The organism is Bradyrhizobium sp. CIR48 (assembly GCF_014198315.1).
Classification (GTDB): Bacteria; Pseudomonadota; Alphaproteobacteria; order Rhizobiales; family Xanthobacteraceae; genus Bradyrhizobium.
On record NZ_JACIHG010000020.1, the window covers coordinates 1 to 57,671 of the forward strand.

Annotated in this window: 50 protein-coding genes and 1 pseudogene (1 of these 51 running past the window's edge); 8 read left to right on the plus strand and 43 right to left on the minus strand. The window is 60.4% G+C overall.

Annotated features, from left to right (window positions below; translation table 11 throughout):
- Positions 1 to 235 (plus strand): annotated as a pseudogene (locus GGD66_RS41900) (DNA ligase); the annotation flags it as partial.
- Between the two features lie 1,383 nt (positions 236 to 1,618).
- On the opposite strand, the gene GGD66_RS39205 reads toward GGD66_RS41900, so the two are convergent.
- Both GGD66_RS39205 and GGD66_RS39210 read right to left on the minus strand, forming a co-directional pair.
- On the minus strand, positions 1,619 to 5,434 hold the full coding sequence (locus GGD66_RS39205) for a hypothetical protein (RefSeq protein ID WP_183261952.1): 3,816 nt from the start codon (positions 5,432 to 5,434) through the stop codon (positions 1,619 to 1,621).
- Between the two features lie 84 nt (positions 5,435 to 5,518).
- Positions 5,519 to 6,541 (minus strand): hypothetical protein, encoded by a 1,023-nt coding sequence (locus tag GGD66_RS39210; RefSeq protein ID WP_183234837.1) that lies wholly within the window; start codon positions 6,539 to 6,541, stop codon positions 5,519 to 5,521.
- Between GGD66_RS39210 and GGD66_RS42530 the strand changes: the two genes are divergently transcribed.
- Entirely contained in the window at positions 6,540 to 6,932 is a 393-nt protein-coding gene (locus GGD66_RS42530) for a zincin-like metallopeptidase domain-containing protein (protein ID WP_183234838.1), read from the plus strand. The two genes, GGD66_RS39210 and GGD66_RS42530, sit on opposite strands and share 2 nt — an antisense overlap.
- On the opposite strand, the gene GGD66_RS39220 is transcribed toward GGD66_RS42530, so the two are convergent.
- The 4 genes from GGD66_RS39220 to GGD66_RS39235 all read right to left on the minus strand — a co-directional run bounded on the left by GGD66_RS39220 (position 6,880) and on the right by GGD66_RS39235 (position 10,621).
- The gene (locus GGD66_RS39220; protein ID WP_183234839.1) at positions 6,880 to 8,208 is read right to left on the minus strand and encodes a hypothetical protein; all 1,329 of its coding nucleotides are present in this window, start codon (positions 8,206 to 8,208) and stop codon (positions 6,880 to 6,882) included. The two genes, GGD66_RS42530 and GGD66_RS39220, sit on opposite strands and share 53 nt — an antisense overlap.
- Positions 8,209 to 8,333: 125 nt before the next feature.
- Complete coding sequence (locus tag GGD66_RS39225; RefSeq protein ID WP_183234840.1) at positions 8,334 to 9,194, minus strand: hypothetical protein; 861 nt, start codon at positions 9,192 to 9,194, stop codon at positions 8,334 to 8,336.
- 42 nt (positions 9,195 to 9,236) lie between these two features.
- Positions 9,237 to 10,016: a hypothetical protein gene (locus GGD66_RS39230; RefSeq protein ID WP_183234841.1), complete on the minus strand. Its 780-nt coding sequence runs from the start codon at positions 10,014 to 10,016 to the stop codon at positions 9,237 to 9,239.
- 365 nt (positions 10,017 to 10,381) lie between these two features.
- A complete protein-coding gene (locus tag GGD66_RS39235; protein ID WP_183234842.1) occupies positions 10,382 to 10,621 on the minus strand; it encodes a helix-turn-helix domain-containing protein in 240 nt (79 codons plus the stop codon).
- Between the two features lie 110 nt (positions 10,622 to 10,731).
- Between GGD66_RS39235 and GGD66_RS39240 the strand changes: the two genes are divergently transcribed.
- A complete protein-coding gene (locus tag GGD66_RS39240; protein ID WP_183234843.1) occupies positions 10,732 to 11,112 on the plus strand; it encodes a hypothetical protein in 381 nt (126 codons plus the stop codon).
- 7 nt (positions 11,113 to 11,119) lie between these two features.
- Here GGD66_RS39240 and GGD66_RS39245 read toward each other — a convergent pair whose 3' ends face one another.
- From GGD66_RS39245 to GGD66_RS39300, 12 genes are read right to left on the minus strand one after another with little or no spacing between them, the layout of a single operon-like run.
- Positions 11,120 to 11,353: a DUF2274 domain-containing protein gene (locus GGD66_RS39245; RefSeq protein WP_183234844.1), complete on the minus strand. Its 234-nt coding sequence runs from the start codon at positions 11,351 to 11,353 to the stop codon at positions 11,120 to 11,122.
- 3 nt (positions 11,354 to 11,356) lie between these two features.
- Positions 11,357 to 12,634: a TrbI/VirB10 family protein gene (locus GGD66_RS41910; RefSeq protein ID WP_183234845.1), complete on the minus strand. Its 1,278-nt coding sequence runs from the start codon at positions 12,632 to 12,634 to the stop codon at positions 11,357 to 11,359.
- Positions 12,631 to 13,656, minus strand: coding sequence for a P-type conjugative transfer protein TrbG (gene trbG / locus GGD66_RS39255; protein ID WP_183234846.1), 1,026 nt, complete (start codon positions 13,654 to 13,656; stop codon positions 12,631 to 12,633). The genes GGD66_RS41910 and trbG overlap by 4 nt, the downstream gene beginning before the upstream one ends.
- Positions 13,653 to 14,357 carry a conjugal transfer protein TrbF gene (gene trbF / locus GGD66_RS39260; RefSeq protein WP_183234847.1) on the minus strand — a complete coding sequence of 235 codons (705 nt, stop codon included), beginning with the start codon at positions 14,355 to 14,357 and terminating at the stop codon, positions 13,653 to 13,655. Before trbF ends, trbG begins: the two co-directional genes overlap by 4 nt.
- 3 nt (positions 14,358 to 14,360) lie before the next feature.
- The gene (gene trbL, locus GGD66_RS39265) at positions 14,361 to 15,524 is read right to left on the minus strand and encodes a P-type conjugative transfer protein TrbL (RefSeq protein WP_183234848.1); all 1,164 of its coding nucleotides are present in this window, start codon (positions 15,522 to 15,524) and stop codon (positions 14,361 to 14,363) included.
- Between the two features lie 11 nt (positions 15,525 to 15,535).
- Positions 15,536 to 16,288: a P-type conjugative transfer protein TrbJ gene (gene trbJ, locus GGD66_RS39270; RefSeq protein WP_183234850.1), complete on the minus strand. Its 753-nt coding sequence runs from the start codon at positions 16,286 to 16,288 to the stop codon at positions 15,536 to 15,538.
- Between the two features lie 29 nt (positions 16,289 to 16,317).
- Complete coding sequence (gene trbE, locus GGD66_RS39275; RefSeq protein ID WP_183234991.1) at positions 16,318 to 18,870, minus strand: conjugal transfer protein TrbE; 2,553 nt, start codon at positions 18,868 to 18,870, stop codon at positions 16,318 to 16,320.
- Positions 18,864 to 19,121 (minus strand): VirB3 family type IV secretion system protein, encoded by a 258-nt coding sequence (locus tag GGD66_RS39280; protein ID WP_183234852.1) that lies wholly within the window; start codon positions 19,119 to 19,121, stop codon positions 18,864 to 18,866. Before GGD66_RS39280 ends, trbE begins: the two co-directional genes overlap by 7 nt.
- Positions 19,121 to 19,489, minus strand: coding sequence for a TrbC/VirB2 family protein (locus tag GGD66_RS39285; protein ID WP_246783212.1), 369 nt, complete (start codon positions 19,487 to 19,489; stop codon positions 19,121 to 19,123). Before GGD66_RS39285 ends, GGD66_RS39280 begins: the two co-directional genes overlap by 1 nt.
- 17 nt (positions 19,490 to 19,506) lie before the next feature.
- Positions 19,507 to 20,490 carry a P-type conjugative transfer ATPase TrbB gene (gene trbB / locus GGD66_RS39290; RefSeq protein WP_183234854.1) on the minus strand — a complete coding sequence of 328 codons (984 nt, stop codon included), beginning with the start codon at positions 20,488 to 20,490 and terminating at the stop codon, positions 19,507 to 19,509.
- Positions 20,483 to 20,998 carry a CopG family transcriptional regulator gene (locus GGD66_RS39295; RefSeq protein WP_183261954.1) on the minus strand — a complete coding sequence of 172 codons (516 nt, stop codon included), beginning with the start codon at positions 20,996 to 20,998 and terminating at the stop codon, positions 20,483 to 20,485. The genes trbB and GGD66_RS39295 overlap by 8 nt, the downstream gene beginning before the upstream one ends.
- Before the next feature lie 47 nt (positions 20,999 to 21,045).
- The gene (locus GGD66_RS39300) at positions 21,046 to 23,073 is read right to left on the minus strand and encodes a conjugal transfer protein TraG (RefSeq protein ID WP_183261957.1); all 2,028 of its coding nucleotides are present in this window, start codon (positions 23,071 to 23,073) and stop codon (positions 21,046 to 21,048) included.
- 424 nt (positions 23,074 to 23,497) lie between these two features.
- Between GGD66_RS39300 and GGD66_RS39305 the strand changes: the two genes are divergently transcribed.
- Complete coding sequence (locus GGD66_RS39305) at positions 23,498 to 24,847, plus strand: GSU2403 family nucleotidyltransferase fold protein (protein WP_183261959.1); 1,350 nt, start codon at positions 23,498 to 23,500, stop codon at positions 24,845 to 24,847.
- 8 nt (positions 24,848 to 24,855) lie between these two features.
- Here the strand turns inward: GGD66_RS39305 and rlxS are convergent, their stop codons facing one another.
- From rlxS to GGD66_RS39370, 13 genes are all read right to left on the minus strand, one after another.
- Entirely contained in the window at positions 24,856 to 26,823 is a 1,968-nt protein-coding gene (rlxS, locus tag GGD66_RS39310) for a relaxase/mobilization nuclease RlxS (protein ID WP_183234858.1), read from the minus strand.
- A 728-nt stretch (positions 26,824 to 27,551) separates the two neighbouring features.
- On the minus strand, positions 27,552 to 27,767 hold the full coding sequence (locus GGD66_RS39315; RefSeq protein ID WP_183234859.1) for a hypothetical protein: 216 nt from the start codon (positions 27,765 to 27,767) through the stop codon (positions 27,552 to 27,554).
- A gap of 248 nt (positions 27,768 to 28,015) precedes the next feature.
- Positions 28,016 to 28,963 carry a methyltransferase gene (locus tag GGD66_RS39320; protein ID WP_183234860.1) on the minus strand — a complete coding sequence of 316 codons (948 nt, stop codon included), beginning with the start codon at positions 28,961 to 28,963 and terminating at the stop codon, positions 28,016 to 28,018.
- Between the two features lie 495 nt (positions 28,964 to 29,458).
- On the minus strand, positions 29,459 to 29,998 hold the full coding sequence (locus GGD66_RS39325; RefSeq protein WP_210316778.1) for a S26 family signal peptidase: 540 nt from the start codon (positions 29,996 to 29,998) through the stop codon (positions 29,459 to 29,461).
- Positions 29,988 to 30,209, minus strand: coding sequence for a helix-turn-helix domain-containing protein (locus GGD66_RS39330; protein WP_183233578.1), 222 nt, complete (start codon positions 30,207 to 30,209; stop codon positions 29,988 to 29,990). The genes GGD66_RS39325 and GGD66_RS39330 overlap by 11 nt, the downstream gene beginning before the upstream one ends.
- Before the next feature lie 149 nt (positions 30,210 to 30,358).
- On the minus strand, positions 30,359 to 31,162 hold the full coding sequence (locus GGD66_RS39335; RefSeq protein WP_183234861.1) for a DUF2285 domain-containing protein: 804 nt from the start codon (positions 31,160 to 31,162) through the stop codon (positions 30,359 to 30,361).
- 115 nt (positions 31,163 to 31,277) lie between these two features.
- On the minus strand, positions 31,278 to 31,601 hold the full coding sequence (locus GGD66_RS39340; RefSeq protein WP_183233576.1) for a DUF736 family protein: 324 nt from the start codon (positions 31,599 to 31,601) through the stop codon (positions 31,278 to 31,280).
- 1,108 nt (positions 31,602 to 32,709) lie between these two features.
- Positions 32,710 to 32,862 carry a hypothetical protein gene (locus GGD66_RS39345; protein WP_183234862.1) on the minus strand — a complete coding sequence of 51 codons (153 nt, stop codon included), beginning with the start codon at positions 32,860 to 32,862 and terminating at the stop codon, positions 32,710 to 32,712.
- Positions 32,863 to 33,034: 172 nt separating this feature from the next.
- A complete protein-coding gene (locus tag GGD66_RS39350) occupies positions 33,035 to 33,256 on the minus strand; it encodes a hypothetical protein (RefSeq protein ID WP_183233574.1) in 222 nt (73 codons plus the stop codon).
- 86 nt (positions 33,257 to 33,342) lie between these two features.
- Positions 33,343 to 34,311, minus strand: coding sequence for an ArdC family protein (locus GGD66_RS39355; RefSeq protein ID WP_183233629.1), 969 nt, complete (start codon positions 34,309 to 34,311; stop codon positions 33,343 to 33,345).
- A gap of 463 nt (positions 34,312 to 34,774) precedes the next feature.
- Positions 34,775 to 35,179, minus strand: coding sequence for an isochorismatase family protein (locus tag GGD66_RS39360; RefSeq protein ID WP_183261961.1), 405 nt, complete (start codon positions 35,177 to 35,179; stop codon positions 34,775 to 34,777).
- A gap of 158 nt (positions 35,180 to 35,337) precedes the next feature.
- The gene (locus GGD66_RS39365) at positions 35,338 to 35,976 is read right to left on the minus strand and encodes an acyl-homoserine-lactone synthase (RefSeq protein ID WP_183234864.1); all 639 of its coding nucleotides are present in this window, start codon (positions 35,974 to 35,976) and stop codon (positions 35,338 to 35,340) included.
- Between the two features lie 197 nt (positions 35,977 to 36,173).
- Positions 36,174 to 36,905: an autoinducer binding domain-containing protein gene (locus GGD66_RS39370; protein ID WP_183233396.1), complete on the minus strand. Its 732-nt coding sequence runs from the start codon at positions 36,903 to 36,905 to the stop codon at positions 36,174 to 36,176.
- A 165-nt stretch (positions 36,906 to 37,070) separates the two neighbouring features.
- Here GGD66_RS39370 and GGD66_RS39375 point away from each other — a divergent pair, with 165 nt between their 5' ends.
- Positions 37,071 to 37,835 (plus strand): SDR family oxidoreductase, encoded by a 765-nt coding sequence (locus GGD66_RS39375; RefSeq protein ID WP_183233397.1) that lies wholly within the window; start codon positions 37,071 to 37,073, stop codon positions 37,833 to 37,835.
- Between the two features lie 309 nt (positions 37,836 to 38,144).
- Here the strand turns inward: GGD66_RS39375 and GGD66_RS39380 are convergent, their stop codons facing one another.
- The 11 genes from GGD66_RS39380 to GGD66_RS39430 all read right to left on the minus strand — a co-directional run bounded on the left by GGD66_RS39380 (position 38,145) and on the right by GGD66_RS39430 (position 51,612).
- Positions 38,145 to 39,077 (minus strand): pyridoxal-phosphate dependent enzyme, encoded by a 933-nt coding sequence (locus tag GGD66_RS39380; protein ID WP_183234865.1) that lies wholly within the window; start codon positions 39,075 to 39,077, stop codon positions 38,145 to 38,147.
- Between the two features lie 118 nt (positions 39,078 to 39,195).
- Positions 39,196 to 40,443, minus strand: coding sequence for an NAD(P)/FAD-dependent oxidoreductase (locus tag GGD66_RS39385; RefSeq protein ID WP_183234866.1), 1,248 nt, complete (start codon positions 40,441 to 40,443; stop codon positions 39,196 to 39,198).
- 52 nt (positions 40,444 to 40,495) lie between these two features.
- Positions 40,496 to 41,116: a glutathione S-transferase family protein gene (locus GGD66_RS39390; protein WP_183261963.1), complete on the minus strand. Its 621-nt coding sequence runs from the start codon at positions 41,114 to 41,116 to the stop codon at positions 40,496 to 40,498.
- Between the two features lie 137 nt (positions 41,117 to 41,253).
- On the minus strand, positions 41,254 to 42,321 hold the full coding sequence (locus GGD66_RS39395; protein WP_183233402.1) for a LysR family transcriptional regulator: 1,068 nt from the start codon (positions 42,319 to 42,321) through the stop codon (positions 41,254 to 41,256).
- A gap of 84 nt (positions 42,322 to 42,405) precedes the next feature.
- Positions 42,406 to 42,906, minus strand: a complete 501-nt coding sequence (locus GGD66_RS39400) for a nuclear transport factor 2 family protein (RefSeq protein ID WP_183233403.1) — start codon at positions 42,904 to 42,906, stop codon at positions 42,406 to 42,408.
- 78 nt (positions 42,907 to 42,984) lie between these two features.
- Positions 42,985 to 44,214 (minus strand): amidohydrolase family protein, encoded by a 1,230-nt coding sequence (locus GGD66_RS39405; protein WP_183261966.1) that lies wholly within the window; start codon positions 44,212 to 44,214, stop codon positions 42,985 to 42,987.
- 136 nt (positions 44,215 to 44,350) lie between these two features.
- Positions 44,351 to 45,628, minus strand: coding sequence for an MFS transporter (locus GGD66_RS39410; protein WP_092252188.1), 1,278 nt, complete (start codon positions 45,626 to 45,628; stop codon positions 44,351 to 44,353).
- Between the two features lie 86 nt (positions 45,629 to 45,714).
- The gene (locus GGD66_RS39415) at positions 45,715 to 47,394 is read right to left on the minus strand and encodes an MOSC domain-containing protein (RefSeq protein WP_183234868.1); all 1,680 of its coding nucleotides are present in this window, start codon (positions 47,392 to 47,394) and stop codon (positions 45,715 to 45,717) included.
- A 719-nt stretch (positions 47,395 to 48,113) separates the two neighbouring features.
- A complete protein-coding gene (locus tag GGD66_RS39420) occupies positions 48,114 to 48,815 on the minus strand; it encodes an NAD(P)-binding domain-containing protein (protein ID WP_210316764.1) in 702 nt (233 codons plus the stop codon).
- Positions 48,816 to 49,051: 236 nt separating this feature from the next.
- The gene (locus GGD66_RS39425) at positions 49,052 to 50,779 is read right to left on the minus strand and encodes an AMP-binding protein (protein ID WP_183233407.1); all 1,728 of its coding nucleotides are present in this window, start codon (positions 50,777 to 50,779) and stop codon (positions 49,052 to 49,054) included.
- Between the two features lie 269 nt (positions 50,780 to 51,048).
- The gene (locus tag GGD66_RS39430; protein ID WP_183261968.1) at positions 51,049 to 51,612 is read right to left on the minus strand and encodes a hypothetical protein; all 564 of its coding nucleotides are present in this window, start codon (positions 51,610 to 51,612) and stop codon (positions 51,049 to 51,051) included.
- 1,241 nt (positions 51,613 to 52,853) lie between these two features.
- Between GGD66_RS39430 and GGD66_RS39435 the strand changes: the two genes are divergently transcribed.
- The gene (locus GGD66_RS39435) at positions 52,854 to 53,657 is read left to right on the plus strand and encodes a TetR/AcrR family transcriptional regulator (protein WP_210316765.1); all 804 of its coding nucleotides are present in this window, start codon (positions 52,854 to 52,856) and stop codon (positions 53,655 to 53,657) included.
- A gap of 592 nt (positions 53,658 to 54,249) precedes the next feature.
- Positions 54,250 to 55,833: a gamma-glutamyltransferase family protein gene (locus GGD66_RS39440; RefSeq protein WP_183234870.1), complete on the plus strand. Its 1,584-nt coding sequence runs from the start codon at positions 54,250 to 54,252 to the stop codon at positions 55,831 to 55,833.
- 336 nt (positions 55,834 to 56,169) lie between these two features.
- On the opposite strand, the gene GGD66_RS39445 is transcribed toward GGD66_RS39440, so the two are convergent.
- Positions 56,170 to 57,018 carry a S9 family peptidase gene (locus tag GGD66_RS39445; protein WP_246783213.1) on the minus strand — a complete coding sequence of 283 codons (849 nt, stop codon included), beginning with the start codon at positions 57,016 to 57,018 and terminating at the stop codon, positions 56,170 to 56,172.
- 549 nt (positions 57,019 to 57,567) lie between these two features.
- Here GGD66_RS39445 and GGD66_RS42535 point away from each other — a divergent pair.
- Positions 57,568 to 57,671: the beginning of a TetR/AcrR family transcriptional regulator gene (locus tag GGD66_RS42535; RefSeq protein ID WP_409362402.1), read on the plus strand. 379 nt of this gene lie beyond the right edge of the window; only the first 104 of its 483 coding nucleotides appear in the window; the start codon lies at positions 57,568 to 57,570; the stop codon falls past the right edge of the window.

The following is a 57,671-nucleotide window of genomic DNA, read 5'->3' on the forward strand; positions in this document are numbered from 1 at the left end:
CGCTCTCGTGCTAGCGGTACGCGAAGACGATGCATGGCGGTACATAGGCCACGTCGGCACCGGCTTCAGCCACCAGGCTCTGGAAGAGCTTCACGGCAAGCTCGTGAGGCTCAAGACGGCCAAGTCGCCCTTTCCTGCCAAGGTGAAGGACGAGCAGGTCACGACCTGGGTGCGTCCCACGTTGGTCGCAGAAGTGAAGCTCGAAAAGGGAGAACTCCAGAATCAGGAAATCTACTTTGCGAAGCCAGAACAGCTCAACGACCCGATGGAAGGGTTTCGGGACATCTTCTGGAAAGGCGATGCGATCGTCTGGAGGAGCTTTTTTCGGCATTATATCCTTTGCCTCGACAACGCTTTCGGTCAGCTCTTGCTCTGCAGCGAACAGCAACCGCTTGGGTGGGAGCATATTCCCATCTTTAATCACGGGAACATCAACGACGGCGTGCCGCATAAGGCGTTGGAAGAGGAAGTCGTTGGAGCGTTTTTCGCGGAGCCTTGCGTTGCAGCCTTCATCGATGCGCTTGCCGCACGCGTCCATCCGGTTCGCCGCGACGAGCTTACAGCTCATCTTCGCAGCGTTCACATGCTCGCTCTTCATCTGATACGGGAATCCTATAGCCGCAAGGGCCTTCAGCCCGAGATCCCGGACTCCGCTGCTCTTGTCACGAAGTTCAGGCAAGCGATCTCCCTCACGACGCAATCCATCGTCAAGTTCCAGGAAGTGGAGAAGCAGCACCCAGTTACGGAGCATCAAATCGATGCGTTCTACATCGCACGCCGGAATCTGGTCTCCCAACTTGACTTCATCCACTACTACAACAGGACCATCGACTTTGAGCAATCCAATCGAAACTTTGTCTTTCTGACCTTCCCCGATGAATTCGCGCAGCGGGCTGAAACACTCATCTATCCGGAATGGTACACAGCCTGCTTCATGCGCGATTGCCGTAACTCGTCCGTTTGGGGCAACTATGCCATCCATCACACCGCCGTCTGTTTGAAGTTTCGCGTCTCAGAGTTTGGTGGCAAGCCCGTTCTGCCCCTGCGGCAGCCTTACGCCATCAATGCTGAAGGCATCTTGTATGATTTCCGGCCGCTGGAGCTTCGGGAGATCACCTACGAAAGCCAGCATCTTCCCGTCGATTTCTTCCGCTCGCTCGGCCGCTTTCCCATTCCCGTCCTAAGGCGGCATTGGTACTCCGACGCTGCGGGAAATCGAAGTCCCTGCGGGGACGATATCTTCCGTGCGGACGAGGAATGGCTCGCGCGCTATTGGGATTCCTTCTATCACGCGATCATACGCAAACTGAAGGATTGGCAATACGAGGAGGAGTACCGGCTCGTCATCGATAACCAGCATTGGGACTTTCGTGAAGTGCCGGCACGCAAGCTGGCCTATCGGTTCGACGACCTCGAAGCGATAATCTTCGGGATGAAAACTCCGATGAAGGAAAAGCTCGAAATCTGCAAGATTATCGAGGAGAAGTGTCGCAAGGAGGGTCGAAAGGACTTTAGGTTTTATCAGGCTTATTACGCACGCTCGACCGGCACCATTGAGCATGCCGAATTGACGTCATTGAAATTCACGGAGTGATACATCGGTCTCTTGCAGAAGCCATCATTCAAAACGTCCACTCCCACGGCCTTCCCTCAATTCGGAGCGGCGCCATTTCTCAACATCTTCGGCCAGCGCGTCCCGCGTCTCGCGGAAAACCGCCAACAGCGCAGAATCGGAACCGATTTCTAACTTATCCAACAGATGAAGCCGCGCCTCGAACGCCGACGCAATGGAACCCTCGATACTCATCGGCCAGAGATGATGCGCAATCCCACGAAAGACCGAGACCGGTTCCGGTGCTTTCTCCAACAGCGCCTTGACCAGCGGCCGCCACTCCTTGGGGGTCTTGTCGGCACCGCTCTCGAATAAAGGAGCTATCGCAGCGGCGAACGGATAGCGGGCAACGGGATCGACCTCGCACCACGCCAGCAGCGTATCGTCCGCGACGGAATTGATCGGATTCTGCCGCTGCTGCGTAATCTCATCAATGATCTCGATGCTCGCCTTTCGATCGTCATCGCCGCCCTCCACCAACACATCGAGCATGGCATCCGGCTGAACCACGAAAAGAGCCTGCACAAGTTCATCATGCTCCCACGAATAGAGTTCGGAGGCGTGAAGGGCTGCCTTCAGATCGCGCCAAATCTTCTGCGCAACAGGAGCCCCCTCCATTCCGACCAGACATCTTCGCGCAATGTCTCCGAGCCGGTGATCGTCGTTCTCTGCCTGGTGCGATCGGGGCACGAATATATGTTGCGCGAGCAAGGTGCGCCCCGCCTCGGCCATCTCCGGTAAGAGCGGCTTGCCCGCGTGGGTGTTCGAATGTAGGCGCATGTAAAGAATATCGAGCGCGACGCGGCTACCCCCGGGCTTCACACGAATCGCGGAGATTAAGTCGCGGAACTCCGGCCCTGGAATAAGGGCGCAAACGTCGCCACCGGACAGACTACCAAAGCGATCGATCGGTGCACGGCCAAGATCAAGCGCTTTCCGCAGGCGCGCAACACCGGCTTCGTTGATCGGAAAACTCGCCTGAAGCTCCGGCAACCATTCGGCAAGCACTTCGCCTTCCAGCGCCCCGTCAAGCAACGCTTCAACCAAGTCCGCGTCCCGTTCGCGCAGGCCTCTGAGAAAACCGTGCAGCACATGGATATTCGGGCGGTCGGTGGACCTCACCTGAGCAACGAGGGCTTGCCATGTGGCCCGCGCATCTTCCGCTCCCAGCGCTAGCCCGCGTCCGAATTCGCCTAGCCTTCCTCCACCCCCAATCAGCTCAGGCAATAGGGTCGCAAATGCGCCGGCATCGACAACAAGATCCCGGCCGAGATTCTCGACGGATGCTTGAGCCCGGGCCAGGGCCTTCGAAGCATCCTCCTCAAGCCCCTCGGTATCTCCGGAGCCCGTATCGGTGTAGTCAAGGCTACGCCCGTCGCCCGTTCTTAAAACGATCCCGCGCACGCGGTTGACCAAATCCTTAGGGCGCAGGAACTCTTCCAGCGCCTCAAGCCGTCGCAATGATTCCGGCTCTAACCGCTCGCCATCATATTGCCGCGCCTGACGTACGGCGATCCAGCTATCCCGCCAGAAGCCGCCAGCGGCGAGTGCCTGCGCAAGCCGCTCCAGCACGTCCAGCCGCCCACCATCCCGCCACAAGCCACGAAATTGCCGGGCGAACACCCGGCGCACGCGCTCGCTCACCGGCAGATTGCCGAGCGCAAACCGCTCGGTGATCTTCAGGACCTCTTCAAACCAATCGCCAACTTCCCGGCCGTTCTTGGGGTGATAGCCGTAGTCGCGCGAACGGGTACCGAACTCGAAGCCCGAAAACGGCCTGAAATTGTCCGTTTCCAGCATCGCTTCTAACGCCTGAAGCCCAAGATGCTGATCGAGGGCATCGTCGGACGTGAGGAACCCATCCAGCACATTCAGCCGCATAGCCAGAGGAGCGCGGGTCCCCGAGAACACGATGTAGAAGAGGGAAGCGAACGCCCTTTGCGCCTCCCCATCGATACGTCTGGCCTGCCGCACCTCGCCAAACTTGCGCAGCAGCTTGATAGCGCGCTCGAATAGGTTCGCATCGTAAGCCAGCGATCGTATGAGCCGGATGAAACGCCCTCCCCGCAGCAGCGTGTCCTCACCTGCGCGTGCGAAAACTTTCTCAAGCGCAGAAAGTGTCGCCTCGGGCAGGACGGGCGCAACATTCTCAAATATCGCTTGCCCGGTCTCATTGAGTGGCAACACATCGGAGAGCATCCCCCCGGGCGCCAGCCACTCCCCGACGATCGCTTGCGCTTCCTTGCTACCGGCAAGGTAGCCAAGGCGGCGAGAGAACGAACTCAGTAGCCGCGATGATGGCCCGTTCACGACGGTGGTTTCGATCACGGCATAGGGGATGTTTTGCAGCGCCCGTGCGGCCAGGCGGTTGGCAATGGCGTGGGGAAGAACTGCGCGCCATTCGCGGCGTTGCTGCAAAAGATCGCGCCGCTTTAACTCGGCCGCCGCCGTGTACACTTCCTGCGCCGATCTTCCGATCAACCCGCCAAGCACCGGCAACTCGGCATTCTCCCCCGTCAACGCCTCCCCTTGGAAGGAATAGACCAGGGAACAAGCTTCGGCGATTTGCAGCAGGCCGGCATCTTGCCCCTGGCGCTGCTGGAAGAGGCGCGTGAACAATTCGGTATGGGAGAGATTGGCGACCGTCTCGCTCTTCTTGACGGTGCCAGCTAGCGCAAGCGCGATCCGCGCGTTGCCGCCTGAGAACTCGGCAATCGTCCGCGCATCGACCTGCGAGACCTCAGAAAATCGCGCCCTAACCAACTTCTCGATCAGCAGGAGCGAAGACGTTTCCAGCGAAAAGACATCCGTGCCTTCCGGCGCCTCGTCCTGGATATCGTACTCGATGGAAATTACACTGATGGCGGCGCCCGATGCTTGCGCGATCTGAGCCACTTGCTTGTGTGTCTCCGGTGGGCAGTTGTCGATGACGAGGATCGCGCGCGTCTCGCTTGCAACAAGATCGGATGCCATTCCCTTTGGCGGCGGATCAAGCTCATCCGCCGCATCGGCGTAAACGGCGAGCGAGGGATCGAGCGCGTTGGCCCCGATCGCAGGATCGAATAGCGCTTCGACGAGGCGGGTCTTGCCGACGCCCGAGAGGCCCACCAGCCGCACAACTTGGCCAGGTTTGCGAAGCTTCTCCCGGATGCGATCGATCCCCTCGACCGCCGACAGGCCTTCGCCATCATCCTTGCGCCCCGTCTTGATGCGGGCCGCCTCGTCCAGAAGATAAGTCTTGTCCGCGCCGGCGGGCACATGTGACCAGGAGCCAAAAGCCTGCCATCCCGGAACGGATTTTCCGATCCGGGAGCGGACCCACAAGATGATCCCCGCGTGTTCGCGGACCCAGGTAGCGATGCGGCTTCGGTCATAGAAATCGAGATGGAGATTACCTGCATTGGCCACGCCGCTCACGGCTTCCGCCATGGCCGCGCGCCGTTTGGTCAGAGCCGAATCCGCAGTCGATCCGGTCGAGCTGACGATGATGTAGGCACCGGAGGCCGCCACCAGCTCTTCGATCACTGGCCTCACGACGCCCTTTGGCTTCATCTCCTTCGGGATTTCCGCGGGCGGCATATCCGGCTTCTTCACCTGAAATCCGGTCGCCGCACATGGGATAAAGCCCTCGATCACCGTCCCGGCCGCAAGAGATACACGCACATCGAGCCCGCCATCCTTCGCGTTCTGGTCACCCCCATAGGTCACGCCGGACAGAGGCAGGTTTGCACGCCGCAGCACGGCCTCGCAAAGAAGGCCGATCAGGGTCCGCAAATCCTCGTCATTCAGGGCCGCGATATCGTCGCGTGTGATTTCAAACATGGGTTGACGTTAAGAAAAGCACCACCGGGCGTCAAATAGCATGCGGAATGTCAAGGAGAGGTCTCCACAACGCTTTGCAAGGGGCTATTTACCGAGGTGGCCGTCATGGATGTATTTGGGATCGAACTCGGCCAGCGCCGCAAGCGGGTCGACAGGCGCCCCCCAAATCCGGCGCTGCTGCTCGGATGGCAGCGCCCAGAATTTCTCGATGCCCGCCCGGTTGGCAAAATGCGGCCAAAGGCGATCATCAGCGACAATCCGTCCAAGCGCCTCCCGCGCCACATACTCGATCACCGCTTCCTTCTTGACAACTCCGAGCCGTTTCTCGCGGTCGAAAGGTTCAAGGAGCCGGTCCTCATGCAAATGTTCGACGGTGCTGCGGTCGTTATAGATTTCGCCCATCATGTCGTCGTGACCGGGCCCGATGAAGAGTTCGGATCGGCTCTTGAAATCGGCTCTGCCCTGGCCCGGGCGTGAGAGAACCAGCCCATCGATGCAACGCGCATATTGGTGAAGACGATCCAACAAATCGCGCTCCGTGCGGGTCTGAACATAGAGGTACAGAACCCGAAACAGCCGCCAGTGACTGTCACCCTTGGCCATCGCGTTGAGCTTGGCCAATTGCGCGGCAAGACCGGCAGCCGACCGCAGCTCGGCCTGCGATACCTCCGGATAGGGCCGGAAATCATTCGGCACTGACGCTTCTAGGTCCTGCGTTTGCCTAACACCGATCTCGCTCTCTTGGCGGGAGCCGGTGATAATCACAGGCTTGTCCGCTGTCGCGAAAGGACTGCACAGCAGAAGCCCGCGATAGAATTGCCAGAGCCGCTGCTGAAGGATCTGATCTTCGCCATCAAGCACGCCCGGTTGCTGCGAACGGAGCTTGCTTAGGATGAAAAGGTCGCAGTCCTCAACTTCCTCCGCCCGGATCGATCCCAGCCACTCGCGCCAGTGAGCGGGCATCTTAAAGGCCGCGCGCGTCAGCACCGTCAATTCCGGTGAAATCGCCTCATCCATAAATCCCGCCTCGTCGCTTTTGAGGCTCAAGCCAAGCAACGCGTACTTCTCGCCTTCAGCGAGCCAATTCAGAGAATCACGATCACTCATGCGCCATTACCTGTTTCTTGTCGGATGCCTAGAAGCGGTAAGTCACCAGCACCGCAAAGTAGATCAACAACGCCGGAAGAACAGCAACACTCCCCTCGGCACTGATCCTAAGGCCCCAGAAGCTAACCTGAAGCTTGGGTTCACGTGGAGGAGCTGGTGGCCGGCTTGGCGCGGCATCCTCTGCGTCGGGCCTGCGCTGACGCCGGAGCTGCGGTCCGACCATGATTCCTATATCGATCATTGGCTGGCCGCTCTGAAGCGCGATAATCGTGCGATCTTTACGGCAGCGGCGCATGCCCAGCGGGCGGCGGATTATCTCCTTGGTTACAGCGGGCTCCTTAGCTCGCTCTATCGGAGACCTCCGGCATGTTCCAGCCGATCAAGGCATTGACCTCATCGTTGAAGCCTTCGCAAATCGCTGCGAGCGCTTCGGTTGTATCATCTGTCTGCCAGTCTCCCTGCGGGGCATGTTTATGCTGAAGCCCCCAGGCATGATCACCCTCCTTCCTCTCTAGCACAATCAGCCCAACACCGGCGAAAGGGCGTCCGACATCGACGAGCGCACCGTGCGTAGCGAGATGTCCCTCGAGATTCGGAGCGCCCTCAAAGTCGGGCCGGCGAAAGATCGGCGTTCCCGGCCTTCCGTACGCTGCATGCCACAAAACCCCGCTGCCGCAGGCTCCGGGCATATCCTCATCGGCGTAGTAGGGCACAAGGTCTTGCCTGCCGGCGACGAGCCCCAGCCGATCCACCACCGCAAGACCGAAGGTCGGCCCCTTTGCGAATTGGCCACCGGATTTAAAGGCCTTGACCATCTTCTCACGCAAGATGTCGATGACGCGGATCAGGGAACGCGGATCGTAAGTCGACGTCTCCCCAGCCTTCTTGTAGGGAGCGATTTCGCCCTCGCTCGTCGCAATCGATTTCCCCGAGGCAAGCTGCTCGTGAAGGTCCACCGCCTGATCGATCGCATCGACCGACATGGCATCCTGCCGCAGGTCGCCATCGACGACATCCAGCGACTTCACCTCCACAAAGAACTGCTTTCCACTTTCCAGCTCGCAGTGGAAATCCGGCGTCTGCACACCTTTGATCTCGTCGATCCGCGCGGTTTTGACTTTCGAACGGAGAAATTCGAACACCAGCGCTTCGCTGTAGAGTTCGAACACCTGCGCATAAGCGCGGGTGTTAGGCGCGTTCACCGCATCACCGATCCGGTCGCAGATCTTGCTCACATAGGATTTGAACGTGAGGTCACGATGGGCGGCAATATCCAGCGCACGCAAGCGCATGGGGTCGATCTGCACCAAGCTAAAATTCCTCGTCCAGGATGATAGCGCCTGTGCATGAGCAGTGAAGGCGATGCTCGCCGGAAAGGCAATCGCTTCGGCCTCCTTATAGCGCTGCTGCAACTCGGCCTGGAGGGCTGACGAGTCGCCAAGCCCTGCATCCTGGAATAGCTCCATCATCCGCTTGTACGCCGGGACTGCGGGCGAATTGCCATCGATCGAAACGAGCGCCTCGATCCCATCCATTACATCGAGCTCAATCCAGCTCAAGAAGCGCGCACGCTGAGCCTTGATCTGCTGGACGTGGTAGTTGGCGAAAGCCTTATTGAGGTTTGACGTGAGGCTGGTTTTCTTAAGACCAAAGAGCGCATTGAGCATAGTTTCGTCCTGAAATGAAATTCTATCCTGAGGCGTATCCACCTAAACTATAAACTTTGGGGAAGGCAGCACACTATCCAAAATTGCCCTGCCCGCAACCATTCTATCGGGGGAAAGTAGCGCCCTCAGCGCGAAAGCCGTCCATCCGGCAAGATGAAATGCGCGCGCACGGCCGTGACCCGCTCGAAGCCCTCGACGCTCACTGCCTCCGAGATCACGCCCACGAGTCGCCAGCCCCAGGCCCCATCAGCGAAGACTGGTGCAAGCATCGGCCCGCCGGAGATGCCGCCGAGGTCATAGCCCTCTGGCGGCAATCCTACCCCGCGAACATCCATCCAGTGCTCGCGCTCAAGCTGACAGCAGAGCTGGTGATCCGTGAAGCTGGTGAGAGGCGTTATGGCGCTGTGAAGACCGAACACCATCTCATGCGGTCCGATCGGATCGCGTTCGCAGCCCGGAAAGCCGCCGAAGAACACGCCTTCATTCGGCCTGTTCGGCGGCGGCGGCCATACGCCGTCGGCGCCCTGCACGATTTTCTTGCCCGTCGCCGCGATCTCCTCGGGCGTGACCCGGAAGGTTGCGATGTCGAGCCCGAGATCTTTGCCATGGGCGATGAGTCGTTCCTCAGGGTTGAAGCCGATATTGCCGATTTGGCAGCTTCGGATGCGCTGCGTCCGGTGGTCCTCGACGAATTGCTCAAACACATGACCGGCGGTGACCGCGAAAGGCCCCCGCCCGCAATCGAGGAAGAACATGGAGCCCTGCCGAGGCAAAAACGGTGTCTCCAGCACTTTCGACTGATAGCGCCACACGAACCAGGTGACATAGGCCGCGCCGCTGTTGCTCATCCGCCGCCCGAACTCCTGCATTACGGGAGATCTCCTCTCTTCCTCGCTGAGCTTGCTCAGGTATTCCGGCGTGAAAGGCTGTGGCGGCTCGGAAGGCGCAAGCTTCTCGGGTGCGGTGGGAATGATCAGGCGGGTCATGCCGCCATCACATAGCAACAGGGCGCAGCAACACAAGCGCCGTCAGGGGTGGCCGACCCTCACCACCCGCGAAAATCCCTTCGTTAACAGGGTCGGTACCCCAAACCCGTCATACCGAAGCCGCCCCTTCGGCTTCAACCACAACCCACGCCACATGGTGGCGGTCATTTCCAGCCACTCCGGTTCTGCGAAGGGCGTGCCGCCTGCCTTGGGATGGAAGAGAACGCGGTGCCATTGCGGCTTCGGCGTCGTCCAGTGCTCGAGCCACACCAGGGTTTCGGGGCCGATATCGAAACGCGCACAGACCTGGGCCGCTATCGTTTCCACTGCATTGGTGATGCTCATGCCGGGATTGCCTGGCGCTGGCGCGCAGACGACGGCAGCCCGACCATCGGGCAACAGGATCCGCTCGATGTAGCACACACCATCATGGGCCGCCCGATAGGCAAAGAGCTCCATCTGGTCTTCGACCTGCCATAGCGGAAACCGCCAGGCCTCGCGTTTGCGGGACTTGGCGCTAGCATCGCCTCCGATTGCTGCCGCGACCGCCGCGGGGTCAAGGCGCTCCCCGCCCAAAATCTCGCCCTTGGCCACCGCCTCATAGAGCCGCTTGCGGTACGCAAGCACTTCTCCGGAGGTCAGGCCCTTCGCCAAGCGTGTGGGGCGGTCGTATTCATCGTGGTGGTCGAGACAGAGGAAAACGAGATTCACAGGCCGGTTGTCGGAGGGATCGTGATTGAGGTGCGCGATCTGCCCCTTGCGTTCGTTGCCGTCGCCTCGAAGGCCGAAACAAAGACAACAACGTCGAAGCGACTGTTTCAAGATAACTGTCGCCGTTCTCTGCGACAGAGGACGACGCGTCTTGATTTGCAGCCGGCGGGGACCAAATTTGCGGTGAGACATCAGGCAAATTATCGACATCAATTCAGATAGATGCAAGCCGATCGGTCGGGGCATCCTTTCGCCTGACGGCTCTGCAGGGCCGAGCTCCAGGCGCAAACGGCCCTCGCCGCCTCCGGTGTCTCAGCCGTTCGGGTAACGATCCCATGCCATGCGTGCGACTGCTTTTTTTAGCCGTAAAGAGGAGACACCCCCACAATGGCTCAAGCGTCAAAACGAATTCGGGCTCCAAGTACCCCCTAGCGCACGGAACCCTCAAGTCGACGGGGCGACGTCGTCCACGTCGACTAGGAGCTAACTGCTCCCCCCGCCCGTCGTCGTCTCCGACGAAGAAGCTCTTCCGGGTCCACCCCCAAGGCCTCGGCTATTCGCTCCAGCACCAAAAGAGACGGGTTTCGCTTCCCCGTTTCGACACCGCTCAGATACGTCTGATGGACCTGACTCCTGTCGGCGAGCTCCTCTTGGCTGAGTTTTCTTGCCCGACGCAATTCCTGAATATTGAGGCCGACTCGGTCCTGCAATCGCATGCAGGGAAAGCAAAAGAAACCAGCTCCTTAGCCCATAGACTATAAGTCATAAAATGTGCAATCATTGGCCTTGGCTGGGAAATTGCGAAAGCTATGTAGTGGAGCAGCACTTGAGGCCCTTCGTCGAATATGGCGGTGCTACCTCGAATGTCGGCTACCGCGACGCGTCAACGGGACAAGTAGTGACTTTAGTTGAGATCCCATCCGAAGCGATTGAACGAGCGATTTTCGCTAGTGTTTCGGTAGAGATCGCTTTGTCGGGTGACGGGGAGATTGCTTCGACCGCGACTGGCACACTGTCCGGTTGCTCTATTGCGAAGAACACGATGTCAATCGACCAACTCGTAGAAGCGTTCTTGAGCAGCGACAACCTGCACATGGAAGAGGTTACCAAACAGGACCTTGAAGGCCTGCTAGCGCGGCTCCAAAAGTCCATTGACGCAGTGCGACGTTCGATCGCCCTCCTCCAGCTCGCAACAAGCCAAGTGTAGAGCTCAGTCAGGATGAAACAGCCGTCGACCCACCCCCTGCGACCTTTCTAGATTTTCGAAAGTCTGCATCGCCCTCGAGAAATGCCTCGAGCATAAACGGTATCAGCTCAGCTACTTCCTCCTTGTTGCCGTAGGTCTCTGCATAGAACGCAGCATACTCCCGCAGCCTCTGCGCCAGGCCTGGTGTGAACACAACGTTCATCTTCACCGGCGTTCGATCGGGCAGCTTCGCAAGCTTCATCCCTTATCTGCCCTTCGCTATTGCCTGAACGTCCTGGTACGGCTTCAGTACCAGATCCTTCGAAACAATCACCCGCAGCGGCCACCCCGGCCGCACCGTGATTGTCGGCTGCACGTCGAGCTCGCGCTCCACCAGGCGCTGCCCAGCCCGGTTTGTCGTCTGCTGCGTGCTTTCCCGCAGGGCCTTCACGAGGTCGCTCTCGTCATTGCCAATCGATAGTTGGGTCCCCACTCCGATCAAGGTCGCCAGCGCAATGCCTTTGAGCAATTGCCAGGTGTGAAAGTCCACCTCGTCTTCAAGGCCGGCATAGCCCGCGACGTCGGTGGCCGGAAGGTTCTCGATCACGATCGAATTGCCGTTCGGCAAGATAAGTCTCGTCCAGACGACCAGCGCCCGCTTCTGGCCAAAGGCGACGACGCTGTCGTATTTGCCCATGATCCGAGTCCCTTGCGGGATCAGGAGATGCTCGCCGGTCACCGTGTCATAGACGTTCTCGGTGACCTGACCGATGGTGGTGCCCGGCAAGTCGGAATTCAGCCCCGTGACGAGGCTCGCCGGGATGATCGATCCCGCCATCACTGCATACGTGGATGGCGCTGGCTTGAGCGCATGGGGATTGGTGGTCTCCGTGTCGGCTTTCGCGCCTACAAAGGCCAGCTTGCGCGCTTGCGATGAGGGAATGATCTCGCTGGAGCGGTCGATCATCGCCTGCGCCGTCTTCGCGAGTTCCGCGGCTGACGGCCCTGTATCGGGCGTTGTAGGCCGGAATGCGGATGGGGCAGCAGCAACCGTTGCTTCGGTCGCGCTTGTCTGCTTGCGCTTGTCCTGTTTCTCCGACAGGCGGACGAACAGGCCCGACTCCTTTGCCTGTTGCGCGACCCGTGTCTGGCGGATCCGCTCAGCCCGCTCGGCGTCCTCCTCCGGGTTGGTGCGGAAGCCCGTGTCCGATGCGACACCGGCCTTCTTCTCGTTTTCGGCAAAGGCCCGGCCGATGTCTCCCGGGGATGGTGGCCCAAGCCTCGGCGTCGATGGCGGCAGATCCTCATAGGACTTTGGTAGCTTGCTCAAGCCTTCGGCAGTCTGCTTGCGGTCCGTATTGTAAAGCTCTGTCCGTTCCGACTGCTTGAAGGAGTGCGGCCGGAGCGCAATGAGTATCGCCCCGCCAACAAATAGCGCCGCGACGGCGCAGCCGATCATAAGAGCACGTCTGTTGAGCCGGCGAACGGGCCGCGGCCGCGCCCGCAGCTCCAGCGGCTCCGGATCCTGATCCAGGCTCGTCATGAGGCGCTCCCGGTGCTGAAGGCCTGCGACATGGGCCGCGCGTCGATCCGGATGATCCGGACGATGCGCTGGGGATTTTCTCCCAAGCGAAGCTCGGCGGCACCGAACATCCGATCGACGATGTAGTAGGTACCCCGGACCCGGTAGTTGACGAGGTTCGGCCGCCCATCGGCTCCAGCGACGAACAACGGCGGCGCCTCCCCTTGCGACAGGCCAGACGGCATCTGGATGTAGACCTTGCGGCCATCATCGAAGGCGCGCAGCGGCCGCCACGGCGGATCGTCTCCTTCGATCCGATAGCGGAAGTTCAGGCTGTCGAGCCGCACGCCGCGATCGACGATGCGTTCCTCGTTTTCCTGGGCAGCGACGTTCTGCTTGTGGAGCGCAACGAGCGTGTCCGTTGGATACGTCCACGAGATAGACGCCATATAGGTCTGCTTGGTCGACACGAGCTCGAGGTGATAGGCTCGCCGGTCGGTCAGCACCACGAGGTTGGTCTGAATGTCCGGAAGCGTTGGCTTAATCAGAATGTGCACTCGCCGGGCGCTTCCCTGCCCGCTCGAGGTATCACCGACCACCCAGCGCACCGTATCGCCGGTGGAGACATCGATCAGTTCCTCCCCCGGTTGGAGCGCAATGGTCGAGACCTTCTCCGGGCTTGCATAAAGCCGGTAGAGCGCGCCTTCGGTCCACGGATAGACCTGAATGGCGTTGATATATCCGGCGCGCGTCGGCTCCATCCTCGCGGCCTTGTTCGCCTTTGCGATCGCCTGCTCCGGCGGCAGCTTTTCCTCCTTGCCGGCCTTTGTCGGATAAGGCTTCAACTGACCGGGCAGCGGCAGGATCTTGGGTGTCTCGACGACTTGCACAGGCGCAGGCGGATCGGCCTCTGGAAAGCCCTTCTCGAAGACCATCTCATCATAGGGCGCTTCGAGATTAAGCTTGCTGGCACATCCGCCCAGTGCAAAGGACAAAGCGAGCGTGCTGGCCGACGCGAGCTTGGTGAGGGCTTTGGAATTCATTTGGCGTCTCCAATCAGGTCGCGCGACCAGTTGAGGGAATGGACGTAAAGGCCGAGAGGATTCTTCCGCAGGATTTCGGCATCCGCGGGCGGCTTGAGAACGGTGGTGACGAGACCGGTGAAGCGCTCGGTCCTTGCGATCACGCCGTTCTCGTAGGTGTTCTCTTTCCAACGGATCTCGAAGCTGTCGCCGGAGGCGCGCACCACAGACGTGACCTCGGCCGTCACTGTTTTCGAGCCGATCTTCGTGAAGGGATCGGCCTCCCGCGCGTAGTCGTTCAAAGCCTGAGCGCCGCGATCGGTGACGAAGTCGTAGGCGCGCAGCCAGTTCGCCCGCACGATGACCGGATCGATTGACAACGAGCGAACGTTCTCGATGAACCGCGCGAGAAAATGCGCAATCTGCGCGTCTGACGGTTGGTAGGCTTCGAGTGCTGGTCCGACTGCCCGGACTTCGCCGAGCCGATCGACTTCGACCACGTAGGGAACGACGCCCGAACGGGCGATCTGTACAAAGATCGTCAATCCGAGTACGCCCGACAGGCCGATGGCTGCCAGCGCTGCCAATCGCCAGTTGCTCGCCTGAACGCGGGCCGACCCTAGCCGCTCGTCCCAGACTTGGGCCGCCTTTTGATAGGGCGTGACCGGCTCGGGTGTTTCGCCGTATCGAACAGATACGCGCTGAAAGGGATGACCTGCCATGTCCTACTCCTCCCCCAGCTTCGGGCCCGAAGAATGCCCGCCTTTGTCACCTTCCTTCAGGGTGTGAGCGGCGACCTGCGCTGCTTCCCTCGCGTGTCCACGTCCTGACGCCGCCGCCGTACGCCCTGCGCTTGAAGCGGCCGCTCCATTCGTTGAACCGCCGGTACTCCCGCTCGATAGCTGATCCACTGTGGCGGCTCGGGCCGATGTGCCGGCAGCCGAAGACGCTCCTGTTAGGGACGCAGCTGAGCGAACCGCGGTCATCGAGCCACCCGCCGCGAGGCGCAAGCCTCCTGCGGCCGCAGCTCCGCCGCCGATCACGACCGCCGCCGCGCCCGCCGCTGTTCCTGCCGCAGCGCCTGCTCCTAGCTGGGGCGCCCCCGAGACCAATCCTGCCGCGATCCCTGGGCCGAAGATGCCAAGGCCAAACAGCGAAAGCGCCGCCAACAACAAGCTCATGGCCGAGACGATGTCGACCGGCCGCGTCAACGTGCTTGCAAGCTGGCCGAAGATGGTCGAGCCGATGCCGATGATGATGGCAAGAACCATCACCTTCACCCCCGAGGCGACTACGTTGCCAAGCGTCTTTTCCGCCAGGAATGAGGTCTTTCCCCACAGGGCGAACGGCACGAGAATGAAGCTTGCCAGCGTCGTCAGCTTGAATTCGATCAGCGTAACGAAGAGCTGCACCGAAAGGACGAAGAAGGCGAGCACGATCAGGATCCAGCAGAACAACAGGATGAGGATCGTCGGCAGGTTGGTCAGGACATCAAAACCGGAGAACTGGCCGGTCTCCTCGAGAAGAGGATGTGCGGCCGTAAACCCGGCGGAAGCGACGAAACCCGGTCGCGCCAGGTCTGCCGCGCTCAAGCTCCCGCCGGATGCTTTCAGTCCGATGCTGGAGAACGACGCGAAGACGACGTCGGCAAGACTCTTGAAGTTGCCGATGATGAACGCGAAGGCGCCGACATAGAGCACCTTCTTGGCGAGCGTGACCAGAATGTGATCGTCCGCCCGCATAGCCCAGGCAAGTCCGGCAAGCGTCAGGTCGATGCCTATCAGCGTTGAACTCAAGAAGGAGACATCGCCGGACAGAAGACCAAACCCGGAGTCGATGTATCGCGAGAACGTCTCGGTAAAGCGGTCAATGACGGAAAGATCAGCCATGGCGCCCTCACCTACTTGCCGCTGGTGTAGGCATGGCCGTCGCCGATGAAGCGGGTAAAGCGCTCCTTTGCGGCGGCCGAGGAGGCCTGCTCTTCGGCGGCACGCAATGTGCTCGCGCGCGCCTGGGTCGCCATGAGCGCCTGGGTCTGCAACGATTGCTTGATCTGGAGGCCGAGCAGCTCGTTGCCCGACTGTTGGGCCTGCAACGAACCGGCAGCCGCGGACGAATTTGCCATCAGCGTTCGAAGCGTCTGGCCGTCCTGGTCCAGATTGCCGACAATCGCCGATTGAAGAGTGAGCGACTGCTTCAGCCCGTCGTAGCTATTGTCCCAACGCGCGGTCGCGTCCTGCACCATCTTGTCGGACGAGACGGCCGCCGCATATTGGCGAGGATAGAGGCGTTCAAAATCCTGCTGGGTTTTCTGGACATCGAACGAAAGGTTCTTTGCCTGGCTGATCAGGCCGTTCATCTGATTGATGGTTGAGGAGAGTTGACCGACGACGCTTGTTGGCAGGCTCGTGAGATTCTTGGCCTGATTGAGCAGCGACTGGGCCTGGTTTTGGAGGCTCCTGACCTGGTTGTTGATCTGCTCGAGCGTACGAGCGGCCGTCAGGAGGTTTTGACCGTAGTTCGATGGATCGAACACGACGACCTGTGCCCCAAGCCGTTGGGATCCGTTCAGCGCAATAACGAGGGACAGCGCTACGATTGGGGTCGCTTTTGCGATTCGGCATGCGACAGGTGTGACGAAGATATTCAGCATGGATAGCTCCTTAAACGCTGGGATTGGTGTCAGGCTTTCTGGGCCTGTTCGAAGGTGCTGATCAGGTTCGCCGCCCAGTGCAGGTCTCGCTCGGCGAGAAAGCGCTTGGCAAAGTGATGAGGGCCGGAGCGAGACAGGACCGCATCGACGGTTCGCTGGTCCTCGGGCGAGGACGCCGCGACAAGCGCGAGCGCCACCGGTCCTAGGCCGAGCTCAAACAGTCGATTGCCGGCGCGTGATTGCAGATAGTAGTCGCGCTTCGGGAAAGCCTCCGCGATCAGGCGCACTTGCGTGTCGTTCAGGCCGAACCGCCGATAGGTCTCGGTCTGGGTCGGCTCCAGCGCACGGGGGTTCGGCAGGAAGATCCTGCTTGGGCAGGATTCGATGATCGCGGGAGCAATCTGGCTGTCCGCGATATCGGCGAGCGACTGGGTTGCGAAGATGACGGCCACGTTCTTTTTGCGCAGCGTCTTCAGCCATTCGCGAATGCGGCTCGCGAACAACGGGTCATCCAGAAACACCCAGGCCTCATCCAGCACCAGCAGCGTCGGCCGGCCGTCAAAGCGCTCTTCGAGGGTGTGGAAGAGATAGGTCAAAACCGGCGCCACAAGGCCCGGCAACGCCATCAGCTCTTCCATTTCGAAGGTCAACACGTCGACACCGGAAAGGCGGTCGGCGTCCGCATCCAGGAAGCGGCCGTACGGCCCTTCCAGCGTGTAGGGCTGCAATGCCTGCCGCAGCGCGTCACGGGCCAGCAGCGCCACGAGCCCGGTCATCGTCCGCTGCGAGACGGGCGCAGAGCCGAGGCTCCTCAGCGCCGACCAGAGCGTCTCCTTGACGTCGGGCGTTACGGTCACGCGCTCATGGGCGAGCACGCCGCAGAGCCAGTCGAGCGCCCAGAGTCTCGCGCCCTCCTCCGCGACATCCTTGAGCGGTTGAAAGGCGATGCCGCCCTTGGCGCCCAGCTCATACCAGGCGCCCGACAATGCGAGTGTGGTGACCCGTGCCGAGCGGCCCTTGTCGAACGTGATCAGTTGGGCGTTTGGATATCGACGGAATTGCAACGCCAGCATCGAAAGCAGGACCGACTTACCCGCCCCCGTCGGACCGACAATGATCGTGTGTCCAACGTCGCCGGCGTGGAGGGACAAACGGAATGGGGTCGCGCCCTTGGTCTTGGCGATCAGAAGCGGCGGGCCATCAAGGTGCTCGCACTGCTCCGGACCGGCCCATACTGCCGACAATGGGCACATATGGGCGAGATTGAGTGTGTGAACGATAGGCTGGCGGATGTTGGCATAGGCTTGGCCTGGCAGACCGCCAAGCCAGGCTTCAACCGCATTGACGCTCTCGCGGATAGCCGTAAACCCCCGGCTGTTGATCACCCGCTCGACCGCGCGGATCTTCTCGTCGGCTTGATGGGAGTCCTCGTCACTTACGGTGACGGTCGTGGTGATATAGCCGAAGGCAACCAGATCGTCACCGAGCTCGGAAAGCGCTGCGTCGGCATCGAGAGCCTTGTTGCTGGCGTCAGTATCGAGCAGCGCCGCCTGCTCGTTGAACATGACCTCCTTGAGGATCGCCGCAAGCGACTTCCGCTTGGCAAACCACTGCCGCCGGTAACGCGACAACGTCGCATTGGCCTGCGTACGGTCGAGCGGGATGAACCGGGTGGCCCAGCGGTAGGCAACGCCGAGCCGGTTCAGCTCGTCAAGCAAGCCGGGAAAGGTGACGTGGGGAAACCCAAGAACGGTCAATACCCGCAGATGGCTCCGCCCGATCGCCGGCGACAATCCGCCGGTCAGCGGCTCATCACTGAGGAAGCAATCAAGATAGGCTGGAATCCTTGGTACCGCGACCGGATGGCGTTTGGTCGAGACGCAGCTGTGAAGATATGTGAGCGTCTCCGCATCGTTGAGAGGCCATATCTCGGGCAAGACCGACGAGAGCAGATCGATGGCTCGGTCGGTCTCCTGGATGAACCTCTGGAGATGATCACGATAGCCTTTCTCGTCGCTATCAAATCGCTGTTGGCCGTCGATCTCGCCGTCGTCGGCGTCACCTTGCGCAGGAATTATGGTAGATTGTCCTTTTCTGGTCCCACGGTTCCTCGCCTTGGGGCGCTCGAGGAATAGACCTTCGAGGCGTGAGACCCTTTCCGCCGGCGGCAGGTACACCAGGGTTAGATGCAGCACGCTCTCGAAATGCTGCCCGCCAGGGCGTGACGGATCCTCCCATGCCACCGCGGTTGCGCCTTCGAAGGAAGCGCGCCGCTCCTCGTCGACCAGCCAGGATACAGGGTCCGGGAATTCCGACCGCGGATATTCGCAAGCCGGGATGCGCGTGGCATCAAAGAAGAGAGCCCAACCTGAGCCAAACCGCTTCAGAACGTTGTTGACGCGGGACACGACGCTCATCAGTTCGGCTTCGGTCGCGCTATCGAGGTCCGGCCCGCGGTAGCGGATCGTTCGTTGGAAGCTGCCATCCTTATTGAGGATGACACCGGGAGCGACCAGGCATGCCCATGGCAGCCAATCAGCCAGCCGATAGGCGTTGCCGCGGAATTCTTTCAAGTTCAGCATGCAAGCCGCCCTTTGTGTTTGGTGTGACGAATGGTGACTTCGACGAAGGCCGGGTCGCGTTTTGCGAGCCAAACAGCCACGCTGTGTCCAACGACCCAGAGCACGAGGCCTGCGAGCCAAAGGCGCAGGCCGAGCGCAAGCACGGCTGAGAGGGTCCCGATCAAAATGGCGGCGGCACGCGGGGCGCCGCCGATCAGGATCGGTTCAGTCAGCGAGCGGTGGAGCACGAGTTCAAAACCGTCGGGGCGCATCAGATCAGTGCTCCGCCACCGAAGGAGAAGAACGAGAGGAAGAAGGAACTCGCAGCAAAGGCGATCGAGAGGCCAAATACGACCTGGACCATCTTGCGGAATCCACCTGAAGTGTCGCCGAAGGCCAGCGATATGCCTGTCACCGTGATGATGATGACGGCGACGATCTTGGCGACGGGCCCCTGCACCGATTCCAGGACGCGCTCGAGCGGCGCTTCCCAAGGCATGCCGGAACCTGCGGCGTGCGCCGCCGTGACGTTGAGGAGCACGCACGCCGACGCCACGCCGAGCGTGACCAGCGGCAACCCGCTGACCGAGCAGAAGCCGCGAAAGCGCGAACGCACGTTTAGATTCAATCGAATGGACATAGGAAGTCTCCTTCAGGTCAGGGGCGATGGGAGGTGTTTGGAAGTCCGGGCGGGGTCTCGAGCAGATAGTCGCCCGAAGGATCGAGGCCCTTGAGCTCGGCGACGGTCTCGATGCGTCGTGCGGGTCCCCGCCCCTTGATGAAGACGATCAGATCAATCGCTTCGGCAATGAGCCGGCGCGGCACGGTTGCGACCGCTTCCTGAATGAGCTGTTCGATCCGGTAGAGCGCAGCGCGTGCCGAGTTGGCATGGACCGTGGCAATTCCGCCGGGGTGCCCCGTATTCCAGGCTTTCAGCATGTCGAGAGCTTCGGCGCCTCTGACCTCACCGACGATGATGCGGTCGGGACGCAGGCGCAGCGTAGATCTGACAAGATCCGCAAGGCTCGCCACTCCCGGCTTGGTCCGGAGCGTCACGGCATCCTTTGCATCGCAGCGCAGCTCGCGAGTGTCTTCGATGATGACGACCCGCTCTTCGAGGCCGGCGATCTCCGCAAGAAGCGCATTGGCTAGCGTGGTCTTGCCCGAGCCGGTGCCGCCGGCGATCAGGATGCTGCGCGCTTCCGTGACTGCTGATGTCAGCACCTTTGCCATTAGGGGCGACGCAGTCTGCGCCTTGACATAATCGGACAGGCGGAAGGTGGTCGTTGCGGGCTTGCGGATGGCAAAGCACGGCGCGAGCGAGACAGGAGGCAAGACGCCTTCAAAGCGCTCACCAGTTTCGGGAAGCTCCGCCGAGATAATGGGAGACGAACCGCTCGCTTCCGCCCGAACATGGCTGGCGACAAGCCGGATGATCCGCTCGGCCTCCTGTGGCGTCAGAACGACGCCAGTATCTGCTCGGCCCGTGCCGTGCCGATCAAGCCAAAGCCTGCCGTCGGGATTGACCATGACCTCGACGACATCGGGTTCTTCCAGAGCCAGCGCGATCGCCGGTCCCATCGCGGTCCGCAGCATGCCCCGGCGCCGTTCGCGGGTCTCTGGCGAGAGGAGATCAGACATTGCCGACCTCCTCTCGCCCTGCCGGAGAATGCTCCGGCGGCTCACCCGTCGCGCTCTGCGCGCGGGATTCAGTGTCGCTGGGTTGCGCCGCGCCCAGAGGGGCGCCCTCCTCGAGGTTGCGCATGAAGAGATCCGGTTTCGAGGCGCTGACGCGATCCATGACGTCGGCCACAAGCCGGCCGCCGGAGGCGACGCGTTTGCCGACCTGGGCGACAAACATCTCGAAGCGCTCGCGGCCCAGCGCTCGCGCTGCGTCCTGATCCTGCGAAGGCAACGGCGGGGTGATGGTCAGGTAGTAGCGGATGAAGAGCGCGATGGTCTCCGCCAGGACGCCAACGTCACGATCGGCTCGTTCCAGTTGCCGGCTCATCCGGTCCAGCCTTCGGACCAGCGCCGCATCGCCGCTGGTGTCACGCTCGGGATTGAGAAAGCGATCCAGCGCAGCATCGACAATGGCTGACTTGCTGGCTCCGGGGCGCTTGGCTGCGAGCTCGAGCCGTTGCGACACACTTTCAGAGACGTAGGCCGACAGTTTCGGTTTCATTGGGGTGCTCTTCAGAACGAGGGAAGAAGATCGTCGTCGTCGCGGGTGACGGCATGGGCTCTACGCACGGCGCTGGACGCGTTGGCGGCTTGCTGCATCTGGCTGCGGTCGGCGGCGACATCGGACTCGTCGTCGAGTAATCGCTCCTCGGAGGCGCGAGCCTCGCTCACAGCGGGCGCGGCCTCGTCGAACAACGGCAATTGCTGCTTGAGCCCGCCTTCCTCGCCGCCGGTATGCATGAGTTCGCGGTACGGCAGGGTCGCAAGGCGAAGGTCAGTGGTGCGCACCTCGCCGCGCCAATCGTCAGCGCGGGCCGCCGGCCGGTCGGCATACGAGCCGCCCACCAAGGATGGCGGCCTCCGCAGACGACTGACGAAGTTGGCGTCCTCATAATGCCGCAGCTTTGTCGCCCGGACCGGCGCAAGACCCGAGACCAGCACGATGGCCTGGTCGGGCGGCAGTTGCATCACCTCGCCCGGCGTCAGCAATGGGCGCGCAGTTTCCTGACGGCTGACCATCACATGGCCAAGCCAGGGCGCCAGCCGATGGCCCGCATAGTTGCGTTGTGCACGTAGTTCGGTTGCGGTGCCGAGCGCGTCCGAGATCCGTTTGGCGGTGCGCTCGTCATTGGCGGCGAAAGCAATGCGAACGTGACAATTGTCCAGGATCGCATTGTTCTCGCCATACGCCTTTGCGATCTGGTTGAGCGACTGCGCGATCAGGTAGGCGCGGATGCCATATCCGGCCATGAACGCGAGCGCGCTCTCGAAGAAGTCGAGCCGGCCGAGCGCCGGAAACTCATCCAGCATCATCAGGAGCTGGCGGTGTTTGGGATCACCGGCCTTGGTGTTCAGGGTCTCGGTCAGCCGGCGGCCGATCTGGTTGAGGATCAGCCTGATCAGCGGCTTGGTGCGGCTGATGTCCGACGGCGGAACGACGAGGTAGAGTGTGACCGGTTTGTCGGCACTGACGAGGTCGGCGATGCGCCAATCACAGTGCTCGGTGTTTCTGCTGACGACGGGATCGCGATAGAGCCCAAGGAAACTCACGGCGGTCGACAGAACGCCGGAGCGTTCGTTTTCGGACTTGTTGAGCAGCTCACGTGCCGTCGCGGCGACCACTGGGTGCACCTTCGGCTCCGCTTCGGTGCCGAGATGATTGGTTGCCAGCATGATCCGGAGCGTCTTCTCAAAGGACTGCGCGGGGTCTGCCAGGATCTCGGTGACGCGGGTCAGCGTCTTCTTCTCTTCGGCATAAAGGACGTGAAGGATGACGCCGACCAGAAGCGAATGACTGGTCTTTTCCCAATGGGTTCGGCGTTCGAGCGCCCCTTCGGGGTCGACCAGGATGTCGGCGATGTTCTGGACGTCGCGGACTTCGGCCGCGCCTTTGCGCACCTCGAGCAGCGGATTATAGCGCGCGCTCCGCGAGTCCGTGGGGTTGAACAAGAGGCAGTGCGAGAAGGTCGAACGCCAGCCAGAGGTCAGTTCCCAGTTCTCGCCCTTGATGTCGTGCACCACCGCAGACGAGGTCCACGAGAGCAATGTGGGCAACACCAGCCCCACGCCCTTGCCCGACCGGGTCGGTGCAAAGCACATCACGTGTTCCGGTCCGTCGTGACGGAGATAGTTGTTCTCGAGGCATCCCAGAAACACGCCCTTGGATGCGAACAGGCCAGCCGCCTTGATTTCCTTCGGCGTCGCCCACCGTGCCGAACCGTAAGTCGTCACCAACTGGCTTTGACGCGCGCGCCACACTGAATTGACGATGGCACACATTGCGCCTGCAACGCCGCCAGCTGCGGCGATGGCTCCGCCCTCCTCGAATATCTCGGGCGCATAGGCTTCGTACGCGAACCACCATTCGAACAACCGCCACGGCAGATAGACGGGGTAGCCGACGATCAGGAACCAGGGTTCACCCAGGCGCTGCTGGTAGCCGAGAGCTGCGGCGGTCCATTGCGTTGCGCCCCAGGTCGACACAACGACAATGCCGAACACGACGGCAATCTGGCCGACGTAGATTTTTGCTGGAAACATCCGCTCGCCCCACTCACTCACCCAACGTGAGCGGCGCGATGAAAGGGGCCAATGCGCTTTGCGTTCAATCGAAATAAAAATCGCGACAGGGAAGCAAGGGCATCGTCGATCAGGCGTGCGAAGGCGAGAAGGATCTCCGTCCAGTCATGGCGAGGATGATCAAGCGCCTCAACTAAAGGTGAGCTACCGGCTCAAACTGGACGACTCTTGATCCGGACAATGCGTGACACAGGAGGAGGCATGGAACAGAGGGGCGGAACCGGGCAAACGTTGCCACTGACACCGTTGGCACGCCGATTCGGCTACGAAACCAGGGTTAACCGCCTTTATACTCACTTTGCGAACTGAGTATAAATGAGCTGGACGCCGGGTTCCACGCCCTTTATACTCAATCCGCAGACTGAGTATAACCCGGACAATGACCATGCCGGCCCCTTCCCTGGTTAGCCAGACGACCTACGCCGAGCTCCTCGAGCGCACCGCGAACGCCGCCTTCCAGGAGGCCTTCGCGGACAACGGCTCGTTCACGGCCAAGAGCATCAACGGCCGCAAGTATTGGTACTTCCAGACCGGTACCGGCGCCGAACGGTCGCAGCGCTATGTCGGGCCCGAGACGCCTGAGCTCTTGGAGCGCATTGCCCACCACAATGAGGTTCGCGAAGACGAGCGTGAGCGCCGGGCGCTTGTCTCCACGCTGGTCCGCTCATTCAGCTTTCCTCGCCCCATTCCAGAGATCGGCGACGTCATCGCGGCGCTCGCCAGGGCAGGTGTGTTTCGCCTTCGCGGCGTACTCGTCGGAACGATCGCCTACCAGACCTATGCTGCGATGCTTGGCGTTCGCCTCTCGGCCGGCTCGCTGCAGACCGGCGACGTGGACATCGCGCAATTCAAGAATGTCTCGGTCGCGGTTGAGGATTCCACGCCGCCCGTTCTGGACGTGCTGAAGGAAGTCGACAAGTCCTTTCGTGCCGTCCCTCACGTATCTGACGGCCGGCGCGTGACGAGCTACGCGGCCAAGGGCGGCTTGCGCGTTGATTTTCTCACGCCCCACGAGGGCAAGGAGACCGCCCGTCCCCAAAAGCTGCCCGCCCTGAACACAGACGCCCAGCCACTGCGCTTCCTGGACTTCCTGATCCGCGATCCCGAGCCCACGGTCATCCTGCATGGCGCCGGCATCTATGTGCATGTGCCGGCGCCGGCGCGCTATGCCGTCCACAAGCTCATCATCTCCCGCAGGCGCCCGGAGGGGTTTGCCAAACGTGACAAGGACCTGCAGCAGGCCGAGGCCTTGCTCGCGGCTCTAGCAGAAAAGCGACCCCATGAGCTAAATTCGGCATGGGACGAAGCTCATGGTCGCGGTCCCAAATGGCGCCAATTAATGCTCGAAGGGCTAGCCTTGCTTGCGGCCGCCGTTCGAGACACGTTGCTCAAGACCATTGGCTCACCTCGCTCGATCATTCCAGGCATCGATCTGTCCTTCGACAATCCCCCGGCCCGCTATGACTTCAGCCGCGACGTCGTGACGTTCCAGGGAAAGGAGCTCGGCGGCACCGTCAATTGCGCAGTCAGCCGCGAGGCGCTGGACGACCATTTCGGCGCCGACGGCCTTGGGCAAGAAGGCCGCCTGGAAGCGTTCCTCAAGAACAGGTCGAGGATCGAGGAGATCGCTCGCGCCAAATATCTCTCCGCGCCGGTCGACGAGCCCGGCGCTGTCCTAGTCAAGACATCCGACGTCGAGAATTTCCCGACGCCACGTGTGCCCAAGCGGAAGTAAGTCTCTCGTCAGAGTCCAATCCCGCGCTTGATCCCGATCGACCAGGATATGCCCTCGCCCCCGACCTGACCGCTGACCAATTGCCCGCGCGCTCGGTCCAGCACCGGCCGCCAGGGCACCAGCGCGAACTCATGGGACCGCTCGATCAGGGCGAACCGTCCGCTGTTCAGCGTCAGCATGCGCCGATAGACGCCGTCAATCTTGTCGCCGGCCTTGACATCGACATGCTCGAGACCGGTGCGCGCGGAAATATCAGCCGCGGTCCGTGCCAGTTCGCGCGCCTGAAGCGTCTCAAGCATGCTTCGCGCAAGACGCACCTGGCCACCCTCTTCCCGCGCCAGCCCCTGCTCGATCAGCCATTGCCGCCTTGCTCGCAACGCGGTCTCGACCTCCGCGCCAAAGCCGGTCGACGCGAGTTCATCGGGCTCCTTGCCAACGAGCTTGCGATCGAGCCAGGTAGCGCCTAACGCCTGCGGCAGATCTTCGAGCCTTTGCCATGACAGCACCGTGACCCGCACCGGGTTGCGCGAGCGCTGGAACTGCTCGTATCGATGCGCCCGGTCCAGATAGTCCTTCCCAACACCCCAACTGCCGTCGGCAAGACGGCTGACCATGCCTTCGCGCCGCATCGCCTCCAGGCGCCGCACGTGGGATCCGACAAATTCGCCCGACGCTTGGGGATCGAATTCCCGATGCAGCCGGTCGCTGTAGCTGCCGCCATGGCGGGCGGCGATCTCTGCGATCGTCCGGTCGATCGCCCGCGGTTCAGCGACGCGCGATCTGAGTTCCAGAACCGTGTTGCGGACAGGCGGCTCGTCGTTGACGCCGACGGCCCCAATCTCGGCATAGTGCGTCCGCCCGTCCACCCCATCGATCACAACATACCGTCGCTCCGTCAGTTCGTCGGCAAATCCCTCGCTGACCACGCGCCCGACCAGGCGACGAGCGCCTTGTTCCGGATCGAAGATCGCGTAGTCGCCGGCTGCTCGCGAGATTCCTGCTGCGGCCATCTCGCGGTGCATGGTCTTGATGATGTCGCCGCGTTCCCCCATGCGTCTGAGCCTGGGCTCAAGCTCAGGGTCGATCCGCCAATGCCCGGGCTCGCTCTCCTCTGCCAATCCCATCCGCTCGAGGGTTCGCAGCCGTCCGATCCGAGCGGTTTGCCAGGCAGGCTCCCGTCCAGACCGCAAACCCAGCTCGAGAACCCCGCCCGCAGCATCTTGCAGGATGCTTCGGTCGAGCCGGGTCAGCCGCTCCGCCGTGACCTCCTGCTGGAGCTTGCGCGCGACTTCGATCTCCGTTTCAGGGCCGAGTTCTCGCGTGATCAGTTCCGCTGCCCGCGACCGGAAACCATGAGCGATATAGTCGCGCGCGATCACGAGGTCGTCTCCTCGATCATCCTTGCCGCGCAAAACGATGTGGGTATGGGGGTGGCCGGTGTTGAAATGATCGGCAGCGACCCAGTCGAGCCTGGTGCCGAGATCCTGCTCCATCTGCTGCATGAGGTCGCGGACGAACGGCTTCAGGTCCGCGAGCTCCACGCTGTCCTCGGGCGCCACGATGAACCGGAACTGGTGGCGATCGCCGGCACTTCGTTCCGTAAAGCTCTTGCCGTCGGCGCGATCATTGCTGCCGTCGTAGAGATCCCCTGGCTCGCCTTCACGTGTGACCCCATCGCGCTGTACATACCGAAGGTGGGCGCGCACGGCACCCAGATTGCCCGACTTGATCCTGACGATCCGGGCCTTGATCACGACACGGCGCTGCCCCTGACTTCGCGCACGCCCTGCCAGCACCGCCCCCTGTGCGTGGCCTCGGCCGATGCGGCTGCCGGTGAACGATGAACTTGCCCTCGCACTGGCGCCAGCTTTGGTCGCTTCCTGACGGACGCGTCGAAGATAGCTGGTCGACCGTCTGGCTTTGCGGTTGCCGATCCGTCCGAACTTCACATCGAATTCGTCGTCGATCTCTCGCATGGCCCGCATCCGACGTTTGACTGCCGGCGATATGTGAGGCCGAGGGGCATTCGCCAAGAGGCACACGCAATTGCGCAAGTCCGCCATTGCCTTGGGGTGCACTTGGTGACAGCGAGCACTCAGAGAGCGCCAAATCTTGGATGTGCAGGCAACGACTTAGGCGCCCTGTAGCGCCAGTGCTTTTATCTTGCCCTCCCGCCTTTTTGCTTTCCTAGCGAACGAGCCGCCGTGACTTGGCAGTTTGACTTACGAAGCCCGACTGTTTGCGCACGCTTGCGATAGCGATCGTTACCCGAAGGGCCGAGACACCGTAGGGTGGCTCGGTGAGGAGCGAAGCGACGAGTAGAGTGCGGGCCGAAGGCATCGCCCGTATGCCATCAGCAGTTACTATCGCACTCCTCCGCGAACTCTTGCCCAGGTGAGCGAGGGTCCTAGGGGCTGGCAGACTGATTTCCGCTTAGGCCCGAACAGTGGTGCAGAACCAGCAATCTTCCGGTGTCCCTGAAGGCAATGAGCGGAAGTCGGCGCGGGCATTGGCTCCGACCTAAGCGGCTTAATGCATCTTTTGGCGGAGCTTCTTGATTATCTCGCGGAGGTCGGCCGCGTACCCCTCGTCGGGCCTCATCCAAGCGCGTCGGCTTGGAGGCGGAATGTGCCTCTGGTTTCGGATCATTCATGCCTGAAGCTTGACCGGAGCCGCTGGTGGCCATTGATCTAGATCAACGGGCCTACTGTCCCAATTCCCTCAAGATGCGGTCCCGGTCGTCTATATGGAGGGACTGCGTTTCCACCATTGTGGCCAACACGTCCCTTGCGCCCTTGGTATCATGGCCGTGCCGGTCCAGCTCGGCGATCAGCGCTTCCTGCTTGGCAAGAAGCTTCACGCCAAGGGCAATGTGGCGCTCCGCTATCGCTAAGTGCTCTTGAAGCATGCCGCGGTCCATCCGCTATCATACAACAAGTCCGGCCGCCGCTGGATCGAAAACCCGGCGCACGCTTACTTGTCGCTCCCTGACCACGAGCTCAAAGGTGCTCCGCGTCTGAATGAAACGGCTGAAGCCATTGATGGCCCGTTGGGCCGCAACCGACAAGCACTGAACTTCATCAGCCGCACGGAAGCCGACCGAGTGAACCAGGCTTGGCAGCCTGGCTCGCTCAGGCAATTTGCGAGACGAATTCGCCGCAGAGACCGTCAGCGCTTGGGTGCAAAAGGCCCAAGATCAGTGAACAAGTCCGCCTGGACGGGGCGTTCGTCGGATCGAATTCCGCCCCTGGCTTTGGCCTCGACCTCGCGAATTATGGCGTCCTGCCGATCCACCGGAACGCCGTTTTTGCTCCAGAGAGCACGCAGCTCGGCCTCTGGCTGGACCGAAGATCTACCCTTGTTGCGAGGGATTTCCTCGAAGTTGGCGCAGACGATTTCAACATTGGGCGCGACGCCCTTCCATGTGTCACGATAGAAAGAGCAGTCCACGCCGCAGCCGGCTTCAAGATGAATTCCGGTCTGTTCAGTGAACTTGAGATAATCCGCGCTCTTGCGTTCTCGGTAGCACTGCACGCCGCTATATTGGAACGGTGCAGACGCCTGCGGGATGATGAACGCGCCATAATCCGCAATACCGGAAGCGATATCGATCACGTGAAACTCAAAAGAGCGTCCAGTGTAGCGCGGTCCGCCTGCTAGCCTGGGAGTGGCTCCGAACGGGGGATTTGCGATCGCGCAACCGAAGTGCCCGAGGCTCGACAAGTCCAGTTCGAACACATCGGCGCAAATCCACTGGGCTTCCGGCAACACCTTGCGGGCGACCTCGACATAGGCAGGATCACGCTCGATACAGACGATTTCCTTCTGTGGTTCGTCTCGGCCACGCGCGTAGTGTGCCCTCCAATAGACGTGGAATGCGAGGGCGCCAATCCCTGCGCAAAGGTCGATGGTTCGGCCGCCGTAAGCATCGATCGCGAAGTCTCCGGCAAGGCCGCTAGGGGTAAAGAATGCCCCCGCCGATCCGTTGATGTGGCTTGCGCCCTCGTGCCAATTGTCCAGCACAAACACACGCTCATCGTAGGTGAGGATGTCCTTCTTGAGCAGTTCGACGGCCTTGGCATGTGCCTTGGCCTCCGCCTTCGTCAACTTTGCCATCGTGATGTCTCGCCTGTGAGCCCGTGAACGGGCGTTTGATCGGCGCAGCGCGCATGGCCTTCGCCATGCCGCCTGCCCGTCGGCGAGACCGGGGTTTCGGGGGGCAAGAGCTTGTTTCGGCGCCGGCTTTGCCGGCGCGCATCCGATGGTGCGCAACGCGGTTGCACCGAGCCAGCGTGAGCTGCGACGTGCGACCGACTTGCTGCACCGGAGGACGAAAGAAGGTCTTGCGGGGGTGACGGGGCAGCGCCCCTCAAGTCCCCCCTTCAAGAGAAAAGTAACTTGTGCATGCCAGCCCGCGCGCGAGCCGGTGCGTTCAATCTTCCGATCGTCAACGTCGCGATCTGAACGGCTCGTCGTGGAGGTTTCGCCGGCCCCGTGCTGGGACCTTGCCTGCCGGCCTCACGCGGCTGTTGCCGATCCGGGTTCGAGCAGGGGAGCAAAATACGACGAGCGCGCGCCTTGTTGCAGACGCGCGCCCGTAAAATCAACCGCTCACATATCCGGATTCCACGTCCAGAGCGGACGTGCGACGCCCAGAATATCGCAGCGGAGCACCGGCCCGAAGTACCGCGAGTCAAAGGAATTCGGGTGGGGCTGCAGCAGGAAGTATTCCCCTTCGACCAGTCTCATGCAGCCCTCCCAGGCCGGAAGAGGCCGCCCTTGCCGGTCTTTGTCGAGCACCTCGGCAACGACCTTTCCGTTGATGGATATGCTTCCGATCGGCTGCCTGGCACGGCAGATTTCGTCTCCGCCTATCGCCTCGACCCGCTTTAGGAGTGGCACGGGCATAAGTAGGATCTCGTGCGCGATGATCAGGAGTTCGATTCCAGGAGGTGGCTTGAAGACGGCGAGCTCGCCGCGCGCCGGCAGCCGCGGCTCCACATAGTAGAAGCCGAGCGGCGCGCTGCCGGTGGCATTGTAGATCAGAACCGGCACCGCGGGCGCGGACGACATCAGAAGCGTAATGATGCCGGCGCACATGGCCGAGAGCGTGGAGGCCTGGCGCCATAATCTCGTGCGATCAATCCGCATCGGAGGTCGACCTCCTCTTGCTCGCATGTGACCATTCGACGAGGTCTTCGATGTGATAGCGGACATAGCGTCCGTGCTTGCGGTAGACCGGTCCCCTGCCCTGGACCCGCATCTTCTCCAGCGTGTTCTTGGTGAGTCTGAGCCAGCCGGCCGCCTCGACCGTGTTGAGGAACGGCTTGTCCGGTTCCTTGTCGTCAGTTTTCGTGGTCATCCAACTTTCCTTCCGACACCCCATACAACCAAGAGGTGCAAGAAGAAGCGTCGTCAGATCGCAGGCGCTTTGTGGAGTGGCGAAGATCAGAGGCGAGCTTTCGCCATCCTGCGCGGGCAAAGTTCGTCAAAAGAGAAGGAAAAATTCTATCAGGCCAGAAGGTCGCGGTAACCGCCCTTCATCAATGCGGTGCCCTTGGCGACGAGGCGTCGCGTGCGATCGCGCAAGAATTGACTATGACTGTGCCATTCCTCAGTGACTTTCTTCTCCCCGAAGATCGCAATTGCGATCTGTCGATACGTCTTGCCTTTGAGGCTCTCGTCGAGCGCGATGAGAGCCTGCTGGAGGCGCTCATCGGCAGCAAAGGACGGTTTTTGAGCCGCTCTAAAATCGGCGTCGGTGAGGCGCTGCAGACGCCTTAAAAGCTCGGTCTGGGCTGTGAGATCGTCGAGATCGTGCAGCTCGTAGACGGGCGTGAACGCCGCTGTCAGTACCGAAAGGCCGTGGATTTCGAGGGGAACGCCCACGCCATTGCGCTTTATCACGACCAGCGGAACACCATCTACGCCGATCACCGCATGTCGCTCGGCGTTGAAATCCGCAAGCCGCCGGACGCTCGCTTCCCCCTGGTCCGGCTTTCTTGCATTCAGCCGCACCACGCGCTTCAAAGCCTTGGCGTGCCAGAATGCGGTTGTCTCGTGAGCGCAAAGTCGTGGATCGGCGAAGGCATAAAGCCCCCACTTCTCCGCTTGCAGGAACCGCCGCCGCAGGCGCAGCAGCTTCGTCCCGTCGTTCAGCATAATACATGGCAGATGCCTGGGAATGCTGCTTCGCCAGTCGGAGATATAGTCGTCGTTCCGGCGCAAGAACTCCCACGCCCAGTCGCCGCCGTCATAGGCGGCGAACGAGCATGAAGCAGCGTGATCGTCGTCTCTACCTGCCTTCGAATTCACCGAACAGTTCAATAAGCGGGCTCCACTAGAAACACCAATACAACTTTGGATGGTTCTGTCTAAATGGGGCAAGAGCACGGCCCCCGCGAGCGGCTCTCGCGGGGGCCGATTGGCATCAATCCACCGGATTCCAGATCAGCGCAAACACGCTGTCGTCGTCCTGGCCGGCGGCGCGGCCGAGATTGGCGTAGAGCTTGCGCGGGCCGAACTCCGGCGCTGCCAGCGACAGGCTCACATAGTCCTTGCGGCTGTTCTCTCCGCGGCGGACCCAGCCCGCCCCGATCTCGACGCCCTGGGTGAACACCCGAAAGTCGGGATGGGTCTCGACGCTCTTGTCGCGGTTCGGGATGATGTCGATGTCGGCCCGGATAGAGACGGTCTTGAGCTGGCCCTTGTAGCTGCCGTTGTCGTTCTTGGTGACGTATCCGATCGCGGTCATGGTCTTGTCCTCTTCTGTTGTCCCCGCGAGGAGCCGATCCCCTCGCGATGGCGAGACCGTTATGGGAAGCGAAACGCCTTCGAACCCGCCTTCGGGGCGCAGCGCATGCGGAGCACCTAAGCCGACGGCTTTTTTGCAGCGAAGCGGCCGCGAGGAGCCGGACCTTTTCGTCCGGCGGGGAAAAAAGCTGGCGGGAAAGGTTTTGACAGGCGGAGCGCTTCCCATAGGTCTCTTCGCCACGCATGAGGGGATCGGCCCCGCTGACAACAGAAGAGGACAAGACCCGCCCGGTCGGGCGGCACAAGATGATCTTGCAGCTACAATGGGGAGGCGTGACAGGTCTTCCTACTGGACCGCATCTCCGTCATCCGAGCCGCGGCAAGAGCGCCGAGACTTATCACGACCACCGGGTCATCCTCTCTGGACGGCGGGATCGGAGGGGACTGGATTTGCCGCGGCGAGACAGCCGCAAGGACTATGTGAGCCTATTGCTGGCAGCGGCTGAATTGGCCCTGATGCAGGCTCTCTCCCGGTCTCTGCGATGCTTCCGGCCAGGGCCGGCGACGGTGTGTTTGCACTGATCTGCAACTCTGGCAGCGAACGCTCATCGGCGCACCAGAGCTGCTCGCGGCGGCCGTGCCGCTCCTCATTGCTGCGGCGTTGACTGCGACGAGATACGACGACTCGAGCTCGCTGCCCGCGTGCCGACGTGCCGCGATGTCAATCTAGCATGATCGATGTTACGATCATTTAGTGCATGCCGATTCCCGGTCTGCACCTTTAGCTTCATGCATTGACGGAGGGCACATGGCCAAGAAAGCGAAGAAGGCGAAGAAGACAGCGCCGAAGAAGGCGAAGAAGACCACCGCGAAAAAAGCCGCGAAGAAAAAGAAGTAGCTCTTCGCCTAACCCGCTTTCAGTCTCAGAGGCGCAGAACTAACGCAGCGTTGAGCGTGCGCGAGGTCGATTGGGCGCCCTGGCCGAGAGTGGTTTGAACCACCTATGAGGCCGGATCGTGAAGCGCGACATCGCGTGCAACGGTCCGGCTTTTGATTTTGAAGTGCCCTGCCCGGCCCTCGTGGACGTTCGCTACTGCCTTACACGACGATCAGTTGAACCCGCTCATCAGGGTCGGCACGATCTTCGAGAGCAGGACGGCGTTGGAGGTCAGCGCCGAAACGCAGACGACGACCTGGGCAATACAGATGCGGCTGAGCCTTACCGCTTGCGGCTCGGGAAACAGTTTGAACGGGTTCATCATCGTCAGCTCCATGATGCAGTGCACTGCCGTCAACTTGATCGAGCTATAGGATGAGTCGTCCCGTTCTCGATTCCCGGAATTTGCTGTTCGCCGGATTGACTCCGATGCGACTCGGACGCTGCGAAATCCGGGCGCGGCAAGCCTGTCCGCGCCCGAATCGTCGGGCCCAAATTCAGGTAAACAAAGCGTTAATACTCTCTGATGCCCGTGCGATTTCGAGGGTCTTGTTCGGATCGTAATGGCCGATCGGGAAGGTCATGTAGCGCGGCACGAAGCGCTCAGTGCGCTGCCTTCCCTCGCCGTTCAGGCAGTCGTGGATGATCTTCTTCTGCACCTTGCCCGGCTCCGACAAATTGGCGTCCGCGACGGCCTTGCCTGCGATTTCGGACAGCAATGCGGCCCTGCGGCCTCGTCGAAGAGCCCGATGTCGAGCGGCCGTTCAGGGGGCAGCGAAGGCGAGCGCCGCCGTCGCCCCCATCGTCACCGGCCAATCTCGGGCTGCGCCGCGGTTGCGGGGGTCGCGTGGCCATCTGCGAAGGCAAGCAGGAAGTCGGCGGCCTTCGAGGCCTTGCTGGCGGCGCGGAAAATCGCGCGGCTGTCTTCCCGAAGGACCTTGAGCCACGAGCCGAGATAGTCGGCATGGCGGACGGTGGGCTCGATCGACAGCGCAGCGCAGACGAAGGCTGCCGTCAGTTCCGCGATCAGCTCTTCATTGGCGTAGAGTTTTGAACCGAATGCGCCTGATAGCTCCCGGTTCAGGCGCGAGAGGTGACCAGTCCAGTGCCCGAGCTCGTGAAACAGCGTGCGGTAATAATTGATCTGCTCGAAGAAGGCGGGCTGCGGCGGGACGTGGACCGTGTCCTCTGATGGCGAATAGAAAGCTTTTGCACCGCCGATGCGGATATCGGCGCGCGTTGCGATAGTAAGTGCTTCCGCCTGCGGCACGATCTCGTGCTCAGGCACGGGTGGCGCTTCGACGAGGCAATGGTCCGGCAGGTTGTCGCATTGATCGACGTTGAAGACGGTGTAACGCCGCAGAAACGGAACGGCCGCTCCGTCCGCGTCCTGCAGGTCTTGAGAGGTGCGGCTTGCGTCACCCTCCTCGCGCTTGGGAACGAAGCGGTCGGCGTAGCAGATGGTAACGCCGTGCTCGCCCTTGCGGACTGTACCGCCGAGACTTGAGGCTTGGCGGAAGGTGAGCCACCGCCCCGAGGCAAAGCTGCACTCAAATAGCCGCCCCCAAAGGATCAGGACGTTGATCCCAGAATAGGCTTTGCCCGTGGCTGCATTTCTCGGCAGCGCGCAAGCCTGATTGCCGCCTCCTGTGCCCCATGGCCGGGCCCACGGGAAGATCCCCGCCTCCAGATCCGCAACGATGTGGGCAGTGATTTCCTCGTAGAGACTTGCCTTCGGTTTGGTCGCGTGATGGTGGGTTGAACGCTTGGACATGACGATCTCCGCTCGCTCCACTTCCGCGCCCTGCCCCCGAAAGGCGGGGTGGGCGGCGAGAAGCGACCGGAAAGCCCCGAACGTAGAGGCGGACCGCACCGGAACGGCCGGAGCGACAGCGGAGGACCGCGCCAAGCACACTGGCGACACAGAGAGACTTAGCGAGGCGCGGTTGCGGACCGCCGGTTCGGGGCTATGCGGGAGCGCCGCCCACCCCGCCTTCCGGGGGCTCATTAAAAGCGCCGGCCGCCTGCGGCCGGCTCCTCAAAGCATCGCCCTCAAAGGCATCGTCGACGCGTCAGCGAGAGCGTGGGGCTCCATCAAACACATAGACGACATGTGGGCGCCTGGATCCGTGCACGACGTGTTTGCGCCAGGGACCGAAGCCACAAGGCCGAGACCGCAAAGCGGGCTCGGTTCACGAGAGCCCGGCCCGCAAGCGGCCGCTTGCGGGAAGCGCCATTTACAAGAGCAATTGCTGTACCCTCCGACTGACGGCCTGATCGCCCAGAGACACAGCCCATTCAAGGAGAGCTTGCCGGATCGTGGTGGCGAGAACGCCGTGATGGGCTAGGCGAGCCAAAGCGATCGACCGATCGGCTTCATCACGTGCGACCGACAAATCCGAGAGCAATCGGATGTCGTACCCGTGCCGCACCCCTTCCAATGCCGCGATCAGCACCTCTTCTTCAAGAAATGATCCGCCCAGAAAGACGACGCTAGCCTCCGATTCCGCAAGGAAAGCTCCAAGCTGCGGATCCCGCCAAACGGACAAGGCATCGATATCGAAGTGGTCGATAGAGACGGCGATTTGATCGGAAACATTGTCCCGTTCATACTCGCCGACTGCGATCTGGCGGATACCCAAGACCTCCCGGCATGCCGGCAGCAATGTGAGGTTTCCGCGTCGACCGAGGGCGGACGCCTGAGCGTCGACTCCACCGCCTCGCGTCATGTTTAAGAGAACAACGCAGCTATGTCGCGGATCAGCCAGCATGCAACGAGACTCTGTCAACCGCCGAAAGATCAGGCGACCTTGCGTTCCGATCCTAGTGAGATCAGAACCGGTCCGTCCACCCCGGCTTGCCGGTACATGGCCTCGAGCGCCTGATCTGAATCGTGAAGAAATCCTGCAAGCGCGAGGGTCTGTCCAAGCGGCTGGGGCTCACACAACCGCTCCAGGGGCCAACCCGCTCGCCTCAGGATGCGCTCCATTCGAGCATCAGTGACGGTCACGATGGATTGCGCTCCCCCTTCTCGCATCGCCTCGAGCATCGCGGCAAACAGCACGAAGGTGGCGCGGTTGAAGCCGGTTCGGCCGGCATCGACGCTGCGCTCGGTGTCAACGCAAAATCTTGAGCTTTCGAGAATGCGCTCGTCACGTGGCGCCGCCCTGTTGCCCAGAAGATTGGCAAAGGTGTCGGCGAGCATCGTTGGGCCAGTCGTCGGCAGAAGCCTGACGCAGCCAAGAACCTCGTTCTCATCTGAGACGACGAGAAGATAGTTGGGACCCAAGGCATCATAGACGTCGATTTCCAGGTCACCCGATACCGACACGCTCCAATCCAATCGGTCTTTGAAGACGCGCCGACGGAGCCGATACATCGACATTAGAAGGTCGAGATGGCGACCAAACTGAGACGTATGAAGCGCGATAGCGTGCATACCGACCTCCTAGAGTTACCAGGAGGCTTTGACAGCAGAAAACGCCCGCGTGAGCGCCTGTCAGATTTTGCAGGTGGGGCGCGATTAGCAGGACTACGCTAGACCACTTTAGACTAAATGCAAAGAGCCCTTCGTCTTGAAGGCCGCACGCATGCGCCTTCCTTATCCTGCCCTGCTGGAAATCAGATACGAGGCCGTCAGCTCAACAGACCGCGGCGCAATGCTATCGCAACACACTGAGCGATCGACGCCGCCCCCAATTTGCGACGTGCATTTTCAAGATGAAAGACGACGGTACGCGGCGCGATCGCGACGAGAACCGCAATATCGGCGACCGTTTTGCCTTGCGCTGTCCATGCAAGGCACTGACGCTCGCGCTGGGTCAGCTCGCTATCGGTGAGTTGCCGCGTGACGAACGGAGCGCCGAGCCGCGCGTCGACGTGCGCATGGAAATACAATCCCGCCTGGTGAATGATGTCCCTCCATTCGCCGGCAAGACGGTCGAGATCGATCTCACGATCGCTCGTCGCCAACGTGAAGGCCGCTGTCTGTCCGAAACCGCCTCTGATCGGCACGGTGATTCCGGAGCGGATGCCAAAGGTCGTGGCCTCATCAAAAAACTGACGCTGTGCTCGCGACCCCGTGGGCGCACGAGCTCTCCCACCCCAGCTGAAGAGGTCACGCCCGGCCTTGGCACGGAGAACTACGGGATCAAGCTTTTGATATCCAAGATCAAAATAGCGGTCGGTCCAGGACTTCGGGTAGGACGAGATGAGCACGGGCGCCTCGCCGGCCAGGCGCAAATAGGCAAATCGCTGAAAGCCGAGCCTTTGCGCGAGCCGCGCGGCAAGACGTTCGAATGCGTTAACATCGCCCGCCGTCTGGATTGCGTCAGTGAATTCCTGGAACGCGTCCTCGATCGAATTCATTCTGTTTGCGATCGTCAAGCCATCACCGCCGAGTGTATCGAAGCGCCGGATTCGTCGGTTCGATAATTCCTTACAGCTCGTTCGGAGCTTTACGACTTTCCATGATATGGGGGGCTGATAAATTGACAACTCAAGAAGTAAAACACTCATGAAGTGAAAGACACAATGCGAAAACTAGAGAACAAGGTAGCGCTCATCACCGGCGCGTCACGCGGAATCGGTCGCGCGATCGCGGAGGTCTACGGGCGCGAAGGCGCGAAGGTTGTTGTCAACTATGTCTCGAACAAAGCTGCAGCGGATGCGACCGCGGATGCGGTAAAGGCGGCTGGAGGCGATGCCGTCGTTTTGCAGGGCGATAGCATGGACCCTGTGGCAGTACGCCGGCTGTTCGATGAAGGGCAAAAGGCATTCGGAGCTCTGGATATCGTGGTCGCGAATGCTCATCCCGGGATGCCCGGAATCGCTGCAGGAGCGCCAACTCAGCTTTCCGAGGAAGCCATCGACCATCAGCTGAAGGTGCTGAAGGGCTTTATCGTCACGTTTCAAGAAGCTGGCCGTCGTGTGCGCGACAACGGCGTCATCATCAGCCTCTCCTCGGGAACGACCCGACTTGCTGTGCCGGAGCACTGCCTATATTCATCCACTAAGCTCGCGATCGAACAGCTGACCCGGGCCCTCTCGCGAGAAGTTGCGATTCGCGGCGTGCGTGCCCTCACTCTGGCCCCCGGACTGATACGCACCGACCGGATCGCGGGCCTGGCGGTCGGTCCGACCGGCTCGGCCCCGGCCCCGGCCATTCCGACCCCTTTCACACGACCGGGTGAACCGGAAGAAGTTGCTGACGCGGCTTTGTTCTTAGCGTCCAATGACGCGCGTTGGGTGAACACGACCACCGTTTACGTGAATGGCGGCGCCGTCTACGCCCAATGATTTCAAGCCCCTCGGCGCGATCCCGTTTCATCGACGGCGAGGATCGCAAGATCGACGAGCGCCATCTGCCTTCATCTGACGGCGCGCTACGCCGCGGCGCTTACTGCGGGTAGCGGAGGATAAACGAGACCATAAGACCTCACCCAGCTCACAAAACTACTCACCGGCGGTCGAAGGCACCTCTGAAGCCGTCGTTGGCGGTTATCGCTTCGCGTCAGTCGCCGTCTGCAGGCAAATGTACGAGGATTGACCCAGGTTGACCACCTTGATGCTGGCCTCTCAAGATCATCTGGACAGAGGCCGAGCGCCTCAAGCCGAATGATGCGTCGCCCATTCGCACAATGCGCCCGCGCTGACGGCATTCCCACCGCATGCTATCACCACGATGTTCTTGCACTTATCGAGCGGAAAGTTGCCTTGTTGGACGGCTGATAGCGCGGCGCCGCAGGCAGGCTCAACCAGAACACGAAGCTCGTTTGCAAATGTAAGGCACGATGTGAAGGCGTCTTGATCGGTGACCACCGCAGAGTGGATAGGATGCCTCGCGGTCCAGCGGAAGGCTTCGTCGGACACTTTAAGGGCACCCAACGATGTTGCTTTCGAGGTAATGCCTCCCAGGGCGACCGGGCGGCCGGCCGCAACGGCCGCAGCAAAGGAATCTGCGCCTTTGGTTTCCGCCGCTATGACGGGCACGTCGCTCCAGCCATGCTTATGCATTCCATGTAACACTCCGCATAAGAGCCCGCCACCGCCGACAGACAAAACGACCGCGTCGGGTCGCTCGATCTGAAACGCGAGTTCATCAACAAGGGTGCTATGCCCTTGCCAAAGCAAGGGATCATTGAATGGCGATACGTATACCGCGCCTTCAGCGGCGCAGTGATCACGTGCTGCCTTATCGGCCTCATCCCAGACCTTGCCCGCTACATGGACCGTCGCGCCATAGCTCGCGAGCAATTGATGCACGCTCGTCTTCGTGGTCTCGGGGACGAAGATTGTCGCTCGCACTTTGAGGGCCGCAGTGCAATAGGCGAGCGCCAGCCCTGCGTTGCCACCTGACGAGCAGACGAAATGATCCGCGCCGGCGGCAACATGCTGCGCCACAACATGGCCGATGCCTCTGATCTTGAATGACCCCGCGGGCTGATGGCAGTCCATCTTAAACATAATGCGGCGCCCTAGCCGCTGATTGATCATCGGCGACTCAACAACGGGCGTTACATGATGGAAACTCGACTGCATCGTGGGCTATCTTTCTGAGATCGCTCGAACCCGTCGCCGCGTTGTTGCAGAACCGGCTGCTTTTCCCCAAATTGGGAATGAGGGAGACATCGTTGCATCAACATCGCAGTCGGGTGATCTAGGAGTTAGAACCGGCGCTCGACGGTTTGGCTTTGCGTTCTTGGCCTAATTCTATTCTGCGCCATAACAGCTCCTTGATGCCCGCAGGGGCGTCGCGAGAGATGAATACATCCTGATCGGCATGGTTTTCGGAGATCTCCGGGGCCATTCGGTCAAACATGCTTGTTTCATATGCGCGGATAGCCCCCGCAACGTCAGAGAATTTTTCGGATGTCAGGTTGTCCGCGAGCTCGGCCGCATCCAGCATCGCGAGATTGACCCCCCGCCCTGTAAAAAATGGCATCACGTGAGCAGCATCTCCCAACAATGTGACGTTCGCTCGATCGAGCCAAGCGGCCTGCCTAGGGGGATGTGTGTATAGTGAGCGGGGAATAAACATATCCGGTATCGTCAGCACCTCACGTAGATGCGGCGCCCATCCTTCAAAGATTTGCAACAGGCCTTGGCGGGTCGCATCGAGTTGATTGAAAGCAAAACCACAGCGCTGCGTCCAATCCTCAGGAACACGCAGGAGCACGTACACCCGAACGCTGCCATTGCCGTTCCGCTGAGCGAGCAACCCCTTGTCGTCCCCCGTCGCCAGAAAAATGCCGGCACCAACAAGCTCAGCCACGCGAGGGTGGTGCGCCTCCACTAACGGAATCCAGGTTTCCGCAATCGTAATTCCGCAATAATACGGTTTCGTCGTGGAAACAAACGGCCGGACCTTCGACCATGCGCCGTCACATCCGAATACCAGATCTGCATCTACGTGCCGCCCGTCCGCAAACACCAATCGCAGATTTCCCTGCGCAGACCGCTCCACGTTCTCTAACGGCCGCCCCCATTGTATCGTCTCGGCATCCAGTGAGTCGATCAGTAGGCTGCGCAGCACGGCGCGATCAATTTCGGGACGTGTTTCCGCCTCATCTTTCGGCTGCAGATCCACGATCATCTTGCCATGCTTGTCTACGATCTTGATGGCTTGCCCTTCCGGTCGACATGCGGCGAGGAATTCCTCGTGCAAACCGGCTCTACGCAAGGCGAGTTGGCCGGAGTCTTCATGCAGATCGAGCGAGCCGCCCTGGTTACGCGCCGTGCTCGACGGCTCCATTTCGAAGACGCGTACGTCGGCGCCTTTCTGTTGTAAGAGCCGCGCTAGCGTCAGGCCACATGGTCCCGCGCCGATAATGGCAATCTTCTTGTCATTCAGGAGCGATGAGGACGCGCCCAAGAGATGAACATTGCTGGCTGATTTTTTGGTCATATTTGCTCCCGGTCTTGCTTCATCCGGCCATTTGCACGATCAACCGCGCCATTTAGGCGCTCACCTGGTACACAGCGCTCGGTCGCTTTTCGAACCGCTCGTACCAGGCGGTCAGACGCGGGGAGCCTTCGGTAAGAGTCGTGTTCATCCGAACTCTGAACGCCTGGGTGAAGGAGAAGAGAGTGATATCCGCGATGGTCGGTCGTTCCCCGGCCAGGAAGGGCTTGTCGCCGAGATGTGCCTCGAGAAGGCTAAGCTGCTGGGCGACGATCCCCTGCACGGCCTCAGCCACTGCAGGAACCTGATCGACGTTCTTTGCGAACATGGGGTTGGAGTGCTTAAGCATTACACCCGAAACTATCGCGAGATCGCTGGCGATCCTTTCGAGTGCTCGTATCTTTCCTCGCATCTCTGGCGTGCCGCCGATCATTGTCGGGGCCGGAAACTTGTCCTCGAGATATTCAACGATCGCCGAAGACTCCGGGAGGAAAGTTCCATCGTCCAACTCCAGAACCGGTATAAGGCCGGCCGGATTCTTCGCACGGAACGCCGCGCTCTTGTGCTCGCCTGATGCCAGGTCAACCTCAACGAGTTCGAGCTCAAGACCCTTCTCCGCAAGATAGATGGTCACCCGACGGCAATTCGACCCCACTCTGTTTCCGTGCAACTTCATGCTCTGCCCACCTCCGCTCCGTGTTGGCCCAAGGTCGACGCAAGCGATGCGGCGCCCCCGAAGTTCTGATTTGCGCCGAGCGTACCAGCCATGGATGTCGGCGGAAGTAGCAAAAGACCGAACTCGACGTTAGAGATTCACGAAGCGAACGGACCAATAGGCAGCCCATTTTCGAGATGCGAATGATCGCGCTTTCGAGGGCCGCTTCTGTTGCAAGCCCGGCCCGACGCCAGAGCCGATGCGTCCTTTCCGCCGATCACGTTAGCGGTCTCGGCTGAGCCACTCGCCAAAGGCAACGTTCTGCCCGAACGGGAGTCCGCCTCAACACCTGCGGGCACATGGGCCGCGAGGCAGAGATCCAGGAATTCTTGCACGATTGCGCTCGAGCGTCTGTTGGCGCGCTGGACGATGCTCAAGGTCTGTTGGAACGAGACGCAATTCAGGGGCACGATGTCCAACTCGCCGCGCCGGACCTCCGCCGCCACTGCCGACGCCGCGATGCAACTGAGGCCCAATCCGCGCATCACGGCAGCTTTCAGGAGTTCGTTGCTACCAACGGTCATAAGTACATAGGGCGCAACCGGCCAATCAGCGACAGCTGTCTCGAAAGACCAACGCGTGCTCGATCCATCCTCTCGCAGGATCCACCTCGCCGCGCCGAGAGCCGCGAGGTCCGAGGTTCTCGCTAGCGGATGGCCCGGCGCGGCGATGATCACCAGCGGATCTCTCCGCCAAACACGAACATCGAGCGAGGAATCGGTGACACGCCCTTCGACGATCGCCGCGTCCACCGCATGCTCCGCCAACAGCTGGATGACATCGTCCGTGTTGCGAATTTGCACCGTGATCTCGGCTTGGGGGTGCCTCAGCGCGAAATCACCGAGCAGCGGCGGCAAGATATGGTTCCCGACCGTCATTGAAGCGCCGATGCAAAGCACCGATCGGCTGCGGTGTCGCAACGTCAGCGCACGCGCCTCCCGCACGAGCTTTTTTGCATCCGGCAGCAGTGCGCGACCGTCGGCGGACAGCCGCATCTTGCGTGATGATCGATCGAACATTTCCTTACCGAGCGCGGCCTCGACATCTCGAATAGCATCGCTCAGGGTCGCCGCGGAGAGGCCGAGTATCCGGCCGGCGGCCGCCAGATTCTCGTGGTCGCCCACCGTCGCGAAGATATTCAGCTGGCGAAACGTGAGATGTCTCATTTCGACGATCGATTCCGTGGCAGTTCGATTATTCCATGAAAGGGAGCTGACCCACTGATTTGAGCTTGGCAGGCATGACAGCCACTACCGGCCGGCGGCGCGCGCGGATGTGACCTCGACGGCAATCTGATAGAGCATGGGGTTGCCGCGGATCCATGGGCTGTAGAAACGCTGGCGATGGATCTTCCAGCCGTCTGGATAGCGGCGCGAGTCAAATTGATAACGGCCGCCCAGCGATACGCTACGATCACCGCGGTCGTTGTTTAGAAAATGCTCAGCATAGAGATAGGAGTTGGTTACGGCTTTGTCGCCATCGATCGTGTGCACCATATTCGTGACATGATGTTGAGCAGTGTCAAAGCCCTCGATCACCGCGCGCTGCAAGGCCAGAAAGCTGTCTATCCCGGTAATCACTTGGCGGGCCTCAGGCGGGGCCGCGCCATGCTCGCGGAAGTCGAAGGCGACATCATCCACGAACGACGTCCGGTAAGCAGGCCAGTCGCGCGCATCCAGCGCATGCATCGTTTTGAAGATCAATTCGTCTAGCGCGCGCTTGTCCAGCAGGTCCTTCAAGGGATCGGTCATCGTCGTCCTTTCGCTGATCATTTTGGATTTGCGCCGCTGTCCGGCCCTCGGAAGCGCGGCGGCCACCTGACGCCGAAATCAGAGCGAGCAACGCACGAACTGCCCGCTCTTCATGATCATCGGGATGTTGCGCGCCGCGTCCTCGAAAAGTCCGAGATCCGCAAAGGGATCGCCTTCCAAAACAAGGATGTCGGCAAGAGCGTCTGGGCGAATGCACCCGAGCTCGCCACTCTTTTGGAGAATTTCCGCACCGATAGAGGTGGCCGAGCGCAACACGTCGATCGCCGGCGAAACTTCGCCCCGCAATTTCAGTTCGCCTCCTTGCATGACGTGAAACTCCTCGCCGAAGAGATCGGTGCCGATGCCGAGCTTTACGCCGGCCCGAGTCAGATTTTCGATGGAGCGTGCCATAAGCGTGATGATGCCCTTGACTTTCTCGACGCCAGCGGGGGGTAGCCCCACCCGCGCACCGTGCCGCTCGAGGAGCGCGGCGGGCGACAGCGTGGGAACGACGTAGGTGCAGTGTTCTGCAAGGAGGGCCGCCGTCTCCGGACTTATGTCTGTTCCGTGCTCCACAGTACGCACGCCGAGGGTGGCGCAGCGGCGCGCCGCATCGTCGGTATGTGCGTGCGCCATCACATAGACGCGGCGTGTACCGGCTTCCTGGACCGCTGCCAGGATCTCGTCGTCGGTGAACTGGGGCATCCACATCGGGTCGGTCGGCGAGGTGACGCCCCCAGACAGCATCAGCTTGATCTGCGTGGCGCCTTTACGCAGCTCTTCGCGGACAACGAGCCGCACGGCGTCGGCCCCATCCACGACCAGCCCGGTACAGCCGGCGTAGCCGGCGCAACCGGATTGGGGGACATAATCAGCAGGACGGTTGTCCGAATGACCTCCGGTCTGCGACAACGCCTTCCCAGAGAAGAAGAAGCGAGGCCCCTCGATAACCCCCCGTTCGATCGCCAGATGCAGACCGACGTCGCCACCCCCCGCATCGCGCACGCTGGTGAACCCTCGGTGCAACGCGCCCTTCAACCATCTGACCGCATGGGAAGTTAGCAAGGACGCCGGCAGATGATCCGCAACAGGCAAATTGTACGTCGGTGAACAAGCGTGGACGTGGCAGTCGATCAGTCCGGGAATCAGATAGCGGTTGCGACAATCGATGACACGGGCGTCGCTGAGGCGCACGGCGCCTGATGTCACATCCCGAATCCGATCGCCTTCAATGACCACCGCGCCATTCTCAATGATATTTTCGGAGACCCCGTCAAAAATGCGCGCGTTGCTTAGCACTGTAATCACAGCCCATCTCTCCTGCTGACGCGCGCTTGCGAGTCGTATGCCGGCGAGCGCTTACCCGGTCTTAGAGTCGCCTCAAGCGAGGCCAAGCACAAACGCGGCGTGACGTAGCTCAGTAATCTGATCATGGCAGCCTGCTTCAGGTGCTTGAGGTGAAGGCTTGGGGTTCGACATCGCTGGGGCACGAGGCGCCCTGAACGGGTTCGAACTTCGTAGGATAGGGACCCAGCGACAAGAGACAGAGACCGGATGCGACCAGGGCGCCTGCGCAGGCTAAGAGGCCCGTCGTATAGCTGCCGGATAGATCATAAGATCGACCAAGCAGCGCTGGCCCTCCACCGGCTCCGATCGCGAAGATGCCGAATAAGATGCCGTAGATAGATCCGTAGCGGCGCAGGCCGATGTACCTGGCGACCAGATAGGCCAGAATGTCATACTCCACGCCGGCGGCGAGGCCGATCAATACAATGGCGGCGCCTGCACTGGTGTCCGTCACCACGGACGCTGACAGCAGCACGCAGCCCGAGGCGGCGCTGAGCAACATGATCATAGCCAAGGCTGGGACCCAGAAGCGATCCATCAACCAACCGCCAGCAAGACGGCCCACAACGATGGAGAGGCCAATGAGCGCCGCCACATTTACGATCACGCGCGCATCGAGCTGCTTGGTGTTGAGGATCGCTTCGATGTTTGGCACGGGTGCGCCGATCCCAAAACCCATGCCAATAAAGGCGACGATCAGCACCCAGAAAGCCCAACTTCGCAAGGCATCCCTGACGCTGAGCCCCGTATCACCCATTACGACAACGCCTTTCGGTCCTGTCCAGCTTCTTGGGAACCCCCACCACACGAGCGGAGCCGCAAACAAAACCGGCAGAGCACCGATGGCAACCAGGGCAACGCGCCAACCGAAGGCGGCGATCAGCCATGCCGCAAAAGGTTTCACCAGCAAAGCGAAGACGCCTGATCCTGCCAACACCAAGCCAAGCGCGAGCCCACGACGCCGGCTAAAAGCGCCGCTGATCACGCGCGTGAAAGATATGGCACTTGCCCCGAGACCGGTGACGCACATAGCGACCCAAGCGGCATAATAGACCGTCATGGAGCCGTCGGAGGCGGCAAGCCCCATATAACTGACTCCCATGCCAACCAGCGAGACCATCGTGATCAGGCGGGGCCCTCTCCGATCGATGAATGCTCCGATAAAGGTGCCGAAGACAAGAATCATGACCGTGGCAAGCAGCAGCCCACCCAGAATGGCAGCTTGACTCCAGCCGAAGACGCGCTGGAACGTCGGCGCGAAAGCGCCAATGCTGAAGAATGGAAGCGTCGGGAATCCAACAGCCGATCCGACAAACGCAGCAAGCAGCAGGCGCCAGTTTGCTTTGAGCTCGGAATAGTCCCGCGTCGAAGTCATCCCATTTCCTCCCCTTAGTCTCGTCGATCGCAATTCCAGTTTTTCAAGACTCCCCCGGTCGGATGGAGACAGGAGTTGCCGGCTGCTCAAACATCCAGCTCGATCACGTTCGTCGCCGGCCGGGCGCAGCAGATAAGCACCTTGCCGCTCTCCAAGGGCACCGACGGCTGCGGGTCGTACTGGACAGCACCGGCCATGATCGCGCACTCGCAACTCTGGCAAAGACCGGAGCGGCAGGCATAAGCAGGGCTCAGGCCCGCGGCCTCCGCCAGGTCCAGCAAGGTCTGGCCATCGTCCGCGTGCCACTCGGCGGTTACCCCGGAGCGGATGAAACGCACCGCCGCCTTCTCGATCAGGGCCGCCTGCCCTTCGTTCGCCGCTCTTTTGACGACGAATGCCTCGGAAAGAATGTCGGCGGGTTTCACACCGATCGCCAGCAGTGAATCCCGCACCAGATCCTGGAAGCTCTCTGGGCCACAGACGTAGGCCTCCGTCTCCTGTCCGGGAAACGGCAGCTCCCGGCCAAACAGGTTGAGCGGATAAGGCGCCCCGAAAATCTCACGCAGATCCTCCGCCGTCGGGCGACCCGAGCGGTCGTAGTCAACACCAATGCGATCCGCGGGATCAGGCCGGGTGTAATAGATGATCCGGTGAACATCCGGGAGCTGCGCCAGCAGCGCGGAGATCTCCTCCTTGAACGGGTGAGCCCGCCCATTCACGGCCACCTGCAGCCACACCAGGGGCGGCGCGCCCTGCCCCCGCTCGATGTAGCCCTTCAGCATCATTATCATCGGTGTGACACCGATACCTGCACTGAACAGCGCGATACGGCGGTGACCGCTGCGATTGAGGACGAACTGACCTGCGGGTGGACGACACCAGATGGCGTCTCCCACCTGCAACTGCTCGTGCATGCGGCGAGATCCGGCGCCGCCTTCTATGACCTTGATGCTAATGCGGTAAAGGCGCCGTTGCAGGTCGACGTCACTGATGCTCCAGGTGCGCACCAGGTCCGGCTCGCCCTCGCGCTGGGTCTTGACGCTCAAAAATTGGCCTGGCGCCGGGGGAGCCAGGGGCTGATCGTCATCAGGCTGCAAGTGGAACGAACGGATCCCCTCGACCTCGTCATTAACGTTCGCCAAGATGAACCGGCGCCACCCTCGCCAGCGGCCGACGCGCATGCGCTCGCGATCCTCGATCAGCGCAATTCGGCGGCGGACCGCTCCCGCCGCCTTTTTGCCGAGGGCCGGGATCGCCAAAGTGGCGCTCAGCTGCTCCACGCTTTCGATGGAGGTCGACAGCAGCAGCCGCGACATGTCGGCGACGGTTATGTTTTCAGGCTGTGGAGAGGAGACTTCGATTGCGTCACCGAGCGAGACCAAACCCGGCTTGAGCACTGCCAGATGGAAACCAACGCGCCCCGTCTCCATCATACGCAAAAGGATGGAGTCCGGTTGACCGATGCGCCAAGCCACCTTGAAACAGGGAATCCGCGGCGACGTGACCTCAAACTCGGCAGTACCGATCTTGACCAGGTCCCCGATGCGCAGCATTTCTTCGTCTACGCCATCAACCGTCAGATTCTCTCCCCACCAGGCCCAGTTCCATGCATTGCGAGCCACGCCGAGTTCACGCGTCCAGAAATCGTAATGCGCGGCGGGAAACGCCAGCATGTGCTCGGTGTGTACAGCGGTCGAATTGTCGACCGGTCCTTCGGGACCGATTTGCAGTGGCCCCTCGATGGGGTCGCGGACGATCGACGTCATCAGCTGCCGGCCGCGAATCCCGGTCGGGACGGGATGAGCGCGGCTGAGGGCGATGATCCTTGGCGTGCGAGGCGCCTCCGAAGATTTGCCACTAAGGCGTGTTTGGGGCACGACGACTCTTCATCTCTGCTAGCTTGGAAATTGTTCGCGATCTCCGAATATTCTGCGTAATCATTCACTCCTACAACTCGCTTTTGGAGCACGCTCGAGAGCGCTCCCGAAGGGAGGTCTAGACAGCAGGAAATTCAGCAAAACAAACGATCCACGGCGCCTTCCGCTTCGACAATGAAGGTGTCTGCTCGCATTTTGGATTAGGCGAGAGTTAACGGATGCGATTAGAACGCTACAGCGTATCGCCCCTAGGCCGAAAGCGGCTCAGCTGCACAAGTATCCTACGATCACCAACGCCCCGATCGAAAAGTAAACACTCATCCAGCTCTGCCCGTCGGGCAGCGCAAGACGCTCATCAGCGAACCCGTGATCTGCTCGGTATCGTGCGCGGATTGCCGAGGGTACGGCTGCCAAGAGCGAAATACGACATCGCCCACATCGTTGAGCGACCATCGCATGTTGAGCGCGAGGAGCGACAATCGGCTCGGCGGGCCTTCGGGTTTGCCGCCACTGACCCAATCGGCCTCTCTTGATTGCAGGCAAAAGATGCCGAGTAACAACACTTCGCTCAGAGCGCGACGTCACACTTCGTCAACGATCGATTGGGTTCACCGCACCACGCTCAGCGCAAAATTTGCAAATCCTTTGGAACGAATGAGATAGGGCACGAGGAGGATCAGTGCTTCGGTACCACGCGCGCTATCGATCCTTCCAAGATCCTCGACGGAGCGATCCGACCAGCCGAGGTCGCGCAGTAATTCCCGCGTGACCGCCTTCGCACCGTCATCGTTTCCGGACACAAAGACGGTCGCTGGCGATCTCAGCAGATCGGGATTCGCCATCACGGGCGACAACACGGTATTAAGCGTCTTGACCACGAAGGTCTCAGGTAATGCTGCCTGAAGGATTTCCGCCAAGCTTGAGTTGGGGTAAAGCAAGGCACTCGGAATTCCATCCGGACCACGTACCGTTGCGTTAGCAACATCGATCAGCACCTTTCCCTTCAACTCTGCGCGAAGAACTGAAAGGCACTCGACGCTACTCGCTCCGGGCGTAGCGTTGATAACAACCGAGGCGTCGCGCGATGCCTCGGCTAGGCTGGCGAACATCGCGTTAGGTCCCGTCCATTTGCCGCGCGCCGTTTCTGGGTTTCGCACGCCGAGTTTCAAAGAATGCCCGGCCGCAGCCAAACCGGTGGCAAGCGTCGCTCCTACTCGACCAGATCCGAAAATTGCAATATTACGCATTTTAGAACGCGCCTTTGTTGATTGACCGAAACAGAATTTGTGAATTCGCGCTTCGAGGAGCACCACACTCTCACGGTGTTTTGAAACCAATCACACCAATCGTACGTGACTTCGAATGATGTGTGTCTATGGCGCGCTCGGATGGGGACGTGATTCCAGCATTACTTTTCCGACAGGCGCAAAGAACCGCGGTTGCATTGGCTTCTCGTTCAGCGCTAAGCACGCATCTTTTGGAACACGGTCAGTGCGCAGCGCACACTCGCCGAGTGTTCGCCTCCGCGACCGTATTCCAAGTTCGTTTATCGGCTATCTTTCCCCTTTTGTATTCGCAACTCGGGAAACTCCTCTTCCCGGAACTCCTGGCCACGCATCGGGCTGATGCCATTGGCGTCCTGTTCAAGCTTCCGCAGCTGGACGCGGCGGATCTTGCCAGAGATCGTTTTGGGAAGTTCGGAGACGATTTCGAGGCGCCGAATACGCTTGAATGGCGCAAGCCGCGCATTCAGGTGCCTGAAGATTGACAGCACAGTATCGCGTGAACATTCGGCACTTGAAGCGAGCAGTACGAAAGCCTTGGGCACCGCGAGGCGTACAGGATCCGGGCTGGGGACCACCGCCGCTTCCGCGACGAACTCGTGCTCAAGCAGAACGCTCTCCAGTTCGAACGGGCTGATGCGATAGTCCGAGGACTTAAACACATCGTCAGACCGCCCTATGAAAGTGAGATAGCCATCCTCATCTGCAACGGCAACGTCGCCGCTGCGGTAAAGCACGCCATTGACGCCGGAAAGTCCGTCGTCCTCGGTTTGGTAGCCCTGCATGAGCCCAGCCGGCCTGCCCGCATTGAGCCGAAACGTGATCTCGCCCTCGGTTGCGGGAAGACCATCAGCATCGCTAATCTGCACTTGATAACCGGGCAGCGGGCGCCCCATAGATCCGATCTTGATCTTCTGACCAGGAGAATTGCCAGCCAGCGCCGTAGTCTCCGTTTGGCCGTATCCATCGCGGATGGTGAGCCCCCACGCGGCATGTACCTGGTCGATCACTTCGGGATTGAGTGGCTCGCCTGCGCCGCAGACCTCACGCAAGCTCACCTTGAAGGAGCCAAGGTCCTCCTGAATGAAGTGACGCCAGACCGTCGGCGGTGCGCAAAGCGTGGTCACGCCGAAACGGCCGATGGCCTCGAGCAATGCTTTTGCTTCGAAGCGGGCTTGATTGAAGACGAATACGGTGGCCCCCGCATTCCAGGGCGCGAAGAAGCAACTCCAGGCATGCTTGGCCCAGCCCGGCGAAGAGATATTGAGGTGAATGTCGCCGGGTCTGAGGCCAAGCCAGTACATGGTCGAAAGATGGCCGACTGGATAGCTGCGCTGGCTATGGCGCACGAGCTTGGGTTTGGCCGTGGTGCCCGAGGTGAAGTAGAGCAGCATCGGATCGTCTGGCAACGTCGGCCCGTCCGGGACGAAACTCTCCGATGCGTGCGCAGCCTCTTCGTAGGCAAGCCAGCCAGGCTGCGATGTCGCCCCAACCGCGATGCGGACGAGGTTGTTCGTCGGCAGGCTGCCGAATTTGTCCAGTTGGTCCTGCCCTGCGACTACCGCTGTAGCTCTCCCACGCTCCAATCGATCCCTCAGTTCCTCAGGCGTCAGTAACGTCGTTGCAGGAATGACGACCACACCAAGCTTGATGGCCGCCAGCATGGTCTCCCATAACGGCACAACATTACCGAGCAGCAGCAGCAGATGGTCGCCCCGCCGAAGGCCCTGCGCTCGCAGGAAGTTTGCGACCTGATTGGAGCGGCGCGACAACTCCGCAAAGGTGAGCTTATGCTTCATGTCCTGGCCAGCATCGACGATCCACAGGGCTGTGCGGTCCCTGCTCTCTTCTCTCGAGGCAAGATCGGCATCGAACCACTCCAATGCCCAATTGAAGGGGACAGGATCAGGCCAACGGAATCCCTTCACCGCCGTATCGTAATCGGTTCGATGCTTCAGCAAAAAGGTCCGCGCGTCCTGGAACGTTGTCATCATACTTTTCCTGCAAAACCTGCGCCTTTGGTGCGTTCGACCTTCATCAGGAGCATGTCTCGATTGCGAATTCCCGTTGGGGTCGACCGAAATGGGCCGCCTAGCACAAGCTAGGCGGCCCAAGTCAGGGAGGAGCAGAACTGACCGGCCTGCTAGCGGAGGCGTCGTCGGCATTCGATCCATGGAGTGTGTGGCCACGCCGCCGAGCCATTGACTCGATGCCGTGAGCAGCTCCGGACATCTTCGGATTGTCGCACCGAGCTAGGCGGTTAGAACTTCACCGTAATCCCGGAGTATAGCGATGATCCCCTGCAATTTAGCGACAGGCACGCCAGATTGGATGTGTCGTCAAGCCCCAGAAGATTGCGCCAGTACTTGTAAGCGACCCACACGTCGACGAAATGAGAATACTTGGGACCCCACAGCACTTTGCTAGCGTCCAACGTCAAGCGCACCGGCTCACCATTGTACTCGGTTATGGTGGGAGCAATCAGGGCCGCTGGAAGGACGCCTGGTTTCGCGCCCCTCCCCATTGGGCCAATGATGGTGAAGTTGCCACTGACAGAGAGCGGGATCGACTCAGGCAAGAAACCCAACGGCATGTAATAGCTCATGAAAACGGACCATGTCGGGTCGAAGTCCAGCCATCCGTTGGGAGCTCCCGGAAATGCCGGTGCGAATGATATCGCCGCATAGCTCCCGGAGTACTGCCAAGCCTTGTACATTTGCGGCGTAATGTTGAAGTACCCCTTGTAGGGCAAGGCAAAGTCGAATTGGAGGCCTGCAGTAATCGAGTTTCGATTTATTGCGGAGAATGTATTCTTGAACTGCACTCCGCCTCCGACCGCGAGCGAGACGTTCTGTAGCGGCCCGGCAGAGAACGCTTTGGTGTCGAATACTTGATTGAAACCAAGCGTGCTCCTGAGAAAACCGTGGAATTCCAGTGAGCCGCCACAGCCTTGATTTGGTAGTCTACAAGATGAAGCTACGTCGCCCTGTTGGTTTTTGGCCAATAAGCCGTTGAAGAGTTGGTACCGTATGCCCAAGCGTCAAAGTGCGTAAACGCGGCTACGTTCTTCCCTCCCGGAGCCAACGGAGTGTTAGCCTCAAACAAATATGCGTAAGTTAACCGGTTGTCATTCACGGTAAAGAAGGGAGCATCGACAACCGGTACAGCCTTCACCGGCTTATCAGGCCAATCCGCCGCGTTGGCAAAGCCTATTGGGCCAAGCATCGTCGCGGACAACATCGCCGGTGCGATCCTCCAATGACAGCAAGACACGTGATATCCCCCATGGAACGTTGTTTGAGTAAAGCGTTTTGGCTACGCCAGCGGCGACGTCGCTCGGCGAGAGGACTCTTAAGCCACCGAAACTGTCCTCTCTCAGTGGTTCGGTCTTAGTATTCAGCAACACGATCAGCCGTTTCGAACGCTACGATCTGTCCGGACGCGACTAGCGCGCATCAAAGCTCCCCCGCCCCTTTCCGGACGTAGTCGAGCGCTCTAAGAAACCGCTGCTTTGATTGAATTGCGCGGAGGCGACTTGATCCAATTGAACCTTCAAGCTGCCGCCTCGCTGGCCAGATTGTATCGCTAGGGAACTCTCCCTTCATTATTGTTTGTCGCCGAGCGAACGAACGTCACTCCGTTTTCATGCCACAGGGTAGCGATTGCTCGCCATTTCGGTACTCGCATCAGGCTCTCGCGTTATTTCCTGCAAATGCTGCCGTTGACCGCAGAGCCGGCCACACCTGCTCACATTTCGGCTGTCGAGAATCCGCCTGCCGCCAGTCGGTATGCGCACCAAACAGATTTCTTAACTCGGCGCCGACTCCTGACGCGAGTGGATGAAAGTCCCATCACGAATGATGCAATCCCCTATGCGTCCTCATGCTACGGAGCCTCCCAACGTTCCCACGGCCATTGGCACAACTTCCCCGCCCCTCAGCTAAGCGGTCGCCGCGCGCGCCGCCGACATGAAGGTCACGAGTTCGGGCATGGCAACCGTCGGGAAGACCATCGAAAGAACATCGGAGCAATGCGTACGGTGACGTCTGCTGGATCCGGATACCCTTGACGGCAGCCAGAAAAGGTACGAGCATTTCTCATATGAGCTCATCACGCTTCAAAAAGGTTGGAACGCAGCGGCTGAACCCCAGAAAAACGCCCGCTCAAACCCGCGCGGCCCTAACGGTGGATACGATACTCGAGGGTGCGGCCGATATTCTTGAACGTTACGGGTTTGACGGCTACACGACGAACGAGATCGCGGCTCGTGCCGGAGTAAGCATAGGATCGCTTTACCAGTATTTTCCAAACAAAGACGCGGTTACCATCGCACTCATCGAGCGCGAGACGACCAGTATGGTCGACGCCATCTTGGCAGCGCTCGCCTTAACCCCGCCGAGACGAGCACTGCGGGAAGTGTTTAAGGCGGCCGTCCGCAATCAGGTACGACGTCCACTGTTGGCAAGATTGCTGGATTTCGAAGAAGTTAGATTGGCATCGCTCATGCCAGCGTCGCGCGCCGGCACAATCATCCGAGCTTCGCTAGAAGAGTTCCTACGGAAGAGCTTCGGTCTCTCAATGTCCGCATCTGAAGCGACGGCTATGGACATAGTCGAGATTGCCAAGGCGCTAAATTACGCCAGCGGCCGACGAGGAGAGGTCGATGCATCCTCTCTAACGCGCTCTATCGAAGCGGCCGTGTGGGGCTATTTAGACATGAAGGTGAAATTAGCTCAACAGAGAACGGGGCACCTTCGAAAGATCGATTCCCAGCCGTTAGATCCGGGAAATCCGCGGGGCTATAAAGTCGGAGTGCGAAATGCGCACCATCGTCAGCGGCTCGCTGATGATGAACACCGTCACAAGTAGGACTGGGTTAAGACCTAAGATTTCGTCGAAACGCTTTTATGACCGGGGCGACGGATTGGATGCACGGCATTCTCCGCCGCCTAACAGGCGCGCGGCGCACGGACAATTCCTAGACATCGGCGCAATGCTCGCGATTCTCTTTTGAGAACGCGCTTTTCAATACTAAACCGAGGGAGCGGCTGATCGCGAGCAGCGCGCCGTCCAGAGTGACAAACGAATAGCACGAGCTCTCATGCAGCATTACCATTTGGATAGGTGTGCACTTGCTTCGGTATATTTCCTCAGGTTGATTTGAGGTCGCTTCACCGCGGACAATGTGAGCTTTCATTTTGAAGCTGCACGTTTCCCGCTGCTTGCCCCGCTCCAAAGCGCGCGAATGGGATCGCTTGTAACGCGAGTACTACAATCGCACACAAGCACGCACAATACAGCGCGGATCTAGCCAAGCACGCTGCCCCACAGACTGAGCTAGGTTCGATCTGCTGGATGAGGGTGGAACGCCCTCGAATGGGTTTTGCATAGGCTCACATGTTCATCTTGATCAGCGCGCCTGCATTCTTCAATGCGGCGTTCGGCACCTTATAATCATAAAATGCTGCACACTGTTCGCTCCTTTCGGGGTATGGTTGTCTCACCACATCATTTGGCGAGCCAGACGGGGCTCGACGTCCTCAAAGATGGTGGTGACGCAATCGAGGCGGCAGTTGCCGTCGCCGCCTGCCTGGCAGTCGTCTACCCTCACATGACGGGCATTGGTGGGGATGGATTTTGGCTAATAGCCGAACCTGACGGTCGTACGCGTACGATCGACGCCTCTGGGCGCTCGGCGAGTCGCGCAAATCTCGGATTGTATGAGAATTTAGCCGAGATACCTCGCCGCGGACCGCTAGCCGCCAACACGATGGCAGGAGCCGTCTCTGGATGGGCTGCAGCCCTCGAGGCGAGCCCTCGCCGCCTTTTATCTCCCTCGCGGCTGCTTCGTGACGCCATTCAATACGCGGAGCACGGTGTAGCGCTCACCCGTGATGGCGCCCAGATCGCGGCCAATAAGAGCCCGGAGTTGAAGAATTTGCCCGGTGCCTACGCAAGCATTTTCGAGCGTGCGGGGCGACCGATGGTGGAAGGCGAACGCTTCCGGCAGCCCGCCCTGGCGGCGTCTCTCCGCCGCCTGGCCTCCGAGGGACTTGGAACTTTCTATAACGGTCCTCTTGCTACGATGATTGCGTCCGATCTGGAGGCGCTGGGAAGTCCGCTTACAGCGGCCGACTTCGCCGACCATTTGGTGGATCGCCCTGAACCGCTTTCGGTAGAAATTTCCGGCGCCCGGCTCTTCAACACCGCTCCACCAACTCAGGGTCTCGCGTCGCTGCTCATTCTAGCTCTGTTCGACCGCATTCACGCAGACAAGCCAGAAAGCTTTGCGCATTTGCATGGTCTCGTCGAGGCCACGAAGCAAGCTTTCTTGGTGAGGGACACGCATGTGGGCGATCCGGCCTGGATGAAGCTAAATCCGCAGGCGCTCCTGGATGACAGCGACGCCCTCGACAAAATGGCGGCTCGAATCGAAAGTCACCGTGCCTTGCCTTGGCCTCAGTCCCCTTCTGCCGGCGACACCACTTGGTTCGGGGTGATCGACAATGAAGGTCGGACTGTAAGTGCAATCCAGAGCACCTACTTCGAGTTTGGCTCCGGGCTTGTTCTGCCACGCTCCGGCATTGTATGGCAGAATCGAGGGAGCAGTTTCCGATTGTCGCGCGGCGGCTGGAATGCTCTGGAACCGCGCAGAAAGCCGTTCCATACGTTAACTCCAGGCCTGGCCCGTTTCCAAGACGGACGGGTGATGACTTACGGCACAATGGGGGGCGAAGGCCAACCACAAACGCAGGGCGCAATTTTCTCGCGCTATGCCCGCTTTGGCATGCCCTTGCAGCAGGCGATCACGGCACCCCGCTGGCTGCTCGGGCGCGCTTGGGGGGACGCTAGCACTTCCCTAAAATTGGAGGACCGCTTCGACCCGGGACTTTATGAGGCACTACGCGAAGCCGGTCATGAGGTTGAGCTCGTCGGTCCTTTCACGTCTCAGATGGGCCACGCCGGAGCGATCGTTCGGCATCCCGATGGCCTCCTTGAGGGCGCGTGCGATCCTAGAAGCGATGGGTGCGTGGCGGCATGGTGATCTATTGTGCGCCAAGCATAGATCATTCTTGCTTCGCAGTGGAGGGATGAGAGCGACGACATCTGTCGTTCCGATTGGAGCTGTCCGATTCGACTAGCGTCTTTAATCCCTGAGGGTTACATCTGTCTTGTAAGCTCCCGCATCTTCCGTATCCGACGATAATGAACACGCTCTTCGTATTCTTGGAGTTGCAGGGAGTTGATAAGAGACGGAAGCGTCCGCGACATCGTCGGCCTGGACCGTTTCCAAGCTCAGCGATTGTTGAAGAGACAAGCCATCTGCCGCGAACGTCGAGCGGCACATCCAGAAACTAACTCGCCGGACGGCGCGATTCAGTCAGAGAGCCAGGTTAAGAAATTGAACCAGGCGCGGCGCGAGGCTCGTGTCCTCGCCTGACGAGAAATCAAGGGATTGTCCAAACCAAAAGTGCGAGGCACCGAGTATTTTGTGTGTTCGAACAGTGAAGCGCGCCTGTTGCAAGGCGCGCACGAACGACTCCGACTGTGCGGGATCTACGAATTCGTCCGATGTGCCCCAGCTCACAAACACCGACATTCGGTTCTTGTCGTAAGTGACATGCCGCAACGGCGATGCCTCGAAATAGCTCCGCTGATCCTCATAGGGGTCTCTGCCGATAAGATTGCGCGTCATATTCCATTCGGGATCCGGATTGCGACTGAGATCATCCTGCCATTGTCTTAAGAGATCGAATACTCCGTAAACAGCCACCAGCACCTTTACACCAGCTGGTGTTGAGGCGAACGCATCGCCGGGATGCCCCCCACCGAAAGCAGTCGTGTCGCCTCCAAACGCTGCTAGTGCGGCAAGATGCGCCCCTGCCGACGCACCTAGCAGCCCGATGCGCTGTGGATCGATGGATAGTTCGGCCCCTGAGCCGCGAATAAACCGAACGGCCGCGACGACATCTTGCACCGCCTCGGGAAAGGCCTTGCGGGTTGCGGTCGCAAGGCGATAATCGATAACGAATAGGCCATATCCGCGAGAGGCGAGATAAATACCCCATTGACGAATGCTGGCCCGTACGCAGATACGCCAACCTCCTCCGGGCACACCTATCAAGATCGGAAAAAGCCTATCTCCCTTAGGAAGGTAAAGATCACCACGCAGCTCTACTCCGTCGTGGGTACAGTACGTTACGTTTTCTCTGCAGACGTAGTCCTGCATGTCCGGCACACTCATCCATACCATTATTCGCCTTGGACGCCGAAACGTAACTCAGCATTGAACGCCCAGTCGAAATCATCCGAGCCTCTCTGATCGCTATACCGACGATAACACTTTCGATCATCATTTTCAGATCAGTGTGAGCGGCTGCTCGCGATTTGAATACTCGCATTTCCCAATTTTCACCCACGCCTGTTTTTCCCCGCGGATGGACCACATTCCCACTGACGCCACGACACGTGCTCACATTGCTGATCGTCAAAACGTGCTTGGAGCTGAAGCTATGACATCTGAGCCTCGAACTTGCACGCCTCAATCAATAGAAGTACTCAATGCGTCGAAGCGAGGCGCGATGAAGCCGGCTACACATCGCATCGAGATGGCCCTTATATATCGAATTGAGCCATGCACAAAAAATCGAGCCGAAGCCTTTTAGAGCCCAGGAAGAAGCCGGTTCAAGCGCGCTCGGCGGCAACAGTCGCCACCATTATTGAAGCTGCGGCATGCATACTAGAACAGAGAGGATTGGCGGATTAAACCACAAATGCCATTGCCAACCTCGCGGGAGTGAGTCCTGGATCTATCTATCAGTACTTCCCGAGCCGAGACGCGATCACTCGAGCCTTGATAGAGCGCGAAACAGACTTACTGCT

Coding starts and splice junctions, on each gene's coding strand:
- GGD66_RS39205 (WP_183261952.1), bottom strand. CDS start 5,434: ATGTTTGAAATCACACGCGACGATATCGCGGCCCTGAATGACGAGGAT.
- GGD66_RS42530 (WP_183234838.1), top strand. CDS start 6,540: ATGCGCCATTACCTGTTTCTTGTCGGATGCCTAGAAGCGGTAAGTCAC.
- GGD66_RS39210 (WP_183234837.1), bottom strand. CDS start 6,541: ATGAGTGATCGTGATTCTCTGAATTGGCTCGCTGAAGGCGAGAAGTAC.
- GGD66_RS39220 (WP_183234839.1), bottom strand. CDS start 8,208: ATGCTCAATGCGCTCTTTGGTCTTAAGAAAACCAGCCTCACGTCAAAC.
- GGD66_RS39225 (WP_183234840.1), bottom strand. CDS start 9,194: ATGACCCGCCTGATCATTCCCACCGCACCCGAGAAGCTTGCGCCTTCC.
- GGD66_RS39235 (WP_183234842.1), bottom strand. CDS start 10,621: ATGCGATTGCAGGACCGAGTCGGCCTCAATATTCAGGAATTGCGTCGG.
- GGD66_RS39245 (WP_183234844.1), bottom strand. CDS start 11,353: ATGAAGCTTGCGAAGCTGCCCGATCGAACGCCGGTGAAGATGAACGTT.
- GGD66_RS41910 (WP_183234845.1), bottom strand. CDS start 12,634: ATGACGAGCCTGGATCAGGATCCGGAGCCGCTGGAGCTGCGGGCGCGG.
- trbG (WP_183234846.1), bottom strand. CDS start 13,656: ATGAATTCCAAAGCCCTCACCAAGCTCGCGTCGGCCAGCACGCTCGCT.
- trbF (WP_183234847.1), bottom strand. CDS start 14,357: ATGGCAGGTCATCCCTTTCAGCGCGTATCTGTTCGATACGGCGAAACA.
- trbL (WP_183234848.1), bottom strand. CDS start 15,524: ATGGCTGATCTTTCCGTCATTGACCGCTTTACCGAGACGTTCTCGCGA.
- trbJ (WP_183234850.1), bottom strand. CDS start 16,288: ATGCTGAATATCTTCGTCACACCTGTCGCATGCCGAATCGCAAAAGCG.
- trbE (WP_183234991.1), bottom strand. CDS start 18,870: ATGCTGAACTTGAAAGAATTCCGCGGCAACGCCTATCGGCTGGCTGAT.
- GGD66_RS39280 (WP_183234852.1), bottom strand. CDS start 19,121: ATGCGCCCCGACGGTTTTGAACTCGTGCTCCACCGCTCGCTGACTGAA.
- GGD66_RS39285 (WP_246783212.1), bottom strand. CDS start 19,489: ATGTCCATTCGATTGAATCTAAACGTGCGTTCGCGCTTTCGCGGCTTC.
- trbB (WP_183234854.1), bottom strand. CDS start 20,490: ATGTCTGATCTCCTCTCGCCAGAGACCCGCGAACGGCGCCGGGGCATG.
- GGD66_RS39300 (WP_183261957.1), bottom strand. CDS start 23,073: ATGTTTCCAGCAAAAATCTACGTCGGCCAGATTGCCGTCGTGTTCGGC.
- GGD66_RS39305 (WP_183261959.1), top strand. CDS start 23,498: ATGCCGGCCCCTTCCCTGGTTAGCCAGACGACCTACGCCGAGCTCCTC.
- rlxS (WP_183234858.1), bottom strand. CDS start 26,823: ATGCGAGAGATCGACGACGAATTCGATGTGAAGTTCGGACGGATCGGC.
- GGD66_RS39315 (WP_183234859.1), bottom strand. CDS start 27,767: ATGGACCGCGGCATGCTTCAAGAGCACTTAGCGATAGCGGAGCGCCAC.
- GGD66_RS39320 (WP_183234860.1), bottom strand. CDS start 28,963: ATGGCAAAGTTGACGAAGGCGGAGGCCAAGGCACATGCCAAGGCCGTC.
- GGD66_RS39325 (WP_210316778.1), bottom strand. CDS start 29,998: ATGCGGATTGATCGCACGAGATTATGGCGCCAGGCCTCCACGCTCTCG.
- GGD66_RS39330 (WP_183233578.1), bottom strand. CDS start 30,209: ATGACCACGAAAACTGACGACAAGGAACCGGACAAGCCGTTCCTCAAC.
- GGD66_RS39340 (WP_183233576.1), bottom strand. CDS start 31,601: ATGACCGCGATCGGATACGTCACCAAGAACGACAACGGCAGCTACAAG.
- GGD66_RS39345 (WP_183234862.1), bottom strand. CDS start 32,862: ATGATGAACCCGTTCAAACTGTTTCCCGAGCCGCAAGCGGTAAGGCTC.
- GGD66_RS39355 (WP_183233629.1), bottom strand. CDS start 34,311: ATGTCCAAGCGTTCAACCCACCATCACGCGACCAAACCGAAGGCAAGT.
- GGD66_RS39365 (WP_183234864.1), bottom strand. CDS start 35,976: ATGCACGCTATCGCGCTTCATACGTCTCAGTTTGGTCGCCATCTCGAC.
- GGD66_RS39370 (WP_183233396.1), bottom strand. CDS start 36,905: ATGAATTCGATCGAGGACGCGTTCCAGGAATTCACTGACGCAATCCAG.
- GGD66_RS39375 (WP_183233397.1), top strand. CDS start 37,071: ATGCGAAAACTAGAGAACAAGGTAGCGCTCATCACCGGCGCGTCACGC.
- GGD66_RS39380 (WP_183234865.1), bottom strand. CDS start 39,077: ATGCAGTCGAGTTTCCATCATGTAACGCCCGTTGTTGAGTCGCCGATG.
- GGD66_RS39385 (WP_183234866.1), bottom strand. CDS start 40,443: ATGACCAAAAAATCAGCCAGCAATGTTCATCTCTTGGGCGCGTCCTCA.
- GGD66_RS39390 (WP_183261963.1), bottom strand. CDS start 41,116: ATGAAGTTGCACGGAAACAGAGTGGGGTCGAATTGCCGTCGGGTGACC.
- GGD66_RS39395 (WP_183233402.1), bottom strand. CDS start 42,321: ATGAGACATCTCACGTTTCGCCAGCTGAATATCTTCGCGACGGTGGGC.
- GGD66_RS39400 (WP_183233403.1), bottom strand. CDS start 42,906: ATGACCGATCCCTTGAAGGACCTGCTGGACAAGCGCGCGCTAGACGAA.
- GGD66_RS39410 (WP_092252188.1), bottom strand. CDS start 45,628: ATGACTTCGACGCGGGACTATTCCGAGCTCAAAGCAAACTGGCGCCTG.
- GGD66_RS39415 (WP_183234868.1), bottom strand. CDS start 47,394: ATGACGTCGATCGTCCGCGACCCCATCGAGGGGCCACTGCAAATCGGT.
- GGD66_RS39425 (WP_183233407.1), bottom strand. CDS start 50,779: ATGACAACGTTCCAGGACGCGCGGACCTTTTTGCTGAAGCATCGAACC.
- GGD66_RS39440 (WP_183234870.1), top strand. CDS start 54,250: ATGCTGCACACTGTTCGCTCCTTTCGGGGTATGGTTGTCTCACCACAT.
- GGD66_RS39445 (WP_246783213.1), bottom strand. CDS start 57,018: ATGCAGGACTACGTCTGCAGAGAAAACGTAACGTACTGTACCCACGAC.